Origin of the sequence: Pseudomonas sp. JV245A, assembly GCF_032424515.1 — a bacterium.
Lineage (GTDB): Bacteria > Pseudomonadota > Gammaproteobacteria > Pseudomonadales > Pseudomonadaceae > Aquipseudomonas > Aquipseudomonas protegens.
Map to the genome: position 1 here is coordinate 1 of NZ_VYKE01000045.1, position 42,902 is coordinate 42,902.

The 42,902-nt window shown below is 61.7% G+C and carries 33 protein-coding genes and 1 pseudogene; 12 read left to right on the plus strand and 22 right to left on the minus strand.

All coding sequences use genetic code 11. From position 1 onward, the window contains the following. Positions 1–295, plus strand: a 295-nt coding sequence (locus F6S12_RS14770) for a hypothetical protein (RefSeq protein WP_409999842.1), incomplete at its 5' end; no start/stop codon positions are given. Positions 296–472: 177 nt separating this feature from the next. Here F6S12_RS14770 and F6S12_RS14775 read toward each other — a convergent pair. Together F6S12_RS14775 and F6S12_RS14780 are read right to left on the minus strand one after the other, a co-directional pair. Beyond that, entirely contained in the window at positions 473–1,684 is a 1,212-nt protein-coding gene (locus tag F6S12_RS14775; protein ID WP_315869025.1) for an MFS transporter, read from the minus strand. Positions 1,685–1,698: 14 nt separating this feature from the next. Beyond that, a complete protein-coding gene (locus tag F6S12_RS14780) occupies positions 1,699–2,016 on the minus strand; it encodes a twin-arginine translocation signal domain-containing protein (protein ID WP_315869026.1) in 318 nt (105 codons plus the stop codon). Between the two features lie 99 nt (positions 2,017–2,115). Here F6S12_RS14780 and F6S12_RS14785 point away from each other — a divergent pair, with 99 nt between their 5' ends. Beyond that, on the plus strand, positions 2,116–3,009 hold the full coding sequence (locus F6S12_RS14785; RefSeq protein ID WP_041118032.1) for a LysR family transcriptional regulator: 894 nt from the start codon (positions 2,116–2,118) through the stop codon (positions 3,007–3,009). Positions 3,010–3,114: 105 nt separating this feature from the next. On the opposite strand, the gene F6S12_RS14790 is transcribed toward F6S12_RS14785, so the two are convergent. From F6S12_RS14790 to F6S12_RS14805, 4 genes are all read right to left on the minus strand, one after another. After that, positions 3,115–3,654 carry an AAA family ATPase gene (locus F6S12_RS14790; RefSeq protein WP_315869027.1) on the minus strand — a complete coding sequence of 180 codons (540 nt, stop codon included), beginning with the start codon at positions 3,652–3,654 and terminating at the stop codon, positions 3,115–3,117. 339 nt (positions 3,655–3,993) lie between these two features. Continuing rightward, on the minus strand, positions 3,994–4,590 hold the full coding sequence (locus F6S12_RS14795; protein WP_053151366.1) for a hypothetical protein: 597 nt from the start codon (positions 4,588–4,590) through the stop codon (positions 3,994–3,996). A 55-nt stretch (positions 4,591–4,645) separates the two neighbouring features. Next, positions 4,646–5,317: a DUF998 domain-containing protein gene (locus F6S12_RS14800; protein ID WP_315869028.1), complete on the minus strand. Its 672-nt coding sequence runs from the start codon at positions 5,315–5,317 to the stop codon at positions 4,646–4,648. A 77-nt stretch (positions 5,318–5,394) separates the two neighbouring features. Next, on the minus strand, positions 5,395–6,189 hold the full coding sequence (locus tag F6S12_RS14805; protein ID WP_041118028.1) for an NYN domain-containing protein: 795 nt from the start codon (positions 6,187–6,189) through the stop codon (positions 5,395–5,397). Positions 6,190–6,714: 525 nt separating this feature from the next. Here F6S12_RS14805 and F6S12_RS14810 point away from each other — a divergent pair. Both F6S12_RS14810 and F6S12_RS14815 read left to right on the plus strand, forming a co-directional pair. After that, positions 6,715–7,185, plus strand: a complete 471-nt coding sequence (locus tag F6S12_RS14810; protein WP_152686188.1) for a DUF6896 domain-containing protein — start codon at positions 6,715–6,717, stop codon at positions 7,183–7,185. Next, a complete protein-coding gene (locus F6S12_RS14815; RefSeq protein ID WP_053158259.1) occupies positions 7,182–7,613 on the plus strand; it encodes a hypothetical protein in 432 nt (143 codons plus the stop codon). The genes F6S12_RS14810 and F6S12_RS14815 overlap by 4 nt, the downstream gene beginning before the upstream one ends. 123 nt (positions 7,614–7,736) lie before the next feature. Here F6S12_RS14815 and F6S12_RS14820 read toward each other — a convergent pair whose 3' ends face one another. Continuing rightward, positions 7,737–8,921: a contractile injection system protein, VgrG/Pvc8 family gene (locus F6S12_RS14820; RefSeq protein WP_152686699.1), complete on the minus strand. Its 1,185-nt coding sequence runs from the start codon at positions 8,919–8,921 to the stop codon at positions 7,737–7,739. Positions 8,922–9,085: 164 nt separating this feature from the next. Further along, complete coding sequence (locus F6S12_RS14825) at positions 9,086–10,189, minus strand: extracellular solute-binding protein (protein ID WP_152686187.1); 1,104 nt, start codon at positions 10,187–10,189, stop codon at positions 9,086–9,088. A 139-nt stretch (positions 10,190–10,328) separates the two neighbouring features. On the opposite strand from F6S12_RS14825, the gene F6S12_RS14830 reads away from it, so the two are divergent. Next, positions 10,329–11,120 carry a response regulator transcription factor gene (locus F6S12_RS14830; protein ID WP_011061102.1) on the plus strand — a complete coding sequence of 264 codons (792 nt, stop codon included), beginning with the start codon at positions 10,329–10,331 and terminating at the stop codon, positions 11,118–11,120. Positions 11,121–11,243: 123 nt separating this feature from the next. After that, entirely contained in the window at positions 11,244–12,026 is a 783-nt protein-coding gene (locus F6S12_RS14835; protein ID WP_053151358.1) for a hypothetical protein, read from the plus strand. A 302-nt stretch (positions 12,027–12,328) separates the two neighbouring features. Here the strand turns inward: F6S12_RS14835 and F6S12_RS14840 are convergent, their stop codons facing one another. Beyond that, complete coding sequence (locus F6S12_RS14840; RefSeq protein ID WP_315869029.1) at positions 12,329–12,916, minus strand: TetR/AcrR family transcriptional regulator; 588 nt, start codon at positions 12,914–12,916, stop codon at positions 12,329–12,331. A gap of 149 nt (positions 12,917–13,065) precedes the next feature. On the opposite strand from F6S12_RS14840, the gene F6S12_RS14845 reads away from it, so the two are divergent. The 4 genes from F6S12_RS14845 to F6S12_RS14860 all read left to right on the plus strand — a co-directional run bounded on the left by F6S12_RS14845 (position 13,066) and on the right by F6S12_RS14860 (position 17,020). Beyond that, positions 13,066–14,166 carry an alkene reductase gene (locus F6S12_RS14845; protein ID WP_053151349.1) on the plus strand — a complete coding sequence of 367 codons (1,101 nt, stop codon included), beginning with the start codon at positions 13,066–13,068 and terminating at the stop codon, positions 14,164–14,166. Between the two features lie 54 nt (positions 14,167–14,220). Then, positions 14,221–15,009: an SDR family oxidoreductase gene (locus F6S12_RS14850; protein WP_315869030.1), complete on the plus strand. Its 789-nt coding sequence runs from the start codon at positions 14,221–14,223 to the stop codon at positions 15,007–15,009. 75 nt (positions 15,010–15,084) lie between these two features. Continuing rightward, positions 15,085–15,963 (plus strand): alpha/beta fold hydrolase, encoded by an 879-nt coding sequence (locus tag F6S12_RS14855; protein WP_182999894.1) that lies wholly within the window; start codon positions 15,085–15,087, stop codon positions 15,961–15,963. A 58-nt stretch (positions 15,964–16,021) separates the two neighbouring features. Next, the gene (locus F6S12_RS14860; protein WP_161466859.1) at positions 16,022–17,020 is read left to right on the plus strand and encodes an NADP-dependent oxidoreductase; all 999 of its coding nucleotides are present in this window, start codon (positions 16,022–16,024) and stop codon (positions 17,018–17,020) included. Positions 17,021–17,225: 205 nt separating this feature from the next. Here F6S12_RS14860 and F6S12_RS14865 read toward each other — a convergent pair whose 3' ends face one another. After that, positions 17,226–17,615 (minus strand): hypothetical protein, encoded by a 390-nt coding sequence (locus F6S12_RS14865; protein WP_315869031.1) that lies wholly within the window; start codon positions 17,613–17,615, stop codon positions 17,226–17,228. A gap of 151 nt (positions 17,616–17,766) precedes the next feature. Between F6S12_RS14865 and F6S12_RS33810 the strand changes: the two are divergent. Beyond that, a pseudogene (locus F6S12_RS33810) lies at positions 17,767–17,952 on the plus strand (hypothetical protein); the annotation flags it as partial. A gap of 116 nt (positions 17,953–18,068) precedes the next feature. Here the strand turns inward: F6S12_RS33810 and F6S12_RS14870 are convergent. The 6 genes from F6S12_RS14870 to F6S12_RS14895 form a co-directional block, all read right to left on the minus strand. After that, positions 18,069–18,668 carry a LysE family translocator gene (locus F6S12_RS14870; protein ID WP_169891728.1) on the minus strand — a complete coding sequence of 200 codons (600 nt, stop codon included), beginning with the start codon at positions 18,666–18,668 and terminating at the stop codon, positions 18,069–18,071. Between the two features lie 71 nt (positions 18,669–18,739). Further along, positions 18,740–20,236 (minus strand): efflux transporter outer membrane subunit, encoded by a 1,497-nt coding sequence (locus F6S12_RS14875; protein WP_315869032.1) that lies wholly within the window; start codon positions 20,234–20,236, stop codon positions 18,740–18,742. A gap of 11 nt (positions 20,237–20,247) precedes the next feature. Further along, complete coding sequence (locus F6S12_RS14880) at positions 20,248–21,366, minus strand: ABC transporter permease (RefSeq protein ID WP_015635464.1); 1,119 nt, start codon at positions 21,364–21,366, stop codon at positions 20,248–20,250. 4 nt (positions 21,367–21,370) lie between these two features. Next, complete coding sequence (locus tag F6S12_RS14885; RefSeq protein WP_315869033.1) at positions 21,371–22,519, minus strand: ABC transporter permease; 1,149 nt, start codon at positions 22,517–22,519, stop codon at positions 21,371–21,373. A 3-nt stretch (positions 22,520–22,522) separates the two neighbouring features. Next, on the minus strand, positions 22,523–24,292 hold the full coding sequence (locus tag F6S12_RS14890; protein ID WP_041117996.1) for an ATP-binding cassette domain-containing protein: 1,770 nt from the start codon (positions 24,290–24,292) through the stop codon (positions 22,523–22,525). Beyond that, on the minus strand, positions 24,289–25,302 hold the full coding sequence (locus F6S12_RS14895; protein ID WP_315869034.1) for an HlyD family efflux transporter periplasmic adaptor subunit: 1,014 nt from the start codon (positions 25,300–25,302) through the stop codon (positions 24,289–24,291). The genes F6S12_RS14890 and F6S12_RS14895 overlap by 4 nt, the downstream gene beginning before the upstream one ends. Before the next feature lie 111 nt (positions 25,303–25,413). On the opposite strand from F6S12_RS14895, the gene F6S12_RS14900 reads away from it, so the two are divergent. Beyond that, on the plus strand, positions 25,414–26,049 hold the full coding sequence (locus F6S12_RS14900) for a TetR/AcrR family transcriptional regulator (protein WP_182999891.1): 636 nt from the start codon (positions 25,414–25,416) through the stop codon (positions 26,047–26,049). A gap of 5 nt (positions 26,050–26,054) precedes the next feature. Here F6S12_RS14900 and F6S12_RS14905 read toward each other — a convergent pair whose 3' ends face one another. Genes F6S12_RS14905 through F6S12_RS14930 form a run of 6 tightly spaced genes read right to left on the minus strand, consistent with a single transcriptional unit; the run spans position 26,055 to position 42,883 of the window. Then, complete coding sequence (locus tag F6S12_RS14905; protein WP_011061085.1) at positions 26,055–26,837, minus strand: thioesterase II family protein; 783 nt, start codon at positions 26,835–26,837, stop codon at positions 26,055–26,057. Between the two features lie 3 nt (positions 26,838–26,840). Beyond that, positions 26,841–28,337, minus strand: a complete 1,497-nt coding sequence (gene pltF, locus F6S12_RS14910) for an L-proline--[L-prolyl-carrier protein] ligase (protein ID WP_315869035.1) — start codon at positions 28,335–28,337, stop codon at positions 26,841–26,843. Next, the gene (pltE, locus tag F6S12_RS14915) at positions 28,334–29,476 is read right to left on the minus strand and encodes an L-prolyl-[peptidyl-carrier protein] dehydrogenase (protein WP_011061083.1); all 1,143 of its coding nucleotides are present in this window, start codon (positions 29,474–29,476) and stop codon (positions 28,334–28,336) included. Before pltE ends, pltF begins: the two co-directional genes overlap by 4 nt. 1 nt (position 29,477) lies before the next feature. Further along, positions 29,478–31,112, minus strand: coding sequence for an NAD(P)/FAD-dependent oxidoreductase (locus F6S12_RS14920; protein WP_053158244.1), 1,635 nt, complete (start codon positions 31,110–31,112; stop codon positions 29,478–29,480). Positions 31,113–31,162: 50 nt separating this feature from the next. Continuing rightward, positions 31,163–36,487 (minus strand): type I polyketide synthase, encoded by a 5,325-nt coding sequence (locus F6S12_RS14925; protein WP_315869036.1) that lies wholly within the window; start codon positions 36,485–36,487, stop codon positions 31,163–31,165. A gap of 48 nt (positions 36,488–36,535) precedes the next feature. Further along, positions 36,536–42,883, minus strand: a complete 6,348-nt coding sequence (locus F6S12_RS14930; protein ID WP_315869037.1) for a polyketide synthase — start codon at positions 42,881–42,883, stop codon at positions 36,536–36,538. Between the last annotated feature and the right edge of the window lie 19 nt (positions 42,884–42,902).

Genomic DNA, 42,902 nt, shown 5'->3' on the forward strand with positions numbered 1-42,902 from the left:
TCTTCGCCGGCAAGCCGGCTCCTACGGGAGGGAATTGTTGTACTGGGGAAGGCTTGAAAATGCGCCGCCCGGACGGGGGCTCTGTTTCATAAGCAAGACCGCACCATTGGACGTGCTACATGCCAAGGGTGCGGCACCATTACTGGCCATGACTCAACTGCTGGAAAGCCTCTCCCGCGCAGAGCCGGGGAATGCTGACGACGCCAATCTGCAACAGATCTCCAACGTAGCGGCAATCGTGCTGCGTGACAGTTGCGCCCTGTTGGGTGTGATGGGCCGGCGGCTGCAAGCCTGATGCGTTGCGCTCCGTACTGCTGGGCGGCGCGGAGCGCTTCAAATGGGGACGGTGATTTGTTTTTTAGAGGGAAAGAAGTTTTTAAAAAGTGGTTGAAAACGGCCAATAGCGGATGTTGGATCAAATCCGATCTTACAAATTGTGGACAGTTGCCTGCCTTACTCAGTCTGCCTTCTATTAAACCTGGTTTCGCGATGTGAAAAAGGCCATCACTGCCGCGAGTACCAGCAAGACAGAGCTTGCGAGAAATGTCGTGCGATAACCGCTGCCGTCGAACAGCAGCCCACCGAGGGTAGAGCCCAGCGCAATGGATAGCTGAATGACCGCCACCATCAAGCCGCCACCGGCTTCAGCATCCTTGGGCAACGCCTTGGCCAACCACGACCACCACCCCACAGGTGCCGCCGTCGCGATCAGGCCCCACAGCCCAAGCAGTACAAAAGCTGCCACGACTTTGCCGCCAAGGACAATCAAAGAAAGTGCAATCGCGGCCATCAAGAGTGGAATGCAGACCAGGACGCGGTACATTCCGGTTTTCAGGAAAGTGCCGATCAGAACGGTCCCGACAAAACCCGCCACGCCGATGACCAGCAGGACCATCGACAACAGGGATACATCTACACCTGTGACGGTTTCCAGGAACGGGCGCAGATAGGTGAACAATACAAACTGCCCCATGAAGAAAATGCCCACACTCAACATGCCGAAACTGACCAATGGGCTCTTAAACAATCGGAAGACATTGCCAGCGCCCGGTTTGCGCGGCGCCGGCGCCATGGCTGGCAGGCTGATCCACTGCCAGATCAACGCGATAATCGCTACCGGAATAAGGCAGAAAAAAGCACCCCGCCAACCGATGACACTCCCCAGATAGCTTCCCAGCGGAGCGGCCACTACGGTTGCCAAAGCATTGCCGCCGTTGAAGATTGCCAGAGCCTTGGTCACGCTATGGGCAGGTACCAGGCGCATGGCCATTGCCGCCGACATCGACCAGAATCCACCGATCACCACGCCGATCAGCGCACGACCAATCATGTACACCGTATAGTTCGGCGCCAGACCGACCACCAGCCCCGACACACACATAATCCCGGTCAGTACAAGCAACAGCGTCTTGCGGTCCATTGAACCCACTAGCCTGGAAATCGCAAGGCTTGTCAGCACCGCGAAGGCGCCGGAGATGGCGATCCCATACCCGGCCAGTCCTTCACTGATTTGCAGATCCGATGCAATCGGCGTGAGCAAACTGACAGGCATGAACTCCGAGGCGATCAACGCGAATACGCACAGTGTCATCGCAAAGATGCCACTCCAGTAAGCCGGCAGTTCACCAGTCTCCGGCGTGCCGAGGGCCTCACCTGCCGGGGTGTCGAATACTTGAGCCGTCATTCAAAAACCTCTCATCAAACAATTGCAGGCGTTTTAGCGTTTCTATCCAGATTTTTGGGCGTTACAAGATTGCCCACAATTTGAAGACTGTATGAGCTCTTGAAGGTCACCTTTTGCACAGTGACCTTGTCACTTTTGTAAAAATTGTTGGCGCCTTCCGGCGGGCTGACAGCGCTTTTCGAGTCAGTTGCTAAGGCATCACCGCCTGCGACTGAAAGGACGCCCAGGGCCGCAATGCTGACACCGCTGGCCTTTACGAATGCGCGCCGATCAAGCCCTGGAGAGTTCAAGGCTTCTGCAGCTTCGAGGAGGGTTACAGGTGTCTCGCTCATCATCAGTACTCCGTTCCAGATATGTGACAGAGCTTGACGGATTCGAAATATCTTGATTAGTAGGCGTAATCTTCATGTGGTTTTGAGAAAAACTCAGCAATGGCCAGTACTAAAGTCAACGATCTCCAAGCTTTTCTTGCGGTGGCGCGAGATCAAAGCTTTACGAAAGCCGCCGCTAAACTGGGCATTACTCCCTCTGCGCTGAGTCATACGATCCGGGCACTTGAACAAAGACTGGGGATACGACTGCTGGCCCGCACGACACGCAATGTGTCGCCCACAGAGGCGGGAGAAAGATTGATGCGCTCGATCGCTCCGCTTTTTGATCAGATCACCGCCGAGCTTGAAGCGCTGGGCGAGCTGCGGGACAAGCCCAGTGGAACGATTCGTATTTCCTGTACTGATGATCAGATTGAGTTGTGCATTCGGCCGATGCTTGCAAGCTTCCTGAAGAGCTACCCGGATATCACACTGGAGTTCTACGTCGACTATGGATTCACCAACGTGGTCGAGGAACGATTCGATGCTGGCATTCGCATGGGCGAATCGATCAGCAAAGACATGATCGCCGTTCGCATAGGCCCAGATTGGCGGTTGGCTGTGGTGGGCTCTCCAGAATATTTCGAACGCAACCCGGCACCAACAACCCCCCATGAGCTGACCGGGCATGACTGCGTGAATATCCGACACAGACCATCAGGGGCGATCTACGCATGGGAATTTGAAAGTAATGGCCAGGCTTTTACCGTCAAGGCAGATGGACAACTTGTTTTCAACAGCATCATGCACGTACTCAATGCCGCCGTGGATGGCGTTGGCTTGGCCTACGTACCAGAGGAATTGGTAGCACCCTATCTGGCTGACGGCCGGCTCAAAGAAGTCTTGGCCGACTGGTGCCCTGAGTTTCAGGGTTACCATTTGTATTACCCGAACAGGCGACAAACGTCTCCCGCCTTTTCTGCATTGGTGGAGGCGCTGAAATATAGAAGCTGAGCACTCTCGTCTGCTATGGATCGATTGCGGCCGATCGTGACAGGTAACAATCGGCCAGGAGCTGCCGCTCGTAAGCGGCAGTTTCCGCAGTCAGTCAACCGTCGATCAATCCTGCAGAGCTTGGACAGTCGAACTTCCCATACCCGCGAGAAAAATGCCGATGTCCCGATTAGACCGCAGACAAACCACGCGGCAAGCTGATGGCGCTGTTGCTACAAGATGCTGCATTTTTTCTCGCGCTGATTTTTTCGTCCGCCACATGAATCTAAAAAACTCCGGCAGGTTCGCCAGCAGCTCGGGGCAGTTCTCCGGCAAGTCGGGCCGAGACTGACCGCGTTGGAGCAGCGTTCTGCGCAGTACGCGCAAGAATCGAAGCGTCGCCGAACGATCAATCCATATCAAAAGATCGGCACGGGCCACCCGGTTGTCCCAAGTGGCTGAATGGCCACCTTCGAATATCCAGCGATCTCGAGCCTCTACATCGAGACAAAGCCGCGTCTTTTCGTCCGGGCTTCGTTCGATCCACCCTGGCTGCCAGTGGATAGTGTCGATATGAACGACCGGCAAGCCCGTGCGCTGACCAAGCTCACGCGCCAAAGTGCTTTTGCCTGATCCAGGTTGACCAACAATCATCACCCGTTGCATCGAAGCTCCTTCTCGCTATGCAAGCTGATTTTTTGGGGCGGCGATTTTACGTCAATGCTTACCTCGGTCAACAACAGGCGGTCAGCACGACAGGCAACTTCTGACCGAAAGCGGTCAGCCCAAACGACAAAGCATCGACACAGGTGAGTCCAAACGGTTAGCCGCCAAGGGCCACAGATACTTAGGTCAGGCCCCGACCAAGGGATAGAGCATTGGCCCTCTCCGTCGATCTAGAAGCATCTCAACTGGCATTGTTCGAGCAGCGCCCGTTCACGCAGTCAAACGCCCTTTCAGCGAAGATCGCTGGCCTGGCCGTTGCTTTCGATAGCGCCACCTCCCCTACCCCAACTGCAAAAAGAACCGACCAATCCCCGCGCCTATCCGCTCTGAAAAATCCTCATCCAGAAACAGATACCCCATGCCATCCGAGAGCACGCCTTTGTGCTCAGGCAGCGCTCTATCCAGATCACCCCCATAAATGGATACCCTTCTGCGCCCTGCCTCCGCTGAAACAGGCGCCTGCAGCCAAGCGTCCACGCCATCCAGCTTCGAGGCCAGGTTCTCGTCATCGTCCACGTCGCAGTTCACCCCCAGCCGTACCGCCCCGCGATCTGAAATCGGCTGAGCCGCCTCATTCCGCTCGGAACCGGCTCGAACATAGCCCATGACAACCGCTTGCGAGCGTCCCTGGATGGCACGCAACTTTCGATAGTGGCCGACTTCGCCCGGCAAGTACGGCACAAAAACCGAAACCCAATAACTCCTGTCGATCAGGGCCTCTGAAAACCAATGTCCAGGAAAGGCCATCAGGTGTGTCAGCGGTACTCCATCAGGCGAACAGGGCCAAGCCAGCTCTGTGGGCAGGCAGGCCCCACCACCGACATAGGCATCCTCTTTTGCAGGCGTTTCACCGGTAAATATCAGCTCGTCAAACATCCGTTTCTTTCCGCGTAGTTAATGATTCCAACATGTGACTTTCCAACTGAAAAGTCTATTTAAATGGATGAGTCCTCTCGTCGACCGCAGAAATGACCGGAAGCAACTTACTGGCGGTCAACCAGGATATGCCGAATGCGATCAGACCGACCCGCTCACAATAAAAAGTAAGCCTCGAGTTAAAGCCAGACAACGCTTCATTAAAAACATGATCAACAACCATCACCAGCATTGACAAAACTATTGCGACGCCACAGAAAGTATAAATCACCGATCGCCGCCTTGCCTCAACATGCCCCTTGGACTCAGCACGCCCACGAAACAAGTAACAAAAATAAGCCAATATGGAAAACATCACAGCAGCAGAAACATAGTGCACATGAGGTATGGTTTCTATATATCCATTACACCCGCATGGAAATGTTGCAACACCAAATGCGGCAACGGCCGCCACTTTACTAAGCAACATCTCTTTTCGCGAAAAGCCATTGTACGCGAGCATAAAAGCAGATATCGCAAAAAGCAACCCAACAAACAAATTGCGCCCCCATTCACTCTCATGATACGAAGCACTTATAGAAGTTATGTCCCCTCCCGAAAGAAAGTCCGTTACATTCGCAAGCACCATAGCTATTATGCCCACTTGCAACTTTATCGTATTGTTATCTATTTCAGGACACTGAGGCGTTGAAAGCATAACCTGTCCCTCACATAGTTTGATATTCATCAGAGCTTTTCAGGTACACCGTTGCCCCAGCGTGGACTCCATTGACAAACTTGGACGCCGGGGCATTTAAAATACATCTACAGGTATTCCATTAGTCTTGTCGACACTGCGGAAATTACATCTTTGTCAGACCAATACTCACCATGGCTCGCGACGTTCCATGACGAAAGTATGCCACCGGCATTAATCGAATGATCATGAACAATATTGTAATTCTTTCCAAGTTGGCGTAATGGCCAGCCTAATACGTCATCCTGATCATAGTAGTTATCCCAAGTAAAATTGGGGCTTGGCGGATCAAAGCAAACCCTTGCGTCCAGACCTGAAACGAAGATGGGGATATTGCACCCCGTTGTAATTAGATTATTGAGCGACTTCAGCTTAAGAAAATTCGCCTCCGGACCGGTATTGGGCGATGAAAATATATACCTTCCATTTTGGGCATCCCATAGATAATTCGATATGACTTGGCAGCCCAAAGACTGAGCAATCAAGACTATTGGCGTATTCGGATCACTACCGCACTCTTTGAATGCAGACAGCAAAACATTTTGGATTTCTTTTTGGACATCAAGATATTTTCGAGGGTCCTTTTGCGCACTGTATTCCAAAGAGCCGGCATCCCCAAAACCAAACAGAAAAAACTGTCGTATTTTCAGTGCATCAAGCTCATTGGTTTTCTCCTTCAACATGGCATCCCATAATTTATCCTGAGGACCTTGTAAAATAGGGGCATACTGTATGTTCTTGAAGGATACTTTATCCCACCGCTTACTCCCGAGCTTTTCGATGACCCCCTCTTCAAGATCTCGAAAATACCCCGGTTTAATTTTCCCCATACCATGAATCGTTATCAGTGCGACGCTTTTCATGAATGACTCCTTTCTTCGGAAGGTACATCTGACGCTTGGCCACATAGCAGCAAGAGTGACCTACATATAAATCAGATTGAGCATACATCACCCGTAAAGTAATATTCCTGACTAGCTATCATGTAATCAGGGAGCATATCGCCGACGAGTATTTGATCTACTATGGCTGCCGGGGAAAGCATTCCGGTTAGAACAGAACAACCGAAAAGTTCAATTTGATATGGCGAAATATTGAAACTCGGGATTGTCGACGTAGTGCTACTCATTGGTAGATCCCTCTAAAACACTCTCCATTGAGATGTTTATAGCTCAGATAATGGCAATGTGCTCCGAGCCCACCAATGAACCAAAAAACTCATCACTGAAAGATGCAACCCATAGATAGAGGCCAGGCACCCCAAGGTCGATTCTCAGGGTATGTCAAAATTGGCTGCGCTGCCGGTACTACAACGTGATGCAGGAACTGATCAAGCGCTTCTGGGGAAAACCAGGCTCCCCGCCCCTTCAACCTCGACGTGAATGCCCATGAACCCGCACCTCGCCCATCTTGTTTCCGACTACCAAGCCAGCATCCGCACGGCTGTCGAACTGATGCAACAATCCGCCATTCCCCTCCCTGCCAGCAACGCCGATTGGGTGGGAACCGATATCCCGGATCAAGGAGAACTGGCTGGCGGTATTCGCTACTTCAAGCACGGCTATGGCTGCGCCGTTCACCTGCCAACGGCAACGGTGAGCTTTGACTTTGGCGAGCAGGGCGAAATCGACGGTGTAACCCTATCGAGGCTGGCCGGTTTTGCCGAGAACAGGCTCGTGGAATACGGTTTTACAGATGAGGATGAACTAAAGCAGTGCTTCGACCAAGAAGTGGCAGCAGGCTCTCTGGTGTATTCGGGCTATATCCTTTATTACGTCGCAACCGTTAGACCCCTAGCGCGCACGCTCGAAGATAGCGACAGTCCTTCACCCCCCGAGCACCCCGGAAGCCCATCATGAAGTTCACCTCAGCCGGCCAAATCATCGACCCACGAACCGTCGGCTATCGCAGCCTGGGCTTCGGCGAGGCACTGACGATCCCAGCAACGCCCTATGAACTGCGCATCCACCACGGCGATCTGCCGCAACGCTTTCTTGACTGCGCGGACACCTTTGCCGCCGAATGCAAAACCGACGATATCGACCAGGGTTTTGTCGACATCCCGGAACTTGCAGAGCTGGGCTACCCAAGCTTCAGGACGCTGTTGAAGGACCATCCCGATCTGGCGGCGCGCCTGGTCCAGGACTACCTGTATTTCGAGTTGCTGTTTTCGCTGTTCCCGCATTCCAGCGGCCTTAAAGTCGTGATCAACAGCATCACCCGCGTCTGCTCAAAAGAAGGCGTCATCCTGCTGACGGGCCAGACCTACGCGGCCAGACACTCATGAGAAAGCCCTGGCGTCAGGACCGAGGCCTGGGATCAGGCCAATGATGGCAACCGACGATTCACTATCGAGCGCGGTCCGGGCCTTCTCCCTGGCGGCTTGATGCGCGCTCAGGGCAATGGCGTATCAGCCGCAACACAGGCAACCGCTGATCAGCGGTTGATCGGGATCGTTTTCAAGAAATGCGACTTTGACCTCCACACCGGGTCGCAGCGGCGTCACGTCACAACGCCAATTGGCAGTACCGGCCAGCCAACAACTGCTCTTGTCGTCGAACCGACCTTCGCGGTCCCAGGGAAACTTGACCTTGACCCTTTCGAAGCGCTGACCACGCGAGTTCGCCTGGTCTTCCAGGGCGATGACCAGCGCCGTCTGGTTGCCTGGGGCCAGAGGTTTCTCATGAGCCAAAGGCGGGCGATAGCAAAGGTCCAACGCAAGCGCGGTGAAACGGTTGCGATAACCCTGGCGCAGTTGATCCTGGTTGTCAGTGTGGCCATTGGCGACGCTCTCATCCGCAACCTGTGGTTGCTTGCCCTCATGAATGACCTGAGTCAGTAGCCAGAGGTCGCTGCCCTGGCCCGAGGTTTCCAGGACATGACCACTGAGCAGCCCGCTCTGCGTACCTTGCCCTTCAACCTGGCGCGACTCCCTGGCACGCAGGCTTGTCGGCGTGCCGTGACCGACCGGTAACAGGGTGGCGAGCCCATCGTGCCCGGGGGCAAAAGCCGTGGTCGGCCCGATCGGGGGGAATACTGCCTGCTGATCGCCAAAGACCAGTACGTGGCCTTGAGCGCTGTGCTGGAAGTGGAAGTGAATTCCCTCTTCCTCGCACAGGCGCTGAATAAAATGCAGATCGGTTTCATCGTACTGGGTGCAGCAGTCACGCTCGGGGTAACTCGCCCCGAGCTCAAAGCGGTAGGCATCCCCCAGAATCCCATGCTCCTCCAGGACCAGGGCGACGATAGCGGGCACCGAGAACTGCTGATAGATCCTCTTGTTGATACGGTGACGCAAGTAGGACAGGTGCGGCACCAGGGCCAGGTTGTAGTGCGCCAAGCCTTGAGCGTCCGGGCCTCGCGCAATGTGATAGATGCGCCCATGAATGCCATTGCCCCAAGTGTCGAATGCCAGAAAAGCCGGCACATCGAAGAGGCATTGCAGATCCAGATCCGGTCGCTCGCTCACACACTCCACATTGAAGAAATAAGGCTTGCTGATCGCCTCTTCTCCGGTGAACGCGCGCACCTTGAAGTCGTGCGCAAAACCGTCGATTGTCAGGCTGAACCGGGGTGCATTGGCTGGGCTGAACATCCACTGTTCTCTTATTGCATAACCTGTTGAATGGGCACGGTCGTGCAGCGCCTTGCGCAAAAGTTCATCTTGCACAAGACGCGTACATGTCTCCGAGTGTTTGAACAATGCGCTCACACACAATGAAGATGTGCATGAAGCAGCAAGCGAAGAGTCAACTCAGATCAGATACTGCTCTTCACCTTGGTCCAGACCCGAGTACGGATTCTTTCCAGTTTCAAAGGCAGCGGCTCAAGCGGAACCAATGTGGCGATGGTTTGCTTGTCTGGATAAATCCAGGGGTTATCGCGCAACTTCTGCTCGACAAACTCGGTGGCATCTTTATTGCCATTAGGATAAAGCGTGTGATTCGAGGTCTTGGCAATCACTTCCGGGCGCAACATATAGTTGATGAAGGCCAGCCCTTCCTTGGGGTGAGGGGCATCTTTCAACAGCACCAGGTTTTCCGACCAGACCAGCGCACCTTCACGAGGAAGGCTGTAGTTGATCCTGCGCCCGGTATTGGCGCTTTCATTGGCAGCCTGCGCAGCCAGGGCGCCATTGGCCCAGCCCACAACCACACAGATGTTGCCGCCCGCCAAGTCGGTGTCGATTCTGGAGGAGTCGAAATAAAGGATATAGGGGCGAATCTTCAACAGCAGCGCTTGCGCCTTCTGGTAATCATCCGGGTTCTTGCTATTGCTGGGCAGCCCGAGGTAATTCAAGGCAATCGAGATGATCTCGCTGGGAGAGTCGAGCATGGCCACACCACAAGACTGCAGCTTGCTGATGTTCTCTTCCTTGAAGATCAGGTCCCAACTGTTGACCGGGGCATTGTCGCCCAGGGCTGCCTTGACTTTATCAACGTCATAACCAATGCCGGTGGTGCCCCACAAGTAGGGCACGGCGTAGCGATTGCCAGGGTCATTGACCGCCAGTTGCGCCAGGATGGCGGGATCGACATGGGACAGGTTACTCAGTTGACCTGAATCAAGTGGCTGCAGGACTCCGGCCTGGATCAGGCTGGGCAGTACATTGGAGGTCGCCACCACCACGTCATACCCCGTGCGCCCGGCCATGACCTTGCTCTGCATGATATCGGCGCTGTCGAAGGCATCCATGTGGATACGGGTGCCGGTGGCCTGTTCGAACTCCTTTGGAGTCTCTGGTGCGAGCAGCCCGAACCAGTTGTAGAGGTACATGGCAGGCTCTGCGGCACCCGCCGTTGTGCTTATTACGGCATAGAGAAACGCAGCCGAAAAAATGGTTCGCAAACGTGACTTTCTCATGCAACATCCTTGTCCAGACGACGTGCCCTCATGGCGGTCGTAAACCCGTGCCAGCGAATATACCGGGCATCAGCCAATAGTAAATACCTACGATTACTTAGCTCCGGCCGACCATTCCCTAACCCTAAAGGGGTAGAAAATGCCACTCGATCTTCATAGCCTGGCCTGGCACCGTTCGATTGGAAAACTGATTCTGCAGTTGAATCGCCCAGAGTTCTGGAGCTCACTTATCCGCACACTCAATGAATATGTGCAGATTGATAACTGGGTAGTTTTGATCTTCAGCAATCAACAAGTGCAAGTTGTCAGCCTGCCCGAGGTGGCAGATGCAGAAGAAGTGGATGCGTTCATTCACCTCTATGTAAAAGGCCTGTATTTGCTGGACCCCTTCTATATCGCCAATCGAGAAAACCCGCAGAGCGGCTTCTTTCATCTACTGGATATAGCGCCGGAGTACTTTGTTGAAACCGAGTACTACCACAAGTACTTTGCACAATATATTTGCGTAGATGAAGTGCAATACAACATCCAGCTCGATGCTGACAGAACACTGTGCATTTCCATTGGCAGCAACGCCCATTTCAGCCAGGAACACATCACCATGCTGGACATCATCAAGCCGTGGGTCACGGCACTCATGCATCAACGCATGTGCTTCGAAGTCGATGTGGAAAAAAGCCTCAGCGAACCGCCGCAATGGCCGGAGACGATCACCCAGTTTGGTACCCAGATAACCACGCGGGAAAGTGATGTGCTCAGGCTGCTGCTCAGTGGCTTTTCCAACAAGGAAATCGCAGGAAAGCTCTCCCTCTCCACAGAGACGATCAAAGTGCACCGCCGCAACATCTACGCCAAGTTGAACATCAAGTCACAGTCCGAACTCTTTGCACGCTTCTTCATGCCCAGGCAGGATGTGCTCTCTTTAAGCTAGGCCCCGGGCCTGGAATGAACTCACAGGCCTGGCACGAACAGCGAGAGCAGCAGCAGGCTCACGTACGTTCGACCAAGCGTTGCTCATTCGCCTGAACACCCACATGGAGCCGGTAGCCATTCGATGGATATCCAATTTCGCGGTAACGCAATGCCTGGCAACCCCGCCGCTGGCACCTGCGATGAATACAGCCTGAGCGCCATTTCCAGCCTGGATGAGCTGATCGACGCCTACCGCAAGATCGCGGGCGACCACCCGGGTTTCCAGCCCCTTCTCTCGCTGGATGATCTGCCCCAGGCCCGCTACACCTCCGGGCATGCCCGCAACAACCTGGGGCTGGACGATGCCTCGGAGCAGGAGATCGCCCTGCTACCTGCAGAGTGCTTCGAACAGGGTGAATACCTGGGCTACCCCACCACCAAGGCCGAGTTCGCGATCTGCTTGCGCAACTTCACTGACCTGGTGGCAGGCAGCTCGTTCGAAGACGCTTGCGCCCACGGCCTGACCCTTGATGCGCCAGCCCTGCGCGAATGGGTGGACTATCAGCAAAACCCTGTATCACTGCTCGACCAGCCCCTCTCGGCACTCCTGGTGCCCGTCGAGCAGTCCTATCAGGCGCTCGCCGCTTTTCCCAACGGCTACTTCAGTTGCGACCTGGGCCCCGCGCAAAACTTTGCGGTGGCCCGCCACTTCGCCCAGGCCCATGGCTATGAGTTGATCGGGGTGGGCGCGTCCTACCTCGGCTTCCTGCGTGCAGAGCCTGCCGACCTTTGCGTCGCCAGCGCGGTGGCGAGCGATTTTTGTGCGCTCTACAACACCCCCGAGGAGGACCGACAAGCCGTGGTTTCAACGGTTGTCGAGGCTGTTCGCGGTCGCACCCATTTGTGGCTGCGCTACGTGGAATGACGCTCGGAGAAAAGACGATTGAGGTTGGCTGAGCAAGGATCTAGGCATGTCAGACATGTGCGGTATATGTGGTCGAAAACTGGGCCTCAAAGACGATCCGCTTTCGGTCGATTGTGGCGGTGACTGTTGGGGTTGCATTGGCCCCATTGAGGCTGATCTTGGAAATGCCGAATCGTCAGTCAAGGTGAAGGAAGAATTTGACACGGGTGTGCGCCCAGGCAGATCCGAGACACGTTTCAAATCATAATTGACGCCGACGTGCGCTCAACGACCGCAAGCGCACAACCCTGGCATGCCCCCCTCTACGCCGACTCGCCTTTATCAACCGCCAACGAAGCAAACATCTCAGCGCGGCACACCTCAAGAATCTCATCCGCCAGCGCGGAATCATCCGGGCAGGCACGCGACAACATGATCGCACCCACCGCACGGGACAGCAGGTCGATCATTTTCCGTCTGCCCTCCTCCGGAGCGGCATCCGGCCGGGTCGGGTATTTGTCCCCCAGGGTTTGCAGGGTGTGCTCGACCCCTTCGGCAAACGTCGCTTTCACATCATCCGATTGGCGCGCCGCATCGCCACACAACGCGGCCATGGTGCAACCGCTGCCACGTCCGTCGCGATGTTCTCTGGTCACATAGACGTCGATGAAGCCAGGCACATCCAGCGCCTGCACGCCTGCCAGCGACTTGGCAAGGCTGCAGGCCGAGGCCTCGGCCATGAGGTCGGCCTTCGAGCCGAAATGCTTGTAGAAGCCGCCGTGGGTGAAACCGGCCGCCGCCATCAGATCCGACACACCCACACCGTCGAAGCCGCGCTCACGGAACAACTCTGAGGCCGTTTCAACGATGTGCTCTCGATTGGCCTGCGCCTGGGCCTTGCTCACTCTCACGTGCAATACCTCATGTTCATTGGGAAATCATGGGCCCAATCATACATAGATGTCGATCACAATCAAAACCGTTGACAGTTTAGATTTCGATCATCATCCTAATTGCACGCACCACCGACCTCCACCCACGGGCACGGAAGAGACACCAGATGACCGATCAGAATCTGTTCACCCCTTACACCCTTGGCGCCCTCACGCTGTCGAACCGCATCGTCCTCGCGCCACTGACCCGCAACCGCGCGGGCGCAGGCTTTGTTCCCAGTGAATTCGCCGCCACCTATTACAGCCAACGCGCTAGCGCGGGCTTGCTGATCAGCGAAGCCACGCAGATTTCCCAACAGGGCCAGGGCTATCAGGACACCCCCGGGATCTACACCCAGGCGCAGATTGATGGCTGGCGCACGGTGACCGACGCGGTCCACGCCCAGGGCGCAAAGATCTTTGTGCAACTGTGGCATGTCGGCCGCGTATCCCACGTTGATCTGCAAGAAAACGGCGCCGCCCCCGTGGCCCCTTCCGCGCTGCGTGCGGCCACCCAGGTGTTCGTCAATAACCGCTTTGAAGACGCCAGCGAGCCCCGCGCACTGGACATCAACGAACTGCCGGGGATCGTCGCCGATTTCCGCCAGGCCGCGGCAAACGCTATCGCTGCCGGGTTCGATGGCGTGGAAATTCACGGCGCGAACGGCTATTTGCTGGATCAGTTCCTCAAGGACAGCGCCAACGTGCGCACCGATGCTTACGGCGGCTCGATTGAAAATCGTGCGCGTCTGTTGCTCGAAGTCACCGCTGCCGTGGTCAATGAAATCGGTGCGGATCGCACCGGGGTGCGCTTGTCGCCGGTGTCGCCAGCCAACGGTGTCTCCAGCAGCAATCCGCAGGCGCAATTCGATTACGTCGTCGATCAACTCGACGCCCTCGGCGTCGTTTACCTGCACATGGTCGAAGGCGCGACCGGTGGCCCACGTGACGTGGCGCCATTGGATTTCGCCGCCCTGCGCCAGCGTTTCAAAAACACCTACATCGCCAACAACGGCTATGACCTGGAGCTGGCAACCTCACGGCTCGCCGAAGACCAGGCCGATCTGATCGCGTTCGGTCGCCCGTTCATCGGCAACCCGGATCTGGTGGAGCGCCTGCAAAGCGGCGCGCCGCTGTCCGCATTCAATCCCGCCACCCTCTACGGCGGCGGCGCGGCAGGCTACATCGACTACCCGACGCTGGTTGATTCGAGCGCCAGCGCAAGCTGAGCAAGCAGAAACCGAGCTGTCCGTTTTCACCCATTCTGAAAGAGAGATGATTCCATGAACACTCGCCCTACCGTTCTCATCACTGGCGCCTCCACTGGCATCGGCGCCATCTACGCCGAGCGCTTCGCGCAACGTGGCCATGATCTGGTCCTGGTCGCCCGCGACCGGGCACGCCTGGACGCACTTGCAGCCCGACTGCGCGGCGAACACGGGGTCGCCGTCGAGGTGATGAAAGCGGATTTGACCCAACTCAGCGATCTGACAACCGTTGAAAGCCGCCTGCGCGACGACGCCCGTATCGGCATCCTCATCAATAACGCCGGCGCCGCGCTGTCCGGCAACTTCATCGAGCAAAGCACCGACAGCGTTGCGCAACTGGTTGCCCTCAACACCACGGCACTGGTGCGGCTGGCCAGTGCCATTGCCCCGCGCCTGGCCAAAGCCGGTGACGGCGCGATCATCAACATCGGTTCGGTGGTGGGCCTGGCGCCGGAGTTCGGCATGACGGTCTATGGTGCAACCAAGGCTTTCGTGCTGTTCCTGTCCCAGGGCCTGAGCCTGGAACTGTCGCCCCGGGGCGTGTACGTGCAGGCCGTGCTGCCGGCCGCCACCCGCACGGAAATCTGGGACCGCTCCGGCGTCGACATCACTACCCTGGACGAAATCATGGAAGTGGGCGATCTGGTGGATGCCGCACTGGTCGGTTTCGATCGGCGCGAACCGGTGACCATCCCGCCACTGCAACAGGCTGAACCCTGGGATGACCTGCAGAGTGCACGTCAGGGCCTGCTGGGGCACATCCGTCAATCCGAGGTTGCCCAGCGTTACCAGACCCAAGAGTGATCTTCAGGTAGCGAGCATTCGCGGCGGATTCGCGGCAGGCACTGCGACGAATCCGGTCCGCTGTTCGGAGTAGCAATGAATCCAACGCAGACAACCTTCCCCCCGGCTTTGCAGACGTCGTTCATCAACGCGGCGAACCAGTCGATCATGGTCAGGGGCATTCCCTTCGCCTATCGCGATACCGGTCCCGCGGGCGGCGTGCCCCTGGTGCTGTTTAACCACTGGGGCGCGGTGCTGGACCACTTCGACCCGGCAATAATCGATGGGCTGGCACAGACCCGGCGAGTCATCACCACCGACTATCGCGGCATCGGCGGCTCGGGTGGAACCGCCCCCCTGACGGTCGGCGACATGGCGCAAGACGCCATTGAGCTGATACAGGCCCTGGGGTTCAAGAGCGTCGATATCCTGGGCTTCTCACTCGGCGGTTTCGTCGCTCAGGACATCGCCCTGCAAGCCCCCCAGTTGGTGCGCCGCTTGATTCTCACCGGCACCGGACCGGCCGGCGGCACCGGTATCGACAAGGTCGGCTCGGTGACCTGGCCCTTGATGCTCAAAGGCTTGCTGACCTTGCGCGATCCCAAGTACTACCTGTTCTTTACCTCGACGCCCAATGGTCGTCGAGCCGCCTCGGAATATCTGCAACGCCTGAAAGCCCGCAGCAAGCATCGCGACAAGGGCCCAACGCCCGGCGCCTTCCTGCGCCAGTTGCAAGCCATCACCGCGTGGGGCAGACAGGCACCGCAGAATCTTGGGCGCTTGCGGGCGCCGACGCTGATCGTCAATGGCGACAACGACATCATGGTGCCCAGCATCAACTCTCATGCCCTGGCCAAGCGTGTCCCCAACGCACAGCTAGTGATGTATGAGGACGCCGGGCACGGCGGCATTTTCCAGTACCACGCGGACTTCGTGGCCAAGGTCCGGGCGTTCCTTGAGGACAGAGCCCCATGACAGCAACCCCACCCAAGCACCGCCCACACCTATTCCAACCGACAAGAGCCGCACCACGATGAAAGCCTTTCTAATTGATCGCTATGGCAAGAACAGTGGGCGCATGGGCGAAGCGCCCACGCCCACGCTGGGTGCCCACGACGTGTTGATCGAGGTCCACGCCAGCAGCGTCAACGTGCTGGACTCGAAGATCCGCAACGGCGAATTCAAGCTGATCCTGCCCTATGCATTGCCGCTCGTACTGGGCAACGACCTGGCGGGCGTCGTGGTTGAGGTTGGCCCCCAAGTGCAACGCTTCAAGCCGGGAGACGAAGTCTACGCGCGCCCGCCTGAAACACGGATCGGGACGTTCGCCCAGTGGATCGCCGTGAACGAAAACGCAATCGCCCTGAAACCTGCCAACACCAGCATGACCGAGGCCGCGTCGATCCCCTTGGTCGCACTCACCGCCTGGCAAGTGCTGGTGGAAACCGCCCAACTGAAAAAGGGCCAGAAAGTGCTGATCCACGCAGGCGCAGGCGGTGTCGGCACCCTTGCCATCCAGCTGGCCAAACACCTCGGCGCTTTCGTCGCGACCACCACCAGCACGGCGAATGTCGAATGGGTCAAAGCCCTGGGCGCCGATCAGGTGATCGACTACAAGCAGCAGAACTTCGAAAGCGTCCTGCATGACTACGACCTGGTGTTGAACAGCCTGGGCAGCGACGTACTGGAAAAGTCCCTCAAGGTCCTCAAGCCCGGCGGACAGCTGATTTCCATCTCCGGGCCACCCACGGTGCAATTCGCCCAGGAGCAAGGGCTGGCCTGGCCGTTGCAGCAGGTCATGCGCCTCTTGAGCTTCGGTATCCGGCGCAAGGCGCGCCAGCGGGACGTCCGCTACGCCTTTGTGTTCATGCGGGCCGACGGCGCCCAGCTGCAACAGATCACCGCGCTGATCGAGGCCGGAATCATCAAGCCTGTGGTTGATCGCAGCTTCAGTTTCGAATCGACGGCAGAGGCCTTGCAGTACGTCGAGCAGGGACGAACCAAGGGCAAGGTGGTGGTCAGGATCAAATGACCCCATCGCCGACCGATGACCCGACCGAGTCGACAAGAGCGCCTGGGCCCCGCGAGGCAACGTCAGCCCAGGCGCCGGAGAGGCCGGAGCCGCAAGCGCCAGCCGATGCTGTCGCGCTGCCACAGATCCTTTGGCGCCGCTTGATGCTGGAGCCGTAGCGAAACCGCGTGAGTTCGCCGGCGGTTCTGGCCGCGACCCAGGCCGGCTAAACCTCGGCCGACGCCCCCTCATCGGCTTCGCGCAGAATCCGTTCAAGCGCCGGCCGCGTCCACTTTTCCCAAGGCAACTCATCCTGCCCATCCCCCGGGTGACGATACTCTCCCGCATCAAACGCGAGGTAGATGGAAAAGGCCGGCTCGGGCATGTCAGCGTTCAAGGACACATCAACAATGTCACTGAACAAGGTATTCATGACCGCATCGCCGTAATGAAAGTCGCGCTGCCCCTCGATAAAGAGCCGGGCCACCGCCATGGCGACTTGATTGAAAAGAGCACACCGGTCTATCTGCATCCCGTCATACAGACGATTCAGGTCATGGCAGGAGTCGCTTTCGATCGCTTCCAGCACCTTGTGAAGCTCGGCTTCACTCAACATCCTCTGCATCCACTGGCCCACCGTTTGTCCGGAAGGCGCAGATTAGCATCCGCCAAACGCCCTGTTCATCGGATCAACGCCACCGCTCAGCGCCCGTGGGTGCGCGCCGTCCCAAAAACCGCCCCACTGGCGAGCAAAATCCCGGATGAAGGGGGTTGGCGCGTCTTACCTTGGCTTCCTGCGTGCAGGGCCTGCCGACCTTTGCGTAGCCAGCGCGGTGGCGAGCGATTTTTGTGCGCTCTACAACACCCCCGAGGAAGACCGGCAAGCCGTGGTTTCAACGGTTGTCGAGGCTGTTAGCGGTCGCACCCATGTGTGGCTGCGCTACGTGGAATGAGCCCCCGGGTGCTGGCGACAACAGAGCGGTGCTGGAACACGGGGGGTACAAGGGCCTCTCTCAACAGCGCCATTGCCCTAGCCTCACTTGGGCGCTGAAAGCCGCGGCAAAAACACCTACACCGCACGAACCACGGTGTAAGTGAGGGTGGCGGAAAACAGCGCCAGAACGACGGCGGTGCCCCGGGAAAACAGCGGTCCAGAAACCCGCCCCAGGTATTGGGCTCGAATGCCCGCCCCCAGCGAGACCCAGAGCAAGGCTATTGGCGCCAGTGCCAGGAAGAAAGCGCTCAATGACGGCAGGAAATCCCCCAGGCTGGCGAATGAGCTGGCCGGGAAGATCACACTGGCGAAGATCAGCCCCTTGGGGTTGAGCAAGGTCGCAATCAACAGGTGCCGTGGCCAGCTCTCAAAGCGCTCGGTGTGCTGGGCTCCGGTGGTAGAGGTCTTCCAGGTCTTCAAGGCCAGCGCCGCTATGTACAAGGCGCACAGCAGCTTGATCAGGTGGATCAGCCACGGGTAGTCGTGGGACAGCAGCACAAGCCCCCAGCCCCAGGTGCAGATCGAAACGGTGTAGCCGAGCATTTCGATCAACACCAGTGGCAGCGAGCGCAACACGCCGAACTTGAAGCCCGAGGCCAGCAGCAAGGTGTTTGAGGGCCCCGGCACTACCAGTATCAGGGACGAAAAAAGCGCGATCTTGTAGAGGTCATCCATTTGCATGGCTTCCTATTCCGTTAGGAAAGTGGGTCTGGGGGGAGTGCTGCCAGAGGCAGCGTTTCAGGGGCTCAGGTGGAATGCCCACCCATGGATTTGTAAATGCTGATCAGGTGAGTACGCAGTTGACTGTCGCTATTGACCAGGTCGCGCTGCGCCTCCAGCACGGTGCGCTGCGCTTCCAGTTCCTCCAGGTAGCTGGCCTCCCCGGCCGCGTACCGGACGCGGGTCCACTCATAGGTGCGGGCCTTGCTGTCATAGCTGTCCTTGAGGTGCGCGGCACGCTGGTATTCGTTGTGGTAGCGGCTCATCGCATCGTCCACTTCCTGCCAGGCTGCCAGTACGGTCTGGTGAAATGCCACGGCCGCCTCTTGCTGTTCGAGTGTGCGCAGGACCACGGTCTTGCTGCGCCGCCCACGGTCGAACAGCGGCAGGTCCAGGCGCGGCCCTACCGACCAGGTGCGGCTGCTCCAGTCGGCAAACTGGCCGCTCTTGTAGGATTCGAAGCCGAAGTCGGCCCCCAGCATCACGCTCGGGTACAGTTCGGCCTCGGCCACTCCGATGCCCGCCGTCGCCCGGTGCAAGCGGGCCTGGGCCGCGCGGATGTCCGGACGCTCCCGGGCCAGGTCGCCAGGCAGGCCCAACTGCAGGTTGGGCAGCGGGCGGCTCAAGGCATTATCAGGCCGCTCCGCGAGCAAGGTTTCCAGGGCTCCGGGATGCTCCCCCAGCAACAGCGCAATACGGTTGCCCGCCTGGGTGTGCAGCGCCTTCCAACCCGGTATCTGTGCATGCAGCGAGGCCAGCCGTGCCTCTTGGCGTTCCACCGCGAACCCATCTTCCTCGCCCTCCCGGGCCTGGACGGCAACCACTTGCAGGTGCGCGGCCAGGATCTGTGCCTCCTGCTCCAGAAGACGGATCTGGCGCTGTGCGGTACGCACTTCGAAGTAGTTTCGCGCCAGCTCGCTGGAGACACTGAGCAACACGTCGTCCAGGGTCGCGGCCGCACCATCGACCTCGGCCTGGGCGGCTTCACCCAGGCGTGACACCCGCCCCCAGAGATCCAGCTCCCATGAAACGTCGAACCCGGCCTGGTACAGGCTATAAGGGTCGGTAAGCACCTTTTCCAGGGCATCACTGTCGCTGCCCAAGGCTTCAAGCATTCGATTGTTCGGCGCATACCGGCTTTGCCGGTTTCGCGAAGCCGCCGCGGAAAAGGACACTTCGGGCGTTTCCAGGGAAGCGACTATCTGGCGTTGCAACCGCACCTGGGCAAACCGCAGCAAGGCCGTGTGCAGGTCCGGGCTGCCTTCGCGCACCTGGGCCTGCAGCTGGTCCAGCACCGGGTCGCCAAACACCTGCCACCAGTTGCCGTCTGCGGTTTGCGAGGTGGTCGCCGGGGCTTTGCCCGGCACCGAAGACGCTGGCGGACCACTGTGCCAATCCGTCCAGCGTTCCGGGCTGGGAACTGCCGGGGCCTTGAAATCGGGCCCGACGGTGCAGGCGGTGATGGCCAGCAGCATGGCCAGCGTCAGCCCATTACGCAGGTATCCAGAGTGAGTAGTTTTCATGACGTTCCTTATCACACCAATCGATTGCGAAACAGCCACGCAGCCAGCGGCAGGGTCACCAGCGCAACGGCAAACATGGGCACCAGGTTCCAGGACACATCCGCCAGCGTTGCCCCCTCCAGGTAGATCCTCCTGACCAGGTCGATGGCAAAGCGCAGCGGATCGAGATAGGTCAGCAGTTGCAGGGCCTCGGGCATGCTGTGCACCGGGGTGATCAGGCCGGAGAGCAGGATCAGCGGCATCATCAGCACGAAGGTGTACACCATGGCCTGCTGCATGTTGGCCGACAGCGCCGAGATCGACAGCCCGATGCCCACGCAGGCGCTGGTGAAGACGAACAGCCCCAGGTACAGGTCCAGCACGGAGCCGATCATGGGGATCTTGAACCAGAACAGGCCGATGAGGAGGATCAGGCTGGACTGCAAAAGACCGATCAGTACCGACGGCAGGGCCTTGCCCAGCAGGATCACGAAAGGCGTCAGCGGAGTCACCAGCAGTTGGTCGAAGGTGCCCTGCTCGCGCTCCCTGGCTACCGACAACGCCGCCAGCATCAGGGTCTGGATCATGCTCAGCGCGGCGATCAGGCCCGGCACTATGTTCCAGCGGGTTTGCAGGTTGGGGTTGAACCAGGCACGGGTCTCCAGGCGTACCGGCGCGTTGTCCACCGCCAGGAACTGCTGGTTGAAGTCAGCCACCAGGTTGGCGATATGCCCGGCCGCCATTCCCGCGGTCGTCGAGTTGCGCCCATCGAGGATCAACTGCAAGCCGGCGTTTTCATGCCGGCTCAGGCGCTCGTCGAAGTCTGCGGCGATATGCAGCACCAGCAAGGCACTGCCCCGGTCGATTACCGGGGCGATCTCATCGACGCTGGTCAGGGTCGACACTCGGGCAAATACCCCGGAGGCATCGAAGCGTGCCAAAAGCTCTGTCGAAGCGCGCCCCTGGCTCTGATCCAGCACGGCATAGGGCACGTAGTTCAGGTCGTAGGTGGCGCCGTAGCCGAACAGCAATGACTGGACGATCGCCGGGGCAATCAGGATCACCCGGTTGGCCGGGTCCTTGACGATGGCCAGGAACTCCTTCTGAAACAGGAACAGCAACTCGCGTAGGAAATTCATCAGCTTGTCCATGGCTTCAATCCAGCTTCTTGCGGGTGCACAGGCGTGCAGCGTTCAACAGGAACACGGCGTAGGCCACGAGGATTGCGAGGTTCTTGGCGATCAATGGCCAGTTGTTGCCAGCCAGGAACAGGGTCTTGACCAGTTCCATGAAGTAAGTCGCCGGCAGGATCGAGCCCACCACGCGGATGAACGTCGGCACATTGCGCAGATCGAAGAGGAACCCCGAGAGCATCAGCGCCGGCAGGAAGCTGAAGATGATCGCGATCTGGCTGGCCAGGAACTGGTTGCGTGTCTTCGCCGAAATCAGCAGGCCAATGCCCAGGGTGACCAGCAGGTAGAGCATGGAGCTCAACAGCAGGAGCACCAGCGAACCCTGGATCGGTACCTCGAACAGCAACCGCGCCGAAACCAGGCACATCACCAGGCCCAGCAGGCCCACCAGGAAATAGGGAATGATCTTGGCCAGGAGTATTTCGATCGACCTGACCGGGGTGACGAACAGTGATTCGAGCGTGCCCCGCTCCCACTCCCGGGCCAGTACCAGAGAGGTCAGGAAGGCACCCACCAGGGTCATGATCAGGGCGATGAGCCCCGGCACCAGGTACCAGGTACTGCTGTTGGCGGCGTTGAACCACATGCGTTCAACGACCAGCACCCGACCGGCCGACTGGGGCTGCCGGGAGCGGTCGAACTGCTGCTGTTGCCAGACATTCAGCGCGCCCCTGACATAGCGTCCAAGGGTCGCCGCGCTGTTGGCATCGGCGCCATGCAGGAGCAATTGCAAGCGCGCATCCTGCTGTTCGAGGCGCCTGGAAAAATCCGCCGGCACGCGCACGATGCCGTCGACCCGACGCTTGTCCATCAGCGCTTGGGCCTCGGCCATGCTGGTCACCTGGACCACCGAGAAGTAGTCCGAACTCGCAAGCTTCGCCACCACGCTGCGGGCGCTGGGGGAGCTGTCTTCCAGGACCACGGCCAGCGGCGTGTTGCGAATGTCCAAGGACAGGCCGTAGCCAAATATCAGGATCAGTACGATGGGCAGGACAATGCCTATCGCCAGGTTGCTCTTGTCACGCATCAATTGGCGCAACTCCTTTCGGGTGAGCGCAATGAGCCTGCGCCTGAACCCTGAGGCGGATCGATTGGAGTCAGTCATGGTCATTCCTCACTGCACCGGGGCGCTGGCCTGGGCCCGAGCACGCTCGACCACGGCAATGAAGGCGCTGTTCATGTCGGCAAGCGACTCGCTGCCCTGGTGGCGTACCTGTTCCGGAGTGCCCAGGGCCAGCAGCCGTCCGGCATCCTGGATGACGATACGGTCGCAGTACTCGGCCTCTTCCATGAAGTGGGTGGTGATCACGATCGTCGTGCCGCTTTGCGCCAGGGCGGTGATACGGCGCCAGAACGCCCGACGGGCCAAGGGGTCGATACCGCTGGTGGGTTCGTCGAGAAACAGGATCTGCGGCTCGTGCAGCAGCGCGACCGCCATGGCCAGGCGCTGCTTGTAGCCACCGGGCAGCTCGCCGCTGCGCAGGTGCTTGTGTTCGTCGAGGTCGAACTGTTCGAGCATCAACGCCACCCGCGCTTTCAGCTTCGCGCCGTGCAGGCCATAGGCGCCGCCGAAGAAGCGCAGGTTCTCCAGGGCCGACAGGTTCGCGTACAGGGCGAACTTCTGCGAGACGTAGCCGATCTTGCGCCGCGCCGCCGCCCGTGCGGTGCGCAGGTTGACGCCGGCCACCTCAAGGTGCCCGCTGGAGGCGGGAAGCAAACCGCAAAGCATGCGAAACGTGGTGGTCTTGCCGGCTCCGTTGGGGCCCAGCAAGCCGAATATCTCGCCCTTCAACACCTCGAACGAGGTGCTGGCAACCGCGGTGAAGTCCCCGAACTTGCGCACCAGGTCGCGGACCTCGATGACCACCGCACGCCCAGAGGCAGCGTCGCCCTGGCCGTCGCTGGCGGGCGCCTGCGCCGGCTCGTCCAGGCTTGCAACGCTGCCAACCTGTTGCCGGAGCAACACCATGAAGCCATCTTCGAGGCGGGCCTCCAGCGCCTGGGGAGAGGCCTGGCCAGCCAGGGATGGAATGGCCTGCAGAGGCACCTGGGCGCTGCGGATAAAGCGAACCATGCCGCCTTCGGGCACGGCATCGATGATGTGTTCATTGTCGTCAAGCAAGCGCGCCTGCAACAGCCTGGCCGGGGTGCCGGCCTCGGGGCCGACGCCATAGCACAGGCCCTGCGCCAGATGGCACAACTGCGCCGGTGGCCCCTGGGCGATCAGCCGCCCCTGGTACAGCACAAAGACCTGGGCGCAACGCTGGGCCTCGTCCATGTAGGCAGTGCTGATCAGCACCGTGAGGTTTTCCTGCTCGATCAGTTGTTCGATGATGCTCCACAGTTCCCGCCGCGACAGCGGATCCACCCCCACGGTGGGCTCGTCCAGCAGCAACAGCTGCGGTGAGCGGACCAGGGTACAGGCCAGCCCCAGTTTCTGTTTCATGCCGCCGGAAAGCTGTCCGGCCAGCCGGTCGCGAAAACGCGTCAGGTCCATCATCTGCAGCAACCGGGAAAAGCGCTCCTCGCGCTGCTGGGCGCGCACGCCATGCAGGTCGGCGTAGAGTTCGAGGTTTTCCTGGATCGTCAGGTCTTCGTACAGGCCGAACTTCTGCGGCATGTAGCTGATGAGGTCCTGCACCTGCTGCGGATCTGCGGCGACGTCCAGCCCCAGCACCTTCAACAGCCCTTCGTCGGCCTTGAGCAAGCCGGCAATCATCCGCAACAGGGTGGTTTTTCCGGCCCCGTCCGGCCCCACCAGGGCACTCAACTTGCCACTGGGCACCTCCAGAGAAACCTGCTCCAGAGCCAACTGTTCTCGCGTTCCACTGCGAAAGCGCTTGACCAGTTCAACAGCCTGAACCGTTACCGCTGGCGCACTCATGGCGTGGCCCCGGCCACCGGTGCCTGGTCAAGGTAGACGGTCGCCGGCATACCGAGCCGCAGGCGATCGTCAGGGTCCTTGACCAGCACCCGGATCTCGTAGACCAGGCTGGTGCGCAGGTCTTCCGTTTCCACCGACTTGGGGGTGAATTCGGCAACCGAGGAGATGTAGCCGACTTTGCCGTCGATGGCCTGGTCAGGAAAGCTGTCGGTGTAGACCCGCGCCATCTGGTCCGCACGTATGTGGCCCAACTGGCGTTCGTTGACATAGGCCCGTACCCACTTGGGGTCGGTCAGGGCCAGGGCAAACACCGGGCGCTGCGGCGAGGCCATATCCCCCGGCTCCAGCAGGCGCGTGCGGATCCGGGCCTGGGTCGGCGCCTTGAGCTGAGCGCGCGCCAGGTAATGTTCCAGCAGGTCCAGGTCGGCCCTGGAGGCTTGCAGGTCGGCCGTGGCCTGGGCGATGTCTTCATTGCGTGGGCCGATCTTGGCCAGGGTCCAGGATTCGCGCTGCTCCTGCGACTGGGCCTTGGCCACTTGCAAGCGGGCGACTGCCTGGTCCAGGCGTTGCTGGCTGACGCCCTTGCCCTGGGTGTCGTCGGCGATCCTGCGCAGGCGCTGCATGTGCAGTTGAGCCAGCTGCATTTGCGCCTGGGCGGCATCAAAACGTGCCTTGGACTGCTCGACCTCTTGAGGCCGTGTGCCATTTTTCAAGCGCAGCAGCGCCTGTTCCTGGGCGCCGATCCTGGCCTTGGAGCGATTTATTTCCAGGCGCAGTGTGCGTGTGTCGAGTTCCGCCAGGACCTGGCCTGGCTGCACCAGGTCGCCCTCTTCGGCATACAGCGCGGCGATTCGCTCACTGCCGTCGAACGCCAGGGACACCTGGCGAATGTCGACGTTGCCATGGAGCTTGAGGTGGTCGTTCTGCTTCTCGGGGCGAAGGAGAAACCAGGAAACACCCGCTGTGGCCACCAGCAGTACGGCAACCCCTACAATCAACTGCTTCTTCATCCATGAGTCCTTTGTTTGCCAAGGCCTAATTAAAATTCAATTTGAATTTAAATTAGAAAATAACAGATACTGGCCATGAAGCAACCCCCCGCTCAGACCACGAGGAACATCATGAACACGCGACGCAGAACCAGCAGAAGCGACGGCGAACACACTAAAATCCGCATTCTCGAAGTGGCTGCCCGCCTGTTTGCCCAGCATGGCTATGCCAACACCGCGAGCAAGCTCATCTGTGAAGAAGCCGGCGCCGACCTCGCCGCCATCAACTACCACTTCGGTAGCCGGGAAGCCCTGTACAAGGCGGTGCTGATCGAGGGACACAAGCAGCTGGTGAGCTTCGAAGCCCTGTCGCAGTTGGCGCAAAGCGAAGAGCCGGCGCTGATCAAGCTCGATAGCTTCATCGATGCCATCGTCACCCGGGTGCTCGATGAGCAGAGCTGGCAAAGCAAAGTCTGTGCACGGGAAATACTGGCGCCCACTGTCCATTTCACCAGCCTTGTGCAAGAAGAAGTGATGCCCAAATTCCGTCTGCTGGAAGCGCTCATCAGCGAGATCACCAGCTTTCCGATCGGTGACCCGGCGCTGGCGCGTTGCACCATCAGCATCATCGCGCCCTGCCTGATGCTGGCGGTGATAGATCGCCAGCAGCCCAGCCCGCTGCAAGCCGTCCTGCAACACGACGCCAACGCCCTGAAAGCCCACTTCAAGCTGTTCGCCAGGTCCGGCCTCGCGGCCATTGCCCAATAGTCGGCTCACACCGCCAGACTGCCAGGCTGATTGTGCAGGGCGCTGCCCAGCACTGTTTTGACCCGCGACATGACCTGGGCGTCGAGAAAGAAATGGCCACCGGCAAACACGAACTGCTCGAAGCCGCCCAGGGTGTAGCGCCGCCACTGCTGCATCTGCGCAGGCGGCGCAATCAGGTCCTGGGCGCCGCTCAGGCAGATCATGCGGGTGTCCAGCGGCTGCGGCTGGGCACCGGCGTAGGAGTAGACCATCTGTATGTCGGCCTGAATGATGGGCAGGTACATCTGCATCAGGTCCTCCTCGGCCAGCACCACCGCCGGCACGCCCCCCATGGCCTGCAGCGCGGCGATGGCCTGCTCTGCCGGCAGCTGGTGCAGCGGTGCTACCCGTTGCCGCACATGGGGCGCAACCATGCCCGAGAGCATCAGTTGCTGCGGCATCGGCAACCGCCGCTCCTGCAGCACGCCGGCGACAGCAAAGGCCAGCAAGGCGCCCATGCTGTGGCCGAAGAAACAGCAGGGGATATCATCGCCAAACTGCTCCAGGCAGTCGGCCACGTCATTGGCCGCCGCCTGCATGTCGCTGTAGCAGGCCTCCTGGCTGCGACCCTCGCGGCCCGGCAACTGCAAGGCATACAGGTCGACCTGGTCGTACAGGGGCAGGAACCAGCGATGAAAGACCGAGGCCCCGCTCCCGGCATAGGGAAAGGTGAACAGGCGCATCTTGCCCCGAGGCCGGCTGGCATAGGGAAACCAGGCGTCCTTGGCCACGCGTGATGGAGTTCCCATGGGTCAGCCCTCCACCTGCCTGGCCAGGGCGAAGCGATCGACCTTGCCATTGGCGTTGCGTGGCAGTGCGTCCAGGCACAGCACCTTGTCGATGATCATGTAGCGAGGCAGGCGCTGGGCGCAGTGGCGCTTGAGGTCGATCAGCGAAAGAGCGCCCCGGGTGTGAGCGACCAGCACGCCCCACAACTGCGCGTTCATCCCCTCCCCGACCACCAGCACGGCGGCCTCGCTGACCTGGGGATGGGCCAGCAGCGCGGCTTCGACTTCCCCGCGCTCGATCCGGTTGCCACGCACCTTGAGCATGTCGTCACGACGCCCCAGGTATTCGTAGTTGCCGTCAGGCCGCTGCCTGACCATATCGCCGGTCTTGTAGGGCCCCTCCTGAGCCGGCTTGGCGAAATAGCCCAGCATGACCGTAGGCCCCTGCACCACCAGCTCACCTTCTTCACCCACTGCGCAGCGGCTGCCATCAGGCTTTTGCGCCCACACCTGGTTGCCGGAGGCGGCCGTGCCGATGGGCACCGGGAGCACGCGCTCGGGATCGATGGCGCCGACCTCGAATGCGGTGCACACATTGGTTTCCGTGGGGCCGAAGAGATTGGCCAGACGCACATCGGCATAGGCCGCGCGCAGGTCACGCAGGTGCTTGATCGGAAAAGGCTCGCCGGCGAACAACAGTACCCGCAGGGTGTCCTGGATATCGCTGAGCAAGTCGCCGTCTTGCATCATCATCATGAGTACCGAGGGCACCGAGTACCAAATGCTGATTTCGTGCTGGCGGATGAAGTCGGTCAGCAGCCGCGGCGAGAACGCGATCGACTCGGGAACCAGGCACACCGTCGCGCCCACATTGAGCGCGCAGTAGATGTCCAGGACCGACAGGTCGAAATGCAGTGGGGCATGGTTGGCGAAACGCTCGCCAGGCTGGAAGCAATAGCGCTCGCACGCCCAGTCGACGAAAGCCAGGGCATTGCCGTGGCTGAGCGCAACCCCTTTGGGCACGCCGGTGGACCCGGAGGTGTAAAGGATGTAGGCCAGATCGTCCGGCTGGATGTCCAGCGTCGGCACTACGCTGGAGCCGGTATCGATGTTGCGCCAGTAGCCGGCGCTGGCCGGGTCGTCCAGGACCACGCTGCGCACCTGGGCAAGCGCGGAGCCGGCAAGTTCTTCCTGGCGTGCCGCGGTGCAGAGGACCAGCACGGCCTGGGAATCCCCGGCGATCTTTTCCAGGCGCGACACCGGGCTCAGAGGGTCCACCGGCACATACACCACCCCCAGCCGCAGGGCCGCCTGCATGACCGCCACCAGGTCCACCGACTTGTGCGCCCAGAGCAGTATCCGCTGCCCCTGGCCGACCCCCAGGGCACAGAGCATCGCCACGAATTCCCGGGTCCTGAGCTCCAGCGCCTCGTAGCTCAAGGCATCCTGCTCATCCACCACCGCCGTCTGCCGCGGGTAGCGGGCAAGGCTGTGCATCATCCGTTCATGGAGCAGCTTCATAGCTTCAGCTCCCGGGCAATGATCTCGTGCTGCATGTCGCTGGTGCCGGAAAAGATCGTAGTGCCGATGGAATCGCGCAGCATCGCCTCGATCCCGAAAGACTCCAGGCAGCCCCGGCCGCCGAAAATCCTCACCGCATCGATGCTCGATGCCAGCGCCCCTTCACTGATGGCCAGTTTCGACAGGGCAATGTTGAGCTGCCCCGGATCGCCCTGGTCCATGCCCCAGCACGCCCGGAACAGCAGCAACCGCGCCGACTCCAGGCGCAGCTTCATTTGCGCGATACGGTGCGAAACCGCCTGGTTGTCGCCAATCGGCTTGCCAAACTGGCGCCGGGTGCGCGCATGCTCGATGGTCTGTTCCAGTTGCCGCTCCATCATCCCCAGGAACGCTGCGAACAGGCAGGCACGCTCCCAGCCCATGGAGCTCTGGAACACCTGCCGGCCCTGCCCCTCCTCACCCAGGCGGTTGACCTCAGGAACCCTGCAATCGTCAAAGAACACTTCACCCGCGGGGCAGCTTCTCAGGCATACCTTGTCCAGGGGCTCACTGACCCTGAGCCCCGCACTGCTGCGGTGGACGATAAAACCGCTGACCCCCAGGGCACCGTACTCGGGCTGGGTGGTGGCATAAGTCACGAAGATGTCGGCAATCGGCGCATTGCCGGCAAAGCTCTTGTGGCCGTCAAGGCGATAACTGCCATCGGCCTGGGGCCAGGCACGGCTCTTCAAATTGCTGGAGTCGGAGCCGGCCTCGGGTTCGGTGATCGCGTTGGAGCCGATGAATTCACCGCTGGCAAGTTTGGGCAACACATCGCGTTTGGTTTCCGCTGTTGCGAACTCGACGATCGGCATCGCACAGGCAAACTGGTGGGCCGCCGCCGCGAACACCAGGCCCATGTCTGTGCAACCCAGGCCAAAGGCGTGCATGGCAATGGCCGTCGACAGTGCACCCAGGCCCTGGCCACCGTATTCCCGGGGAATCGACAGCCCCAGCAATCCGGCCTCGCCGCAGATCGCCCATTGCCGGGCAGTGAAATACCGCGAGTGTTCATTGCCACAGGCCGCCAGTTGCTCGGCACACACCTGGGCGATCATGGCCGCATGTTTTTTCTGGGTATCGTCGTAGTTGAAGTCCATTTCAACTCTCCTTGCGCAGGGAAGGTTTTCTGAAGGATCGATAGAAAATCAGCCGCCCGACCTCTGAGGGCACTTGCATCAGGCCCCACCAGAGCGCCTTGAGCTTTCTCAAGGTGGTCAGTTGATAGACACGAGCGTGAGGATTAGCAAAATCAAAAATAGGCGGAACAAAACTGGCGTTGGCAAGCTCCGCAAAGATGCTGCTCGCCGCGTGCGCAGCAGAGACCTTGGCGCTTTTGACGTCATCACAAAGGCCCAGCGTAGTGTTGAGAATATCCTTGTACCCCTGATACAGAGGCATCCAGAAACCGTCCTCTGCGAGCTGGTCGATTTCATCGAACACTTGCGGGTCCAGGTCCTTGGCAAAGGCATCGTTGATCTTGCGCGCGGTGATGGTGGCGGCAATCGACTGCAGCAGCCAGACACGGGCGAAGGCATTCCACAGCTCGGGGTCGCGAAACGACACATAGGCCGCTGAGGCGATCCGGTCACTCAAGCTGATGATGCTGTCCTGGGTCAGGACAAAATCATTCAGGGCCGGGCTGCGGTAGTCACCGCTGTGCGCCGCCTTGATCAGCCGGTGCGCCAGGGCCAGAACCAGTTCCGCAGCATTGGACAGCTTGCGCGAGAACAACAGGTCGTTGCTCGCGGCGCCCTCATCGAACATCAGGCAGCGGCGTTCGAGCGCCGTGCGATAGACCTGCCGGGGCGGCTGGCGCAGCGCCCACTCGCGCACCCGCCGGGCGCCGGACAGGTGCCGCCCCAGGCCGGGGTACAGCTCGATCAGGCCGGCCAGGACCTGGTCGCCGTCCATGCTCGGGCAGAGGTCCTCACGCAGTGAAACCAGCACGCTGACCAAAGGGTTGCGCGAGTGCTGATGGTTGTTGAACGGGATGACCCCCACCCAGCCCCCGTCGAACACGTGATGCAGAGTGCCGCCATGCCACTGGCCGGGAAAGTCGCCCTGCACGCACTCATCGAACGGCACCACCCCGAGCATATGAGTGGAGAATTCCAGGGTCCGGGTCTTCTGCGTCGAAGCCTGGCTGACCAGGCCCGCCTGCCGCGCCAGCACCTGGCCGCCCTGGCTGCCATCAACCATGAAATCGGCAGTGACCCAGCGTCCCAGCGCCGTAGCTACCTTGACCCCGCTGTCCTCGACCAGCACCTCTGGGCTGTTGTCGATCTCCACCAGCTGCGCGCCATAACCGATGGCCGCCGCCAGCAGATAGGCATCGATATCGGGCCTGAACAGATGGTTCTCGCCATGCTCGGAGGGCACGTTGAATTGCAGCGCCTGGCCCAGGTCCACCGCCCGGCTGCGCTGGTGATAGATGAACCCGAGGTTCTTCTTGACCCCGGAAGACGGCATCACCTTCTGCTGGATATCCCGGGTGCGGGCGATATTCTTTATTTCCGGCACGCCATAGCGGTCGGCAATCAGCTCGAAAATCATCGAGGTATAGGGAATCGTCGCCTCACCGGTAAGGTCGGGGGGCATCTGCCGGTTGCGCAACAAACCGACCCGGACCTTGTTCCGGGCCAGGCAGGCGGCGAGCATGATCACGCTGATGCTGTTGCCCGCCAAGAGAATGTCGTAATGCTCTGGCGCCTTGCCAGACTGCACATCGTTCATAACCACCTCAATCACAGATCATGGGTCTGGGTTGCACTGCCCGCGGCCCGTCAGGCCTCGGCCACGCAGCCCTGTTCCTTTATCGAACGGGCCAGGAAGTCCGGCCACATCAGGCCCGGACACTCAAGAAACTCGCGGGCCTTGATCTCCAGCTTCAGATCGCGCCGGCAGCGGGCGACCATGTCCATCACCAGCAGCGAGTCCAGGCCGTAGTCCATCAGGCTGCCGCCATCCTCGAGCTTGGCCCGCACCTGTTCGGTCTTGACCCCGAGCAACTGCGCGTACTGCTCCCACACGTAGTCATCCAGCAATGCCAGGGCAGCGGCTTCGTCGGCGCCCGCCAGTTGCTGCAGGATCTCCACGTTGCTGCTGTCGCCGGCCCTGGCGGTCGGAGCCTGGCTGCGGATGTACTGCAGCAGCGGTTGCGGGCCGCGGGATTCGAGCAGTGGCTTGAAGCGATTCCAGTCCACCCCTGACACCACCATCTGGGGCAGCTCGCTGGCCAGAATCCGCGACAGCAGGCCGACGTTCTGTACCGGGGCGATCTGTTTCAAGCCAACGCTGGTGAGGAAATTCAGCACCTGCTCGTCGAACAGGTGACTGCCGCCGGCCCACAGCCCCCAGTCGATCACCAGGGCACTCAGGCCCATGGCCCGACGCTGCCACGCCAGGCTGTCGAGGAACTGATTGGCGGCTGCGTAGCTGGCGACATGCTGCGAACCCCAGACACTGGCGATGCTCGAACACAGGACAAAGAAGTCCAGGTCCAGCCCCAGGGACAGTTCGTGCAACAACCAGGTGCCCTCGACCTTGGGCCGCATCACCTGGTCGAAACTGTCACGGTCGACGTCCTTGAGATCCTGCGGAATTGAAATTCCGGCGGCATGGAAGATGCCCTTCAGGCTCGCGCCCGACGCCTCCAGACCGCAGAACAGCCGCTGCATGTCCTGGGGCGAGGTGATGTCGGCCTGGACGTAACTCACCCGCGATGCCGCAGCGCCGAAGCGCTCCAGGCCCGTGGCGACATCCTCCAGTGGCCGCCGGCCGGTGATCAGCACAGCGCCCGCGTCTTTATCCAGAAGCCACTGGGCCATGGCCAGGCCAATTCCACCCATGCCGCCGGTAATCAGGTAACTGCCCTGCGGGCAAGGTGCATAGGCCTGTGCTGGCAACTGCGCAGCGCTGAAATGGTTCAGGCGCTGGACATAACGCTTGCCCGGGCGCAGGCAGATCTTGTCCTCGCCATCGGGGTCGCTGACTTCTTCGGCCAGCGCCCTTGCCCAGTGAGGATCGTCGGGGGCCAGGTCGATCAGCCCGCGCCAGTGTTCGGGGTGCTCCAGGGCGAGCGTCTTGCCCAGCCCCCACAACGGCCCGGTCGCCACTTGCAGGGGCTGGTCGCGATCCAGGCCAACAGGGTTTGCCCCTTGGGTCACCAGCCACAACCGGCCACCGCGCGGGCCCAGTTCGATGAGCGCCTGGACCATCTCCAGCAACGGGTGGAACAGTGTCGCCTGCAGGCTCGACAGGCTCTGCAGCGTGGTCGAGCCGGCATCCTCGATGTCTTTGCCATCGAGCACGATGATATCGGCGGCCAAGGCCTCGCCTTCATCGGTCAATGCCTGGCTCGGGTCCTGGGCCAGCACCCTCCGCGCGCTATCGAGCAACTGCTGCGGGCACAGGACCCGGGCACGATGCCCGCCACGCTGCAGGTGTTCGACCAGGGGAGCGGCGGTCTCCGGCGAGCGGCTGACCAGGGTGAACAAGCGGCCCTGCTGCGGCACTTCGGCGCGCTGGCGAGGGCGTTCGAGCCAATCCAGGCTGTAGAGCACGTCGGGCTGGTAAAGCATGCCACGCAGCGCCTCCTCACTCGGGGCGGCAGCCAGGGTTAGCCCTTCCAGGCTGCCTACACACTGGCCGTGCGCATCGTACAAGGCGCAGTCGAACTGCTGCGGATGTGCCTGGCTCGTGGCAATCACCAGGCTTTGTGCCCGGGGCGAAGCGGACCGGCTGGCGACCCAGCGGCGGATGCCGCTTATCGAGCCCGGCGCATCGCCCGGCACCGCCTGCCCCAGGTACTCGAGGACCTGCCCAAGGCGATTGCCGTTCGGATCGGGTTCTGCCGGCAACTGCATGTGGTAGACAAAGCCTGCGTCCTGGGCGGCGGCATGGCCCGGGTCCGGCAGGCCGCCCCGGACAGCCGCCGGCAGGCCTTCCAGGGTCAGCGACAGGACCGGCTGCCAATCGGCACCGGCAACCTTGGCCGCTGCGCTCAGGGCCGAGCAGTTGACCTCCCAGGCCGCCCCGGACAGCGGCTTGAGTTCGGTGAACAGATGCAACTGGTCATCGACATGGAACGCCAGGGCCGGGGTGATGCTGGCGAGGCTCACCCCATAGGTGTCCAGCTGCAAGTGGCCGGCCAGCTCATCGCTCAGGGCTGCCAGCAACCGGTCAGGACGCAGCAGCGCCAGGTCATCGCGGATCTCGCCGCCCACGGCCTGCAGGAGCGCGCTATCGAGCGTCGACTCGAATGCCGGAGTGGGTGCATTGACCGAGTGCCCCAGCAGCCGGCCGACCGCTCCCGCAGCGACCTGTTGCAGGGGCGAGCCGCTGGCGTTGTCGAACCAGTAGCGCTGGCGCTGAAACGCATACCCGGGCAAGGCCTGGCGCAAGGCCCCGTCATGCTCGTGCAGCCGGGCCCAGTCGAGGTTATGGCCGCCCACGTAGAGCTGCGCGGCGGCCAGGCGCAGGTCCCTGGACGGATCGCCGGCCCGGCGCAGGCTGGCCAGGACCAGGCTGTCGTCCGCCAGGGGGTGACGGCCGATCAGCGGCGTCAACACAGCATCGGAGGCCACTTCAAGGAAGGTTTTCACCCCCAGCTCTGCGATCAGGGTGTTGACCCCTTCGCTGAACCTCACGGCCTGGCGGGTGTGCGTACACCAGTAATCGGGCGAGCTCAGGCTGGAGAGCGTATGCACCCGGCCAGTGACACTGCTGATGACCGGCAAGCGCGGCTCGCTGAAGGTGATCTGCGCCACCGTCTGGCGGAACGCTTCAAGCATCGGCTCGGTGGCTGCGGTATGGAAGGCATGGGAAACCGCAAGCTTCTTGACCTTGCAACCGCTGGCGAGTGCCGCTTCGGCCAGCGCCTGGACCTCGGCTTGCGGCCCGGCCACCACCACGTCCTGCGGGCTGTTGACCGCCGCCAGTTCGATCGCGCTGCCGGGCCGGTCCTTGAGCAGCTCCAGCAGTTGCGCCTCGCTCATGCCCAGTGCGTACATCGCGCCGCCGGCCGTCATCAGTTGCTGGGCCAGGCGCCCACGCGCCTCCACCATACGCAGCGCGTCAGCCAGGGATACCGCCCCGGCCACACAGATTGCACCGATCTCGCCGAAACTGTGTCCGAACAGCGCATCGGCAGCGACCCCCCAATGCATCCACAACCGCGCCAGGGCATATTCGACCGCGAATATCGCCGGCTGGGCATAGCGGGTCTGTTGCAGGTAGCTGTCACTGGCCGCACCCGCGTCCAGCACCAGGGTCAGCAGGTCCACGTCCATCAGCGGCTGCAACAGGGCGCGGCATTCATCGATCTGCGCCTTGAAGAATGGTTCGCTGTCATACAGTGCCTGGGCCATTGCCCGGTACTGGCAGCCCTGCCCCGGAAAGAGCATCACCAGCGGCGCCGCCGCTCCCTGGCAGCGCCCTTCGAATACATGCCCCACGACCTTGCGTGACGCATAGGCTGCCAGTTGCTCGCGCAGCCCCTCACGGCTATCGGCCACGGCCGCGAAACGATGGCCAAAGTGCGCCCGCCCGACGTTCGCCGTGTAGCACAGGTCCTTGAGTTCGAGCTGGCTGTTGTCGGCGATAAAACGTTCATAGCGTCCGGCAATCTGGCGCCGGGGCGTCTCGCCCTTGGCCGACAGAGTGATCAGCTGCCAGGGGTTGTCGCGCCCCTGGGCACGTTCGCGCAGCGGCGCGTCGCCCACTAGCACATGGGCGTTGGTGCCGGTGACACCAAACGAACTGACACCGGCGTGCCGCGCCTTGCCCTGGCGTGGCCAGGGCGTGGATTCGGTGACCACCTTCAGGGCCAGGCGATCCCATTCGATCCGCGGGTTGGGCGTGTTGAAGTGCACCTGGGGCACCAGGGCCTCTTGTTGCAGGCACAGCAGGACCTTGGCCAGCCCGGTCACCCCGGCGACCGGTTCGAGATGCCCCATGTTGGCCTTGATCGAGCCCACCAGCAGCGGTGCATCCACGGGCCGCTGCTTGCCCAGTACCGCATGCAGGGCGTGCAGTTCGATCGGGTCGCCCAGCGCGGTGCCGGTGCCATGGGCCTCGACATAGTCGACCTCGCTGCCCTGGAGCCCGGCCTGGCCGAGCGCCAGCCTGATCACCTCTTCCTGGGCGTGGATGTTGGGCACGGTGATGCCGCTGCTGGCGCCGTCGTTGTTGACCGCACTACCCTCGATCACGGCCAGCACCGGGTCCTGGTCGCGTACCGCATCGCTCAGCCGCTTGAGCGCAAGGATCACGCAGCCTTCGGCGCGCCCGTAGCCATCGGCCGCCGCGTCGAAGGTCTTGCAGCGGCCATCGGGGGCCACGGCCCGCAGCTTGCTGACCAGGATGAAACCGTAGGGCGACAGGATCAGGTTGACCCCACCGGCCAGCGCCAGCTCGCTCTCGCGGCTGCGCAGGCTGTTGCAGGCCTGGTGCAGGGCCACCAGGGATGAGGAGCAGGAGGTGTCGAGCACCACCGCCGGGCCCCTGGAGCCCAGGGTGTAGGCAATGCGCCCGGCCACGAAGCTGGTTTCGCCATAGAACTGGTAGGCGTTGACGTCCTCGACCGCGCCCAACTGCTGGCGCAGGCGCACGTAATCATTGGTACTGACCCCCATAAACACGCCGAGCTTCTTGCCATGCAGGCTGTCGGGGGCGATCGCGGCGTTCTCCAGGGCCTCCCAGGCAACCTCCAGGGCCAGGCGCTGCTGGGGGTCCATGCCTTCGGCTTCCTTGGGCGAAATGCCGAAGAAGCCCGGGTCGAACTGATCCACCCCCTCGATGAAGCCACCGCGCATGACGTAGGCCTTGCCGGGTGCCTGGGGATCAGGATGGTAATAGTCGGTGCCGTACAGACGGTCGCTGGGCATGTCGCCCACCGCATCGGTGGCGTTTTTCAGCAGGCTCCACAGCCGCTTCGGTGTGTCGGCACTGCCCGGCAGCCGGCACCCCAGGCCCACTACGGCGATCGGTTCGACAGGCGCCGAGCTCTTGCCGGCCACCTTTTCCTTGAGCGCACGGATGGTGGTGATTGCCTGAGCAAGACTCTCTTGCAGCTGTTCCTTGCTTACATCGCGGACATCGTTATCCATAAAGGCCTCGATCAGTGATTCTCTGGCAGTTGTCATCCAGCCCCAGGGCTAGTAATTGGCGATATCGCGCAGCTCGTCTTCGAGAGCACCAATCAGCTCGGCCCGTGACAGTTCATGCAGGTCCTGATGCCGCGACGCTGGCGACACAGGTTCGGGCGCCGCCACCGGCTCCCGGGTTTCAGGCGCCAGGAGCTGGCCCATGAGGTAGTCCGTGACCTGTTCGATGGAGGTGTATTCGAAGCCGAAGGTCGAAGGCAGGTCGATGCTCAACGCCCGGCCCAGCCGTGAGCGCAGGTCCAGCGACATGACCGAGGACATGCCCATGTCGAAGAAGCCCTTCCTGACATCGAGCTCCAGGCCATCGGCAACGCCGAACACCTGCCCCACTACCTCGCAGACCAGCGCCTGCATGGCCCGGCGCTGCTGCAGCGGTGGCAGGCCAATCAGCTCGGCCAGACGCTGATCCGCTGCGCTATCCGCTGCACCCAGGTGTTCGAGCAAGGGCCAGGGCAGCACGCTCAGGTACAGCCCTTTGAGTTGTTGCCAGTCGACATTGAGCAGCCCGCACTGGCCCTGGCCACCCAGCACGCGGGCTATGGCCTGCACTATCTGCGAGCGCTGCAAAGGCTGCAGGCCGCTGCCTTGCATGGCCGTGCGGGCTGCGGCGTCCTGCTCAAGCTCCTGTTCGCTCTGCGTCAGCTGCAGCAGCTGGCAGTTCAACCCCTGGCGCCGGCGCTGTGCATGCACCCACAAGGCATATGCATCGGCAATCGCCGAGCGGGCGAAGCCGGCCCCGCCAAGCAGGGAAGACACGCTGCCCAGGATCAGGAAGAACGCTTCGGGGTCATCGATCAGCTGGTGAACCTGCTGCAAGATCTCAAGCGGCCGAACGCCTTCCTGCATTCGCACGACAAATTCCGGCTCCTTGAGCGCAACCGTGCGCCAGTCAAGATCGAGGTGGATAAAGCCGGCGATGCGGTCTTGCGCTCGCAGCGTCGCGAAGGTGTCAGCCAGGTTTTCCCGGCTCAGGTCCGAGAGGCTGCTGATCGCCATCGCTTCGGGCATCCGCTCAGGCATGTGCAGTTGCCCGGGGGCCTCGCAGAGCAGCAGCACACGCTGCACACCCCGCTGCCCGAGCGCCGTCAGCACAGGCTCCAGGTCAGATCCCGGGACGGCATGCAGCACAACGGTTCCGTTCAGCGCCGGCGACTCCAGGCGCTGTAGCGGGTCGGCTTGATCCTCCACCAGGTATTGCACCTCGACCCGGGCGCCGCTGATCGCAAAGTGATCATGGCCAGGTTGGCCGTGCAACAGCCGGCAGAGGCTGGCGTAGCTTCTTCTGTCGCTGCCCTGCAAAGTCACCAGACCGCCCCACCAGGCAGGATGCTCCAGGGCGAAGATATGTGCGGCGCCCTGCCAGGTGGCCTGGACAGCGGCCATGGCCGGCGACGCAGCATCACTGGCATGAAGGGCGAACCAGACCGGCTTTGCCGGTGTTCCGACGCTGGCAATCGCACCGGCGAAGGCCTGTACCAGCGCCGCAGAGGCCACCAGGGATATACCGAGGCCGTCGGCCTCCTGAGCCTCAACGCCGGCAACGATCACCCCCAGGCAGGACGGATCGGCCACTGCCCCGCGCAACGCCGAGGACAGCTTTCGGGCCAGAGGTTGTTGCCCGGCGTGCAGCTCGATGACTTCGACCGGACGCTGTTCAGCCGCAAACGCCGCAGCCAGTGGCTGGACCTCGGCAGTGCTCCAGGCCAGCACCATCCAGTAGCCCTCGCGTTGCCGAGCGCCCTCGCCCGGCATCGGATAGTCCTGCCATTGGCGAGCGATCATCGGCAGGTCGAGGGGTGCGGTCTGGAGGTCGGGCAAGTACCACGAACCAGGATGGCCAAACTGCGGACCTTCGAACAGCGCCAGCTGGCAACCCCGGGCATCCACTACCTGCAGGCTGTCGGGTTTGTCGGCGTCATGGCCGGCCAGCACAATCCATACCTGCGCCGGCAGGTCTGCCCATACCTGGAGCCCGGAGAACCCGACCAGCGCGGCGGCGTGGGCGCCTTCAAACAGCTCGACCACACTGGCCAGCAACTGGGTCTGGCGCTCGGCCGCCGTCAGGGAGTGGGCAAAGCGGTACAAGGCCCGCTGCCCGCCCGTGGCCGCACACCCGGACCATGGGCACAGGCCAACGTCCGGCGCCGGCGGTGAAGGCTCATCGAGCATCGACACCCCGCACAGGGTTTCCTCCTGCAACTGCGCTGCACAGTCAACCAGGGTTCCGCTCATGCAGACATGGCGGCGCTCGTCGCCGGCCCCTTGCAAGGCCAGTTCGAAGCAGGCGTCAGGCGCCTGGGTGAGGTGGATGCTCAGGTGCGAAGTGAGGTGCTGTTCGCCGCGCAGACGCAGCTGGGCAATCTGCAAGTCGCGGATCTGCTGCACGCCCCGTGGTGTTTCCCGCACCGCCTGGAGCACGGCATCCAGCAACAGGTGAGTCTTGACCCTGTACCCCTGTTCGCCCAGCGGGTCGTAATGCCCGGCCTGGGGAGCGAGAGCCCCCGACCAGTACCAGAGCTGCCCGGCCGGCCGTACCAGCCCCTGCAGGCAAGGATGGCCCGAGGCTGCCCGGGCGGGCTGCACCGCCGTAGCCGGCTGGCCAGCATCGATCCAGTAGTCGTTGAGCTGCCAGGGATAGGTGGGCAACCCGATGGCCTGACAGCCGTCCGGCAAGCGCTCGGGGCCCGGCGGCTGGGCGCCGCGGCCAAAGGCCTCGGCCAGGGTCGCCCAGGGTTCGCCGGCCGCGGGTTTGCGGTCATTGGCGATGGGGCTGCCGGCCAGCCAGGCCTGTAGTGCCTGAGCCAGCTCGCGGCAATCCTGGCCGTGGACGACCAGGCGTTCCTTGAACGCCGTGCGCCGCATCAGCGCGTTGTAGCAGATGGTCTGTGGGCAGTGCTCGGTAGCGCCCAGGAAGGACACATAGCGCTGGGCCAGCTCCGCCAATGCCGCCGGGGTGGCCGCGGACAGGTACAAGGCTACTGGTGCTGTGGCAGGTGGCAAAGGCGCTGTCGCGGGCGCCGTATAGCCCTTGAGCAGCACATGCACGTTGGTCCCGGTGAAACCAAAGGCACTGACCCCGGCCACCCGCGACTCCGGCCGGCCCGGCCAGTCCATGGCCTGATGCGCCAGCTTGAGGTTCATGGCCGCCCAGTCGACACGGGTGTTGGCCCGCTGCAGATGGGCTTGCGGGGCAATCCGGCCGTGCTCCACCACCAGGCAGGCCTTGATCAGCGAAGCGATGCCCGCTGCCGCCTCGAGGTGCCCGATATTGGCCTTGACCGAGGCCACCGTCAGCGGCGGACTGTCGGGGCTGGCCTGGCGATAGGCGTTGTGCAGGGCGTTGAGCTCGATGGGGTCACCCAGCACCGTGCCGGTGCCATGGGCCTCGACGTAGCTGACTTGCCCCGGATGCACGCCGGCGTTGGCCAGTGCTTCGCTGATCAGCGCCTCTTGCGCCGGACCATTGGGCACTGTCAGCCCGGCACAGGCACCGTCGTGATTGACCGCCGAACCGAGAATCGTCGCGACAATCGGGTCACGCTCCCGCTCGGCCTGGGCCTGGCGCTTGAGAATGACCACGCCGCAGCCCTCCCCTCGACCGTAACCGTCGGCACTGTCGTCGAAGGCCTTGCTGATGCCGTCCGGGGCCAATGCGCCGGCCTGCCCCATGGATTGAAAGATCGACGCCGAGGCGATGACATTCACCCCACCCACAATCGCGATGTCGCACTCCGCGGCACGCAAGCTGTTGCACGCCAGATGGATGGCCGTGAGCGATGACGAGCATGCGGTGTCCACCGTCAGGCTCGGCCCACGCACGCCGAGAAAATGCGAGAGGCGCCCGCAGATCGCCGAAAACGAACTGCCAGTGCCGTAGTGGGCATCCACGCCTTGCGCGCTACCCAGGACCCGGGTTTCGTAGTCGTGGGAGTTGGCCCCGACAAAAACCCCGACCCTCTGCTCCAGCAGCTTCTCCTGAGGGATACCGGCCCGTTCCAGAGCCTCCCAGGCCACCATCAGCAACAGCCGTTGCTGGGGGTCCATGCTCCGGGCTTCCTTGGGGGAAATGCGGAAGAACGCTTCGTCGAACCCTTCGGGGCGCTGGATAAGGCTGGCAAACCGCGGGAAGGTTTCCTCCGGCTTGGCGCCGGCGAGCCGGGACGGCGGTACCGGCCCCACGGTGTCCGTCTGTTCCAGCATCAGCTTCCAGAGTGCCTCGGGGCTGTCGGCCTGGGGAAACCGGCACGCCATGGCCACCACGGCGACGCTCCCCGCGGCGTCGGTCGCCCCGGTATCGACCGTTACCGGGGTGCTGGCCGGCTCCCGGGACAGCAGCCCTTCCAGGTACTGGCCCAGCCGGTTGATGGTGGGATAGTCGAAGCCCACGGTCGCCGACAGCTTGAGGGCGAACTGGCGCTCCAGCATGCGCTTGAATTCAACCAGGGAAATCGAGCTCAGGCCCAGTTCGAAGAAGCCTCGATCCGGGTCCGGGTCGGCACAGGCCACGCCGATGATCTGCGTCAGCAGTGCACCAATCTGCGCCCGCACATCCCCCACCGGCTGCGCCGCTGCGGGCACCTTGGCCGGTGCCGGCACAGCGATTTGTGCCAGCTGCGGCACGCTCAGCGCCACATCGTTGGCCTGGGCGCAGAGATTGCCCTGGGCGTCATACACCAGTACCTGCGCCCGCAGCTGGGACACGAGCCCTGCCGGCTGCGGCCGCGGCGCCGGGGCAAACCAGAAACGCTCCTGCTGCCAGGGATAGGCCGGCAGCTCCAGCGCCGCCTCCCTGGGTTGGAAGGCTTGCCAGTCGGGACCTGCGCCCCACTCATACAGGCGGGCAACAATACTGGCCAGCTCCAGGGCGGCGTCGCCCTGCTTGTGCAAGGCGCCGCACACCAGTCCCTGGGTTCCCTTGTCGGCCAGGGCCTGGTTGATCGACGCCGCCAGCACGGTGTGCGGGCCGATCTCGACGAACAGCCGGTGCCCCTGCTCGATCAACTGTTCGATGGCGCGATCGAAGCGCACGATGCCACGGGCATTCCTCGCCCAGTAGTCGGCATCTGCCAGGATCGGCTCCTCGGGCATCGCACTGGTGGAAATCCAGGGCGTGTGCGCGGCAAACACCGGCAAATCCTCCAGCCCCGCGCGGATCTGCGTCAGGCACTCATCCATCTGGCAGGAGTGGAAGGCATATTCCGCCGGCATCAGGTAAGTGAAGATGCCTTCGTCACGCAGTTGCTGATCCAGAGCCTGTACAGCCTGCGGGCTGCCGGACACCACACAGCTGTTTCGACTGTTGACCACCGACAGTTCCAGTTGCGGGTTGTTCGCCAGACGCGACTGGAGCGTCGGCGCGGGCAAGCCCACCACCAGCATCCGCCCCTGCCCCAGGGTGTCCTTCATGGCCTGGGCCCGATGGTGGATGACCCGCACCGCCGACTCCAGGTCCAGTGCTCCGGCGCAATAGGCCGCGGCCACTTCCCCCATGGAGTGGCCGACCACCGCCGCCGGGATCACACCCCACTGGCGCAGGCATTCACTGATCGCCACCTGGATGGCAAAGATGCAGGGCTGGGCAAATTCGGTCAGGTGCAGGCGGGACCCACTGGCGTCGCTGCGCAGCTCGGCCTCCACCGACCAGCTTGCCCACTGGGCCAGCGCCTGGTCGCAACGCCGGATCATCGCCAGGAAGGCCGGCTCCCGTTCAAGCAGGTCGCGACCCATTCCCACCCACTGGGCGCCCTGCCCGGTAAACACCAGCACGGGCCCGCGCCGATCCTCTTCGTCCGTCGCGCAGGCCAAGGTCGGGGCCGGCAACTGCTCCAGCTGGCTCTTCAATTGCCCGGCGTTCGCACCCACCACGGCCGACCGGTAGGGAAAGTGATCACGACGATGAATGGCGCTGGCGACAAAGGCTTGCAATTGCCCATCGTCCTGCTGCGGCAGATGAACGGCATAGGCCCTGGCCTGCTCCACCACGGCCTGCGCGGACCTGGCCGATACCGGCAGGACCCAAGGCCGGCCCTGTGCCGATCGTTCCTGCTGCGGCTGTGCCTGCCGATAGGCGCTGGCATCTTCGAGAATCATGTGGACGTTGGTGCCACTGAGCCCGAAACCACTGATTCCAGCCAGGCGCGGCCGGTCGGGCAACGACTCGATCGCCGTGGGCACCGCCAGCCGGGAACGCTTCCAGTCCACCAGTGGGTTCAACTGTGCAAGATGCAGTTGCGCAGGCACCTCGGCGTGCTTGAGAACCATCATGGTCTTGATCACGCTGGCCATTCCGGCGGCCGCATCCAGATGGCCCATGTTGGCCTTGACCGAGCCCACCCACAGCGGCCGCTCACGCCCCTGG

Bases quoted from the DNA above. Each gene is read 5' to 3' on its own strand.
- F6S12_RS14775 (WP_315869025.1), bottom strand. From the start codon at position 1,684: ATGACGGCTCAAGTATTCGACACCCCGGCAGGTGAGGCCCTCGGCACG.
- F6S12_RS14780 (WP_315869026.1), bottom strand. From the start codon at position 2,016: ATGAGCGAGACACCTGTAACCCTCCTCGAAGCTGCAGAAGCCTTGAAC.
- F6S12_RS14785 (WP_041118032.1), top strand. From the start codon at position 2,116: ATGGCCAGTACTAAAGTCAACGATCTCCAAGCTTTTCTTGCGGTGGCG.
- F6S12_RS14790 (WP_315869027.1), bottom strand. From the start codon at position 3,654: ATGCAACGGGTGATGATTGTTGGTCAACCTGGATCAGGCAAAAGCACT.
- F6S12_RS14795 (WP_053151366.1), bottom strand. From the start codon at position 4,590: ATGTTTGACGAGCTGATATTTACCGGTGAAACGCCTGCAAAAGAGGAT.
- F6S12_RS14800 (WP_315869028.1), bottom strand. From the start codon at position 5,317: ATGAATATCAAACTATGTGAGGGACAGGTTATGCTTTCAACGCCTCAG.
- F6S12_RS14805 (WP_041118028.1), bottom strand. From the start codon at position 6,189: ATGAAAAGCGTCGCACTGATAACGATTCATGGTATGGGGAAAATTAAA.
- F6S12_RS14810 (WP_152686188.1), top strand. From the start codon at position 6,715: ATGAACCCGCACCTCGCCCATCTTGTTTCCGACTACCAAGCCAGCATC.
- F6S12_RS14815 (WP_053158259.1), top strand. From the start codon at position 7,182: ATGAAGTTCACCTCAGCCGGCCAAATCATCGACCCACGAACCGTCGGC.
- F6S12_RS14820 (WP_152686699.1), bottom strand. From the start codon at position 8,921: ATGTTCAGCCCAGCCAATGCACCCCGGTTCAGCCTGACAATCGACGGT.
- F6S12_RS14825 (WP_152686187.1), bottom strand. From the start codon at position 10,189: ATGAGAAAGTCACGTTTGCGAACCATTTTTTCGGCTGCGTTTCTCTAT.
- F6S12_RS14830 (WP_011061102.1), top strand. From the start codon at position 10,329: ATGCCACTCGATCTTCATAGCCTGGCCTGGCACCGTTCGATTGGAAAA.
- F6S12_RS14835 (WP_053151358.1), top strand. From the start codon at position 11,244: ATGGATATCCAATTTCGCGGTAACGCAATGCCTGGCAACCCCGCCGCT.
- F6S12_RS14845 (WP_053151349.1), top strand. From the start codon at position 13,066: ATGACCGATCAGAATCTGTTCACCCCTTACACCCTTGGCGCCCTCACG.
- F6S12_RS14850 (WP_315869030.1), top strand. From the start codon at position 14,221: ATGAACACTCGCCCTACCGTTCTCATCACTGGCGCCTCCACTGGCATC.
- F6S12_RS14855 (WP_182999894.1), top strand. From the start codon at position 15,085: ATGAATCCAACGCAGACAACCTTCCCCCCGGCTTTGCAGACGTCGTTC.
- F6S12_RS14860 (WP_161466859.1), top strand. From the start codon at position 16,022: ATGAAAGCCTTTCTAATTGATCGCTATGGCAAGAACAGTGGGCGCATG.
- F6S12_RS14865 (WP_315869031.1), bottom strand. From the start codon at position 17,615: ATGTTGAGTGAAGCCGAGCTTCACAAGGTGCTGGAAGCGATCGAAAGC.
- F6S12_RS14870 (WP_169891728.1), bottom strand. From the start codon at position 18,668: ATGGATGACCTCTACAAGATCGCGCTTTTTTCGTCCCTGATACTGGTA.
- F6S12_RS14875 (WP_315869032.1), bottom strand. From the start codon at position 20,236: ATGAAAACTACTCACTCTGGATACCTGCGTAATGGGCTGACGCTGGCC.
- F6S12_RS14880 (WP_015635464.1), bottom strand. From the start codon at position 21,366: ATGGACAAGCTGATGAATTTCCTACGCGAGTTGCTGTTCCTGTTTCAG.
- F6S12_RS14885 (WP_315869033.1), bottom strand. From the start codon at position 22,519: ATGACCATGACTGACTCCAATCGATCCGCCTCAGGGTTCAGGCGCAGG.
- F6S12_RS14890 (WP_041117996.1), bottom strand. From the start codon at position 24,292: ATGAGTGCGCCAGCGGTAACGGTTCAGGCTGTTGAACTGGTCAAGCGC.
- F6S12_RS14895 (WP_315869034.1), bottom strand. From the start codon at position 25,302: ATGAAGAAGCAGTTGATTGTAGGGGTTGCCGTACTGCTGGTGGCCACA.
- F6S12_RS14900 (WP_182999891.1), top strand. From the start codon at position 25,414: ATGAACACGCGACGCAGAACCAGCAGAAGCGACGGCGAACACACTAAA.
- F6S12_RS14905 (WP_011061085.1), bottom strand. From the start codon at position 26,837: ATGGGAACTCCATCACGCGTGGCCAAGGACGCCTGGTTTCCCTATGCC.
- pltF (WP_315869035.1), bottom strand. From the start codon at position 28,337: ATGAAGCTGCTCCATGAACGGATGATGCACAGCCTTGCCCGCTACCCG.
- pltE (WP_011061083.1), bottom strand. From the start codon at position 29,476: ATGGACTTCAACTACGACGATACCCAGAAAAAACATGCGGCCATGATC.
- F6S12_RS14920 (WP_053158244.1), bottom strand. From the start codon at position 31,112: ATGAACGATGTGCAGTCTGGCAAGGCGCCAGAGCATTACGACATTCTC.
- F6S12_RS14925 (WP_315869036.1), bottom strand. From the start codon at position 36,487: ATGGATAACGATGTCCGCGATGTAAGCAAGGAACAGCTGCAAGAGAGT.